This is a genomic window from Parasediminibacterium paludis (genome assembly GCF_042651445.1).
Lineage (GTDB): Bacteria > Bacteroidota > Bacteroidia > Chitinophagales > Chitinophagaceae > Parasediminibacterium > Parasediminibacterium paludis.
Genome location: NZ_JBHSDC010000002.1, coordinates 230,687 through 286,093, shown reverse-complemented (window position 1 = coordinate 286,093; position 55,407 = coordinate 230,687). Strand labels below are relative to the sequence as shown.

The window sequence follows — 55,407 nt, the reverse complement described above, 5'->3', positions numbered from 1 at the left end:
TGAAGTGAAAATTCCCTTACCCGATTATGCGATGGCCATTTTAAAAAAGTATCAGAAAAAAGCCGGTGTTTTTGTATTACCAAGATTATCAAGCACTAACTTAAATCTTCAAATAAAAACACTCATTAAAAGTGCTGGCTGGGTGTACAATCTTCCAAAAATCAAGCAAAAGCAAGGCGAACCTGTTGAAATTAAAAAGAGGAAAGGTGAGGGTTACAAGTTCTATGAGCATATTACCGCACATACGATGCGTCGCACGGCTATTACTACGTTACTGTTATTAGGTGTTGATGAAAACTCAGTGAGACGCATTTCTGGTCATGCAGCGGGCAGCAAGGAATTTTACCGCTACGTAGTAATCGTGCAAGATTACTTAAATAGTCAAGTTAAAAACGCACACAAGCGTTTAGTTTCTGGGGATGAAGACTTAATGTAAAAATGGCTGAAAACTGTCGCCTAAAGTGTCTATTTATTGCATTATATGCTAGTTTTACAAGCATTACTGTTCTTTGAATTACTTTACTACTAAGCGTTGTGCTTGATTACATTATTATCCGTTCGGATTAACCATGGCGGGGATAAGTGGTAAGGCAGCAAATGCTTTAACGAATAAGCTGAAATACAACGGTAAAGAAGAGCAACGACAAGAATTTAGTGATGGAAGTGGGTTAGAGTGGTTAGATTATGGGGCTAGGATGTATGATGCGCAGATTGGAAGATGGCATGTTCAAGACCCATTGCAAGAAAATGAATATGGGGATAATGATGATAATCATGAAGTTACTGAAGATGGGGTAATGGGTAAAACAGGTAATTTAGCTGACGCCTTTAAACAACAATTTGCTTCTTTAGATGGTGAAGATAGTAGAGAGTTAATGTATAAAAGCGATTTTATTTCCCCTGAAAATTCTGCAATACATTACAACATGAGTCCTTATGCATACGTTCTAAATAACCCTATGAATTTTATAGATCCGTTTGGACTTGATACAGGTAAGATGCAAATACTACAACCAGTTATACTTGACCCGAGCAAGAAATCAAACAATCCAAGCAATAGTAATAGATTAAACTCTTGGTGGCTGCGTGGTGGTTCCTGGGTAACTAATTTATTAACTATGCCTGTACCTAAAAAGTGGTTTGGGCCTGTGTTGCCAAATTCCTCAAAATGGACAACTACACTTTCAGGCACTTTAGGAAAGTGGAAGAAACCTATTGATATTTTGGGTAAAAAAAGATTGTATACACATACGCTTAATGGGGCGGAACGTTATGCTAGTACATGGGGGAGGTATTTGGGAAGATGGGGGTCGAAGCTTTTAGGGCGAGCATCTTTATATTATACGTTATGGGATGCAACATACAATATTGCACCTTCAATGGGTAATTGGCTTGCAGAGAAGCAATCTCAAGCTACAGGAATACCTATTGTACCACGAGCTTTTCCTTTAGAGAAATAAGGGGAAAGGAGATGAGATAATTAATAACAGATAATTTATAAATAATGGGCGAGAACATTGAAGTTGAAAATCGCTTTACTGAATTAGTTGATTTTGTAAGAGGACAGATAGGCGAATATAAATTGCTTGTAATTAGAGAAACATTAATTGAAGATGGTTTAGGTGTTACAGGTGATGAGGCAGAAGAATTGATAATCAACTTTGCAAAAAAATATAATGTTGATATTACTAATTTTGATATTACTAAGTATTTTTATGATGAGCCAAGTGTTTTTAATCCGCAAAGTCGAGAAATCAAACCTTTTACAATTGGGCATCTTGAAAAGGCAATGATAGCAGGTCGATTAGATGAAGAAATAATAAACGGTTGATAAAACAACAAAGCCACCGTTTAGGTGGCTTTGTTGTTATTGAGCCAATCTTGCCTGTGTGTCCTTCTGGAAAATATAAGCTTTAAGCATGGACTTAACAGCCACCAAATCCTGCTTGTCCAGCAACTGCACCTTAGTGAACATGTTGAGCAAATTGGCATCCTTAAGGTTGTCCTTGACCTTCTCGTTCGGTTGCCCGTAAACCAGTTCATCAATAGGCACGGCCAGAGCTCAACTAGGCGTAGTTTAGGGTCTTTCTATTCTATAATTTCATTTAACCCAATAATAAAAGAATTTATATCATTTATGCACATTTTGAATGATAATTTGTTTGCAGATTCAACTGGGTAAACAAAATTGGCAAAACAATAAAGTCTACCTAATAAATCAACCTGTAGAAATAAAGAAATGTCGCCTTCCAACGTTGAAAGATGCACATCTTTAGTTTCCTGATTTAATATTCCTTGAAGTGCCTGTTTCCAATAATTCAATTCAGACTTACGAGAGTGAAAACTAAAAGATGCAGCAAACCCTTGTAAATTGACGTTTACTTTGCATTTCATAAGATCTGCCTCTGCTTCCTCTGTACTCTGTGGATACAGTCTACCTAAATTGCAAATCTCTATAGTTTCACCGTTGTCGCCTGTTATAATCATTTACTAATTTTTAATGTTGTCTCATTATAGTAATTACCCTTGTTGCAGTAGCATCTGTAACAACTTTAAGGCCATCTTTAATAAAAACCAATTCTCCTGGTGTATTCCCTGCTGCCCTTGTTGTAGCATTCCTAATAACATCAATTACTGCTGTAGGTGATATTATACCTCGTGATTGCATTTGATCCAAAGCATGCCCACTAAAAGTTACACCATCGATTGCTGTTGCAGCATTTGGGGTATTAATATCCATATGTTGTCCACTTCTACCAACTGGTGTAGATGGCGGCTTTGGACTCCCTACTGCCGTGGTAGAAGCCGTTGATTCTTCTGCTGCAATACCAGCATTTTCGACTTCACCTATTATTACTTTATTGCCACTTTGAGAACCACCCATTCCAAACCATCCTCCAACCTTTGTTCCTGCAAGAATAGGTGCTATTTTTGCACCTAAATAACCTAAGCCTCCACCAATTGCTCCTGACAATGCCACCCGCCCCCAACTAATCTTATTGCCATCTAAAGCTTGATCAACTATACTTCCACCTGCACCTGATAATGCACCCGCTGCCACTAATGCAACAGTACCCGTTCCTGCAGTAGCTACTGTTAAATCTACGATTGCTCCTGCTACTGCACCAGATACTGCACCTTTTCCTATCCCCTTTAAAATATTTTCATGGTGTACCGCAGCTTTAACCCCTCCTATCACCGCCCCAACTACTGCTCCTATGATCGTACCAAAAAACCGCCCATCATGGTCAACATATTTTATAGGATTATTTCCACAAGAATGATACGGTGATAAATCGTCATAACTTTCACTTAATGGATCTATCTGATTCCACCTACCTATTTGCTGGTCATACATCCTCGCCCCATAATCATACCACTCTAATCCACTACCATCACTAAACTCATTGTCTTGTTCTTCTTTGCCAGCATATTTAATATTATTTTCCAAACTCCCAGCCGCCTTACTACTAATCCCCGCCATTGTAAGCCCGAACGGATAGTTATGCGTTTCCTCAACCAATGGCTCCTTGGTATTCGTTACCTGTAAATTATCAAAGAACACGCTATTATTCGTAACCGAATTGCTTGTATAAATGCAATGGAGTAGCAGCAAATGTCACGATTAATAATACGGCGTAGGCAAAGCCTTACGCCGTGTGCTAAGATGGCAAATTAATAAGAGTTGGGCTACGCCTAGTAAAGTATGTTATTTACTGAAAGAATAAATATCGCCTAAATTTCCCATGCATTTTATATAAATCTCTTTTGGAGGCCCATCATTAAAATCTATTTTAGTAATTAGGAATGAGTTACAATTGGAATTTTTCTTTTTAAAAAAGTACAACCTATTGTTTTTAATCTTATTAGGAAGATCATAAAAACTACCTAGAATATATTTCCCGATATACTCATTAGAACTATCATAAACTAAAATTACTCCCGTTGTATGTCTATTAGTACCCCAAATTCTTCCCCAAGATAAAATTTTAAAACTTTTATTTTCCTTTGATTTAATAATACCCAAATACGTAATACACGTTTTGTTATATCCTGAACGAGAGAACGATGAGTCCAAAACAAATAGCTTCATCGGCTTGTTCTTTTCCAATATTTGTTGAATTAATGGGTCTTGTCCCTTACTTTGAAAATATGAGATAAAGATAAAAACTGTTAGTAATATGATTTTAATGCCCTTGAACATAATTTTCAACTTTAGGTAATGTAGAATTACTAATCATTTTTAATACTGAAGATTGGTATGTTGCCACTCCACCTCCATTATAATTTTTAATAGCGTTGTTCCATCCCTTAAATGTAAATGTAGAAGCTCCTGTCAGTGCATCATAGCCAATACCACCTTTAAAGCCTTTAGTTGCTAAATCTTTAATACCTGCGTTTATGGAAGTTACTGGGTCTGGAACAGTTCCCTTTGATAACCCATAATTTGCTTTATAAGGACTATAATCTTGAAAATTAGAAACACCATTATTTACTTGCATCACATCTTTTTTCCCGTTCATTTTTGCATCTGTTCCTTCGCCAGATTCTTGCATAGCAATAGCTTTTACTATTGTTGGGTCTAAATTTGGTATTTGCGAATTGGCACTTTGTGGTATTTTTTGATTTCCATCAGTATACAATTGCAAATTACCATTATTCTTATCTTGGTTAAACACAAAGGTAGAGGCAGCAATTTGATAATCATATTTTTGATATTGAGGCGTAGAAACGTTCTCACCATTTTTATCTTGAATAATTTGGGGCATTGGTGCTTCTACAAACGTAGGACTAGTACAAGCTGTTCCTTGAGGTTGATCAACTAATACCATTGCTTTGAATTCTGTGTTAGACTTAACACGCATATTTTCTATTTCATTTCCTTTTTGGTCAAAATAAACAATATCGTAAACCCCCATTCCGTCAGGATCTATGAATCTTATTGGATTATCAACGCAATAATTATAAGGTGACCATTTTCTAAACTGCTCTGTTTTCAGATCAATTACACTCCACCTTCCAATTTGATTATCATACATCCTTGCACCATAATCCAACCACTCTAAACCGCTTCCATCACTAAATTCTTGTCGTTGCTCTTCTTTACCATTGTATTTTAGTTTATTGGTCAAAGCATTTGCCGCCTTACTACTTACCCCCGCCATTGTTAGTCCAAACGGATAGTAATGCGTTTCCTCAACCAATGGCCCTTTGGTTTGCACCACTTGTAAATTATCAAAGAACACGATACTATTAGTAACTGAATTACTTGTACAACTTTAGTGAAATAATAGCAAATGCTACGATTAGGACAACGGCGTAGGCAAAGCCGTACACCGAATGCGAAGATGGTAAACTACGCCTAGTTAAGACTATAAAGTAGAATATTAAAAACATTAAAGCCATCTATTTAAGTGGCTTAATGTTCTATGTTACTGCTTCGGCTCGTAAATATTTTCGGGGTGTTTTTTCTTTTCTTCTTCAAACTCTATCCGCTTTCGCTTTTTCTCCTCAACTTCTGCCCATATTGGACAATCCCAAAAACGAACATCGCCTATATTGTACCTATATCGATAATCTCCTTCCACATTTTTTATTTTGGCATATTTGGTAAAATATTCATTCCTTAATGTTTCAGATAGTTCATCCCTATCGGAAAAATTGCTAAAACTTGGTCCTATCCAACTCATGCAAATGGTATCATTTTGCCTTATACCTAAATAGCAAGTTGCATCATAATACCAAGCATATTCACTAGTTGAAAATAATTGCCTTGAAGTTGGGTTTTTTGTTATTACAAAAACTGCCAATTTATTCAAATTAGGGCTATAAAGAAAGGTATCAATGATTAGAACAGTCCCCTCAAAATACTGCTTACTATAAAAAAAACCTTCATGTTTTTTTAAGATATTCCTTAACTGTCTTATAATTTCACTACTGTCTTTACTATAATTATCTTTAGCGACTACGGTACGGTTCAAAAATTCATTAGGTGTATTTTTTCTACTATTCCCATCGCAAGATGCAAATAGGAATAAAAAGATAATTAAGGACATTCGTACAATTATTTTGTGGTTCATCGAAAAAAAATCTTATTGTTTTACAAATTTATTTTGCTCATTATTCCATTTATAAGTACCTTCTGAGAGCAAACTGATTTCCCCCAAGAAACTAGATAATATATGACTTGTGCTCGTACCCTTATTCGTTAGAATATCCTCTTGATTTAACCCTTTTTCGTCTTCATTGGCTAACCATGATAAATTCCAAAATTTTAAATTTTCCCAAAATGTTCCTTTATGTTTAAATTGTTGAGTTTTAATATCACTATCGGCAATAATTTCACTTCCATCAAATGGATCAAAATCTGCTACAAGTGTAATTTTAATTTGTTTCTGCAATTCAAGAGGTAAAGTACGGATATACTCCTTTAAAGCTTTTACAAAACCATTTCCATACGCCCCTCCCATGCTATGGGTAATAACTTTTATAGTTTCTATTATATTATGATTCTTGTCTCTTTCCAAATTAGCAATAATTGTTGCAGCATCTATTTTCCCTTGATTATAACCTGCTTGTATTCTATCAGATGCATACATTCCTCTATCTTCGCCCGTTATATCCAAAGCATGATTACCGCCTAAAGAACCATCATAATATCTTGGGGTATGATGGTCATTCAATTGTGACATTACTAGACCATCAAATTGAACTTCTCTTTTTCCATAAATAGGGCCACTCCAATTATAATAGTCATCATGATCGTTATGATATCCAGTTATAACCGTTTGCGTTGTTCTCCAATAGCTTGCACCTGGTGCACCTTGGGAAGGCGTATTAAAATGATTACCATTAATAAATATAACAACATTACCATCAGGGTCTATTGCATGTGTTGGTTGGTTCAATGCATACACGTAGGGGGATGTAGCAAAGTACAATTCTGCTTTTCCGTCTGTTTTATGCCATCTTCCAATCTGTGCATCATAAAACCTTGCACCATAATCGTATAGTTCTAATCCACTGCCATCGCTGAACTCTTTGTCCTGTTTCTCTTTACCGCTGTAGAGATATTTGTTTTCTAAAGTATTAGCTGCTTTAGAACTAATCCCCGCCATCGTCAATCCGAACGGATAATAATGCGTTTCCTCAACCAATGGCCCTTTGGTTTGCACCACTTGTAAATTATCAAAGAACACGTCCACAGGACTTTCGTTGCTACAGAAAATGTAAATGTAGCCATTTTTTGGTATTGATATACCTTGCATCGCACCATCAATATCGTGGTGGCTTTTTACCGTATTAGGCCCACCAACCGCACTACTGCCGCCAGTTACGTAGTTGTACTGCTCATCAAATATCATATAATTGATAAATGCCTTAGGTGTCGTCAAGTTTGGATTGCTATAATAGGTATAGCGTCCAGCAGCATACTGTAAAAAACCATAATAAATACCCCAATAATCACCTGAATAACTTGTCAATTTGTTTTGTATACCATAATACGCCTCGCTGCTAGTATTCGCAGTGTGTGTCCCTGCAAAATTGCTGGCAATGATATTAGGCGTAATATTGCTATTCGCATTATTGCCACCTGTGTTATAGTCTTTCCAATAGCTTTTACCAAAAATGTCTATTTTATCACCTGCCATTACTTGTAAGGTAATACCCAAACCGATCTTATCCCCATTACTCGCATTTAAGCGATACAATTTGGCGCTAGTAGCCGCCGTGTTACTACTTGGGTTATTATTCACTGGCGGATTACCATTGTTGTTGGGATAGTTAAACGTATTATCTGGCGGGTTATTAAAAGCAGGTAATGTAGATTTTGCTGTAATAGCTGCCGTATTAATATTGTAATACCCCTGCTCCGTGGTAACTGCGCCATCTTCTAATGTAGCCGCAGGATAAATGTTGGTGATTTGTTCATCGGTTAATACCGTGCGGGTATTGCCTAAATGGTCTTTAATAAAATAGTCAGCTGCAAAACCTCCAAACGCTGCTGCATAGGTAGATGGACGGAATCGACCTTCCTCATGGCCAAAAAACTGTAGCGTAGGCGTCGCAGTATTGATTTGCTGGTACACAAAGCCACCGATATAAGTGGTTGTGGTGGTGGTATTTAAGGCTGTTTCAAACGTCCTTTTTTCTAGTTTATTACCTGCTGCATCATAGATATACGTAATCGTTCCTTTGTTTTGTACCGTTATTTGGTAAGGTAGTTAATGCTACTTGTAGTTAGGATTGGTTAATTTGTATTTGTTGTAGCAAATGTTATGTGTTTAAGAACGGCGTAGGCTAAGCCGTACGCCGAATGCGAAGATGGCACACCTACGCCTAGTTGGGGTCTTTAACCCTGACACGAACATAAAGTGCCGCTGCTGTTAGTTAAGTCTTATCCACACAAAAATGTGGATTACTAAAGAAAAAAAGTACCAAAAAAAGAAACGATAATAGTAGTATTTGTTTGATGAATTAATAAAATGCAACCCTAAAGGACACGAACAAACGCTAAGCACTGGCTGTTTCTATGCTCGCTGGCGGGTAGAATCAATAGGTTTATTTTTTTCCTTGAAGAAGAGGACTTATTTCTTTGAAGAAAAATAAAAAAAGAAATACTACACTTAGTACTACATTATAAATCCCGTTATTTAAATCTAATTGCGAAGCAAAATTGGTATAGAAAAAATATTCCCCTACAATAACTGCACTTAGCAAAGAAGCCATGTATATATTATTGTTTATTTTAAAAATATAATACATTGGAATACCGAAAATAATGGAACAAGCTATAGGCAAAAATAAGAATAGCCACAGGTACAAAAACCAATCTGCAAAATCTTTTAATTCATTTATCTCTAATACTCTGTAATCCTTATATTTAAACATAAGAAAAATAAAAAAAAATATATATTTCGAAACATAAAAAATTAATATATTTATATATTTTGGTTTTAGCATAATTTATAATCTTTTATACCAAATTGCTGGCATGTATGAATAATCATTAATAACACCTCCTTGGAAAAAAGTATTTCCATTAAATGAGCCTGAATTGATGGACTTAATTGGCAACACAAAATTCTTATCAAATGAAGGCTGGTTGTACTGCATAATGCTAGAACCATTTACCGATAACGTTGCTGAAGGAAATAAATCTGTTGCACAGGATACGTTAACATTTCCATTTGAAGAAATATCAATATCTAATTTTTGAGCAACATTTACTATGTTGTAACCCATGACATTCATACCTAGCTCTTCCATTTTATTTACACTTGCATGTTGTTCCATACTAATTGTAGCACTTCCGTTTGAGTTAGAAGTTCCACTAAATTTATTTTGATCTGCGCCAAGACCCGGATAGCTGTCTCTACCTGTAGCACCTGGTGGAAAAGGTGTTGAGCCAATTACAGGAGGTGGCATTGTTGCAGTAATCCCTGTTAACTCACCTTTTGCATTTGATTTACCTGTTATATTTACTGTTGTAGTTAATTTATTTCCCGCTGGTATGCTTCCCAATGGCCCATCCCAAAGTTTCTTGTCAATATAACTGTTGAATTTAAATGTTAATGTCTTGCCTAAATAGGTTTCACCAGATTTTGTTGTCTCTTGCGAAGTTGCATTTTTATCCCAATGTATTTTTCCTGTATTGTTATCCTTAACAAATTCTGTTACACCCATTCCATCTGGATCTATAAATCTTATCGGGTTGTCAACTGTATAATTATAAGGTGACCATTTTCTGTACTTGTCTGCTAAGGGGTCAATAGTACCCCATCTTCCTATTTGATTATCATACATTCTAGCGCCATAATCATAAAGTTCCAACCCACTGCCGTCACTAAACTCTTGCCGTTGTTCTTCCTTGCCGTTGTATTTCAATTTATTAGGGGTAGAGTTTGCAGCCTTACTACTAATCCCTGCCATTGTCAATCCGAACGGATAGTAATGCGTTTCCTCAACCAATGGCACTTTGGTTTGTACCACTTGTAAATTATCAAAGAACACGTTACTACTTGTGACCGAATTTCTTCTATAAATGTACAATAATTATAGCGAATGCTACTTGTTTAAGAACAGCGTAGGCAAAGCCATACGCCGAGTGCGAGAATGCTAAACTACGCCGAGTTGGGGGGACACGAACCAAAGCTGAGCGGTTTATAATGATATAATACTTGTTGCAATTTCTTTTTCACGTCCTTTTTCTTCATGATTTAGACTCGTTTCATTAAAACTAAGTTCGTTTTCAAAAACTCTGACAAAAGAGGCTATAATGTAATAAACTTCTCCATTACTTTCTAGCTGAAAAAGGTTACTATTTTTATAAGTCAAATATTCTTTAACTGTATTATAGGCTATTGGATTATCCTTTGACTCAATTAGCTTGATAGAAATTTTTGATAAACGATTGTTTACCTGCATGTAGGTAGTTCCGAAGAAAACTATATCGATATTATAAGCATTGCCGTTTTTTTGAGAACGTATCAATAATTGTCCGTGACTAACATTAATATCAAACAAGGTAAAATACCTATCAGACTTAAACACCTCGTAATTCATAACTTATAATTATTTAAAAGGGTTAACGATATTTCCAACTTCATCATAAAAGGTTGTTCTTGCAAGTGCCTGAGGATTTGACTTAATCATGTATAATTCCCAACTAGTAATTCTTGACCCATTAGTTGCCCCTTCAGCAACAGCTGCTGCAACATCAGGGATGCCCTTTAAATTAAAATGAATTTTATTATTGCTATTTAACACGACCTCCTCAAAACTTTTCACGAAATCTTTAGTAACCCATTCTTCCCATGTTTGAAGACCCTTCTCTGATGCAAATTTACCAAGATATTCGCCTACTCCCTATGCAATATTCCCGCTCTCTTATCGAGTTGTATTTGCAGTCTGAAACCCTAATTGAGGAATTAAATTGAGCCAAAAATTTAGCAGATGCCAAAAATGCTTCCATTACTCGCAAACTAAATTTATCTGTACCCAACATGGAAAACAATAGTAGTTTGAATATAATATCACCTTTAAGTTTCTTAACTTGATTATCGACCTTGGTCTCCATACCAATCTCATTAAGCAAATCGGCTGGTAATAAGTTGATTAATTCTTTTGCTGTCATTTAGTATAAAACGTAATCCAGCAAACTATTATTTTAGGTTTCGAACACTTATGGGCAAAGCCTTACGCCGAGACGCTAAGGTTACAAACTACACCTAGTTGGGGATTACGCCCTCCGTGGAAGTAGCTGTAAAGATTGCTGATGCTCTTGATGTGTCTTTGGATTATCTGGTGGGTGCTTCTTCTTTTGTTGTGAAGGATAAAAAAATGCTGCACCGCTTGGAGCTCTTGGATAAAATTGATGATGATGACAGGGAAACGATTTTAAAAGTAGTTGACAACTACCTTACCACTGCTCAACTGCAAACAACTACAAAAAAGCTATTGCAAAAAGGTTAACTACATAAAATACAAAAGCCGCAGTGATGCGGCTTTGTTGTTATTGCTATTTTATTAATTTCCCATCCTTATACTTTTCTTTACTTATGATACTGCCATCTTTTGCATAAACAATCCACGTACTATCCTTCCTACCATTCTTCCAATAACTTTCACTTCTAATTTCTTCCGGATCGAGGTTATAATATTCTTTTACTGTTCTAATTTCATCATCCCCTATATGATCAGTCTTTTCCTTAAAACTATATTCAATTTTCGTATTCCTCTTTTGATCTTTAATTACATAATATCCTGATAGAACAAAAAAAAGCAAATTAATGTACCAGTATTTCTTAAACCAATCAAAGTAAAAAACAGGTGTAACAATGCTTAATATCAAAGTTCCATACACAGCAAACAATATCATATAAACTAAAAAAGTTAAAGGACGTTGTTCCCCGCCTATCGTGGTGGCAAAAAGTATTGGAATAACAATGATGCTAATTACTATAAGCAAAAGCAACCAGTATATCATCAGTTTGAGGGGATTGAGTTTTTTAAACATAGTATCTACTTGACTTTGACAAATTCACCGTTTTGAAAAATATATGTGCCTTCTGATAGGTTTTTAATCTTGTCTAAAAAATCAAATATAAAGTGCCCTTTGCCCGAACTATTATCCATAACTCTTTCTTCTGCTCCTTCTTCGGTAGCAAACTCACTTCCATATAAACCTTTACCTACAACAACATCGCCTTTATTATCATATTGCTTTAAAGAAGTTCCCTTAACTCCCTTATTTGATGATTGATTTTGCTGGAAAGATGCAAAGTCAAACTCTGTTATCCTTAATCCTATACACTCATCAGGGTGTTTTTTAGCATAATCTATAATGGCTTGTATAAAGCCTTTTCCATAAGCTCCACCCATACTATGGGCTACAACCTTTATGCTTTCAGTAATAACTCCGTTAGATTTTGCTAGGCTTTGTATAATTGCAGCAACTTGGGCTTCTCCATCATTATAGCCCGCATTATAGCGGAATGCAGAATTCAGATTATTGTATTCCCCAGTATAAAAATCAGGAGAAGAAAATATAGTTCCAACACCACCAACAGATCCGTCTAAATACATAGATTTCTTATCATTGAAATGATTCATGACCTGTTCATCAAAATTTTCTACAACAGTTTTATAGGTATCTCTTGATAAAGGAATACCGAAAGAGCTAGAACCTAACGATATTGATCTATCTATAACAGTCCTGGTTCTACGCCAATAACTACTATTTCCTTGTTGTGAACTGCCAGCCATCCCGTTAATAAAAATGACTAATTTACCATCTGGATCAATGGCATTAACAGGAGTATTAAGAGCATAATTGTAAGGCGACCAGTTAAAGTATAGTTCAGATTTAGCATCTATATGGTTCCACCTCCCTATCTGATTATCATACATCCTCGCTCCAAAGTCCAACCATTCTAAGCCGCTGCCATCGCTGAACTCCTGCCGTTGTTCTTCTTTCCCGTTAAACTTAAATCTATTTGTTGGAGAGTTGTTAAATGCCTTACTACTAATTCCTGCCATCGTCAACCCAAACGGATAATAATGCGTTTCCTCAACCAATAGCCCTTTGGTTTGCACCACTTGTAAATTATCAAAGAACACGTCCACAGGACTCTCGTTGCTACAGAAAATGTAAATGTAGCCATTTTTCGGTATTGCAATTCCTTGCATCGCACCATCATCGTGGTGACTTTTTACCGTATTAGGCCCACCAACCGCACTACTGCCACAACCACTAGTTACAAGATTGTACTGCTCATCAAATATCATATAATTGATAAATGCCTTAGGTGTCGTCAAGTTAGGATTGTTAGTATAAGTGTTGCGCCCAGTTGCATACTGCAAAAAACCATAATAAATAGCCCAATAATCATAGCTTGTCACTTGGTTTTGTATGCCATAAAATGCTTCTTGGCTTGTGCCACCACTGCCATGTGTACCTGCAAAGCTACTGGCTATGATATTAGGCGTAAAATTGCTATTGGCGTTATTACCACCTGTGTTAAAGTCCTTCCAATAGCTATTACCAAAAATGTCTATTTTATCGCCTGCCATTACTTGTAAGGTAATACCCAAACCTATCTTATCACCGTTACTAGCATTTAAGCGATACAATTTGGAACTTGTATAACCTGTATTGCTGTTCGGGTTAGGGTTAGGTATCTTATTGTTGTTGGCATAGTTAAACGTATTATCAGGTGGGTATTGAAAGTCTCGTAATGTAGATTTATCTACAATGTCTGCAGTATTAATATTATAATAGTTTTGCTCTGTTGCGACTGCCCCATCTTCTAATGTAGCTGCAGGATAAATGTTGGTGATTTGTTCGTCGGTTAATACCGTGCGGGTATTGCCTAAATGGTCTTTAATAAAATAGTCAGCTGCAAAACCTCCAAACGCTGCTGCATAGGTAGATGGACGGAATCGACCTTCCTCATGGCCAAAAAACTGTAGCGTAGGTGTCGCAGTATTGATTTGCTGGTACACAAAAGCACCAATATAACTGGTGGTAGTCGTGGTGTTGATAGCCGTCTCATAGCTGCGCTTTTCTAGTTTATTACCTGCTGCATCGTAGATATACGTAATCGTTCCTTTGTTTTGTACCGTTATTGGGTAAGGTAGTTAATGCTACTTGTAGTTAGGATTGGTTAATTTGTATTTGTTGTAGCAAATGCTATGTGTTTAAGAACGTCGTAGGCCAAGCCGTACGCCGAGTGCGAAGATGGCACACCTACGCCTAGTTGGGGATCGGCCTTGCCCCACAAAATATTTTGGCGTACAGCCTAAAAAACTAAAAGCACTCGGTTTACAACTCTAGGACCAGAATAAAGCTGGAGACGACTAGGAGGCTGACGTGGTGATAAATGTTCACAAAAAGGTAGTTCAAAATAGAGAAATATGCATTATTATAATTTTTTATTTAATATTAATGTATCGCGCTCTTTTGCCCTAATGCCGAGGTATACCCGAGCTATACCCGAAGTATGGATAGTGTATGGGGAGTGTATGAAATGATTAGGTAAAAAACGGTGCTTATGATAAGGGTTAAACTACTGTTACAACAAATTATTGCCTTTCTAAAAATTGTACGATAGAATTCTTTTGGTAGGTACAAAAAAGCCACCTGCAATTGCAAGTGGCTATTGGTTTTTGGTTAATGCTAATATATTAAGGCATTACAACTGTGTCGATAACATGAATGACACCATTGCTTTGGAATACGTCAGCGATAGTTACGGTGCTTGTACCACCTTTTTCATCTGTTAGGATTAATTTTTTACCTTTCATAGAAGCTTTTAAAGTACCGCCAGAAACAGTAGTGAAACTAGCTGTACCATTACCTTCTTTAATTTTTGCGGCAATATCTTTTGAGCTATACTTGCCTGCGATAACATGGTAAGTTAAAATTTTAGTAAGTGTAGCTTTGTTTTCTGGTTTTACCAAAGTTTCTACAGTACCTGCTGGTAATTTTGCAAAGGCAGCGTTAGTTGGCGCAAATACAGTAAAAGGACCTGCGCTTTGTAAGGTTTCAACCAAACCTGCTGCTTTTACAGCGGCAACCAATGTGGTGTGGTCTTTAGAGTTCACTGCATTTTCAACGATGTTTTTAGAAGGATACATTGGTGCACCACCTACTTCTACAGTTTTTTCTTTTTGAGCGAAAGTGGTAGTGAATGCGAAAGCAGCGAACAATACTAATGCGATTTTTTTCATTTTGTTTAATTTTATGTGTTTTAATATTTCACAGAATTAGATACGGCAGCAGGAAAACTTTGGATTTAGTTTTTTCAAAAAGATTGTTGCTGTTGAACGAAAAACCGATCACTAAGTACATTGGATTAACAAATAGTAAACAAATAAGTAGTTTGTAATTTGATGCAATCATTTGCGTAGAGGTGCTTATCTTCGCTTGAACGCGTTGACAATTTTTAGCATGAGATATTTATTGATTCTAACCATATTTTTTTCTGTAGCCTGCAAAAACAGTAGTAGCTACCAAGACGCAAGCAGCGCACTAGACGCAGGTAGGGAATTTATAGACGCTTCGCTAAAAGGTGACTTTGCAAAAGCTTATTTCTACATGCTGCAAGACGCCCAAAACAAACAGTTTTTAGATAAAATAGAAACAGATTACCGCCAAAAAGATAGAGACGGTAGAGAACAATTTAGACAAGCCTCTATTAATATTGGAGAAATTACAGATGTGACTGACAAAGAAACCATCATCAACTACAGCAATTCTTACGACAAAATAGGCAGAAAAATAAAAGTAGTGTACCAAAATAACAAATGGGTAGTAGATTTTAAGTACACGTTTAATCCTAACTTATAGGTTATTAAGTTTAAAGCAATCTAAAAAACAATAACTATGACAACAACAAGCGTACTTCATCCATGGCATGGTGTTACTTACGGCGACAATGCACCAAGAGTAGTAAATGCAATTATAGAAATACCACAAGGTAGCCGTTGCAAATATGAAATAGATAAAGCGAGCGGTTTATTGAAACTAGATAGAATTATTTACTCATCGTTCCACTATCCTGTGAATTATGGTTTTATTCCCCAAACTTATGGTGGCGATAAAGATCCACTTGATATCTTAGTAATTACATCATTACCATTGGTACCACTTACTTTGGTAGAAGCAAAAGTAATTGGTGTTATGCAAATGATAGATGGTGGTGAGGCTGATGATAAAATAATTGCAGTTGCTGCCAATGACCCAAGTGTGAACCATCATAATAATATTGAAGAGCTACCACAACACTTTTTTAGCGAGCTAAGGCACTTTTTTGAAGAATATAAAGCACTGGAAAACAAAAGTGTGAAAGTGGAAGAATTTGGCGACAAAGCCAAGGCTATTAATATTGTGACAGAAGCCATCGAATATTATAAAGAAATTTTTGTAAAATAATATTAACTTGAGAAAAATGACCATTACAACTATTATTATCCTATTAATCATAGGGCTAGTAGCAGGTATGCTTAGCGGTATGGTAGGTGTAGGTGGCGGTATCGTAATAGTACCAGCCTTGGTCTATTTCTTAGCCTTCTCGCAAAAGTCGGCACAAGGCACTTCACTTGGTATTTTGTTACTGCCAGTAGGGATACTAGCAGTAACAGAATATTATAAGCAAGGACATATAGATGTAAAAGTGGTATTGATGGTATCGGCGGGCTTTTTAATCGGTGGTTTTTTTGGTAGCAAATTGGCCATTGTATTACCCGAACAAACATTAAAGAAAATATTTGCACTGATGCTTATTTTAACGGCCATAAAAATGCTGTTTATAGATAGGGATAAACCCAATGAAAAGCAGGTTAATAAAACAACAACAGAGATAATAACAGAAAAAAAATAACAGGTTGCTTACTTGTTATAGCAACCCTATATTTGCAAAAAATAAATGAACATGGAAACAAAACAATCTACTGCTAAATATTGGGTGTACTTCTTTATATGGTTAGCAATCATGATAGTGATGTTATACGATGTAAATGGATTTACACGTAAATTCTTTTGGCTAGCCTTGCCAGGTGTATTCACCTATTTTGTGAAAGCAATGGATTTAATAGACGAAAATACACCAGCTTAATAACCTATTTTTCATATTTAAAGCGCCGCTCTTTGTAGAGCGGCGCTTTTATTTGTGGATAATGAGTAATAGTTTCTCAATTCACATTAATAAACACATGTATTAATACCGCTTCACTACCCGTAAATGATGGGTTCGAAGTCCTGTATCGCTACTAATAATGCCAGCACTATCAATAGTGTCAATTCTAACCCTACCACTTGCATGAATGATTTGGTGATTATTAAGGATGATACCAACGTGGGTAATAAGACCAGCTTCATTATCAAAAAAAGCTAAATCCCCACAAATGGCTTCTTCTAAAAAGCCCAATGCCTCGCCTAGTTCAGCTTGTTGGTATGCATCTCGAGGTATTTGTTTATTAAATAGTTTATACACTTGCTGAGCAAAACCACTGCAATCAATTCCAAACAATGTTCTGCCACCCCACAAGTAGGGCGTATTTAAAAAGATGCTGGTATATCGGGTAATATTTTCAGCAGAAAAAGTATTCGTGACAGCGTCAAGCGTTGCTATATTTTTATAATCAATCTCAAAATTATCAAAGAGCAAAGCTTGCCGAAACACAGGCATAGCAAAGCTTACACGGCAAGGTTGTTGATTGATATGAACATTATCAAATGCATTCACCACAAACTGATTTGAGGTAACAAAATCGTTCGTAAACGCCAATTGTACACGCTGACACCAACCAATATAGCCATCGTACAAACATTTGATTTGTACAAATTCCTTTTGCACTTCCAATACCTCAGCATGTTCCCCAAGCAATAGTTGGCTAGTCATTTCACTTTTATGGTCGGGCTCTTTACGAATAGGACAAACAGCCACTATGCTTGCTACAAAACGCATGTTTTCATTATTTTACAAACAAGTTATGGAAAATATACTTTGGCGCATCTAAACTGTTATTATTGTGATTTATTACTTGTGAATACAGACAAATATCAACATATCACCGAAACCGAATTGCTACAAAAATTTGCCGAAGATGGTAATAATTTTTGGTTGGGCATTTTATTACAACGCTACACATTGTTGTTATTTGGTGTGTGTATGAAGTATTTAAAAAACGAAGAAGCGTCTAAAGATGCAGTACAGCAAATATTTTTAAAAGCGATTACTGAACTTCAAAAATATAAGGTAGACTACTTTAAAAGTTGGCTATACATGGTAGCAAAAAACCATTGCCTCATGAAGCTGAGAGACAAACATGTGTTTGTAGATGTAGATAATGTGCAGCCTATGGCAACTGAAGAATTTGACATACATGCTCTACAGCAAAAAGAAAAAACGCTATCGCTAATAGAAGAATGTTTACAATACTTGCAACCCGACCAAAAAACCTGTGTAACTTTATTTTATTTACAAAAGAAAAGTTACGTAGAGATTGTAGAACAAACAGGCTTTACCATGATGCAGGTTAAAAGCCACATTCAAAATGGTAAGCGTAATTTAAAAAACTTGGTAGAAAAGAAAATGTAAACAATGGCAGACGTCACCCATATATTAAAAGAAGATGCGTTGCAAGACGCCCAACTGATAAATTATTTAGTAGGCAATTTATCGGATGAGGAACGCCACGCAATAGAGTTACAAATGCTTGAGGATGATTTCGCAAATGACGCGATTGAAGGTTTAGAAAATGTATCTAACAAAGCGCAGCTAGATACCTACGTAAAGCAGTTGAACCAGCAATTACAAAAGCAAATTGCAACCAAAAAACAACGTAAAGCCAAACGCAAACTTGCAGACAATCAGTGGCTCGTTATTTCCATTTGTGTCGTTTTAGCCATTTGTCTACTAGGCTATTACATGTTGCATCTAAAAGGATTGATCTAATCAGGTTATAATCTGCAAAGCCTTTTTATCAGTGCTTCATGCTTTGGAAATTCTTTTACTAATTCATCAGCTTTAGCCAATTCAAAATCTACAAAATCAAAGCCTGGTGTAACGGTACAGCCTACAAAACTAAACTCAGAATTTGGTGCAGGCTCGCTTGCAAACCAACAACCCGCAGGCACTACCGCTTGAAAAACCTCACCATCCAATAAGTGGTTACCAAGCTTAATTTTTTCCAAACTGCCATTGTTATGAAGCACATAAACAAACAAAGTCTGCCCAGCATAAAAATGCCAGCATTCATCACTTTGTATTTTGTGAAAGCCAGAGAAATTACCTTTTTCCAATAAAAAATAAATGGCTGTGCTAAAATTTCTATCGCCTGAAAACCTTTCTGGTAAAGCATTATGAGCAATCAACTCATCGCTTCTATAAGTTTCTTTGTAGTAACCGCCTTCAGGATGCGGCAGCATATTAAAATAATTGACCAAAGTTTCGGCAGTGAGCATATATTACATTATTAATACAAAAAAGCCCCTTTCGGGGCTTTAAAGCGAGTGGACTTCCTTCACCCCAAATCGAACACCTCACAAACTTAGGGCTATTTATTGCATCACTTAAAAATGCTGCGTAAAGATGCCTATAGATACTGTACAACTATTTACTACCATGCATTGCGATGCTGTGCAGTGGAAAGCGCAGCGCATTTGGCAAAATGTAAGTGAGCCAGATGAGCAAACGGCTGCTATTGAAGCCTTGGCTACTATGCTTAGTGCCATCACAAATGAGATTAAGCGTAGTGCCTACATTAAGCAAATTGCTGAAGGCATTAGCGATAAAGCCGCTACTATAAAGGCAGAAATTGAAACTTGCAAAAAGAAGATTGCCGACAACAATAAACAAATTACCAAGCTTGCTGCTAAGAAAAACCTTACTGATGCTGATACATTTTACTTAACCGCTTGTAAAGCTGATGTTGAAAGCCTTACCGAAACATTAACCCAATTACAAGCTAGTAGCACAACTGCTTTACCCGAAAAAACACTGAAAAAAGCAGTTGATGAAGCCATTAAAAAACTAGAAGCTGAAAAAGCCAAGGCGAAAGAAAAAGCCATGCTTGCTAATAAGGTAAGCAATGCTGAAGATGCTGGCTTGCCTAGTGATTTTAAAGGTAGCAAGGATGATATTTTTAATGCACTCAAATATGGCATTTATGTGCATGATGATGTCTATTATAGCCGTGGTGGTAAAAATGGTGATTACCCTATCAGTAATTTTACTATGAAGATTTTGTACCACGTAGATACGTCTGAAGATAATTCCTTTCGCTTGATTACTGTAAAAAACGTATATGGTTTTGAGGTGGTTATTAACCTAAATACAGATGATTTTGTAGCACTTGGCAGCTTTAAAAAAGTGCTGGCACGTAAGGGCGATTTTATTTTTAAGGGTAGCGATAGCGACCTTACCAGGCTGCAAGAATATTTGCAAAAAGACGAGTTAAAAACCGTGTATGTAAATACCTTGGGATATCACACAAGGGGTAAGTTTTGGGCTTGGTGCAATGGTATTATGCCACTAGAAAGCAATGAAGAAAACATTACTGCCTTTATGCCTACCGATGAGCATGGCATTGTAAACTATCAAGGTAAAAACTATTTTATACCTGCTGGTAGCAAAATGTTTGCTGAGAAGGATGATAAGTTTGTGAATGAAAAGAAGTTTAAGTACATACAGGCTAGAGATCATTTTTACTTTAACGAATGGGCAAAGCTGCTAAAAGATACCTACGGCAATAAGTCTATCATCGCTATTCTATTCTACATTGGTAGTTTGTTTCGTGATATAACGATGAAACAAATACAGCGCTACCCTTTGTTGAATTTATTTGGGCCACCAGGCGCAGGTAAAGGGCAAATGGCTGAAAGCATCATGGCTATGTTTGGCGAAAAGCAAGACCAGATTATGCTTGGTGGTGCTAGCACCATTGTGGGCTTTATGCGCAAATTTGCCCAGTTTAAAAATGCCATCGTGTGGCTAGATGAGTATAAGAATAACCTGCCTGTAAAATTTATTGAAAGCTTTAAAAATATTTACGATGGTAAGGGCTACGAACGTGGTAAAATGACGAATGATTTTGCTACTGAAAGTACCCCTATAAGTAGTAGCTGTATTTTAAGCGGCCAAGATATGCCGACACAAGAGCCAGCCCTTTTTATGCGCTGTATAATGGTGGGCTTTGCAGAAGGTAAGTTTACCGAAAAGCAACGTAGCAGCTTTATTAAACTAAAAAACGATTACGAAAGCTATGGGCTTAGCTACATTACTGCCGATATTTTTAAGCACCGCAAGCTGATACAAAATAGCTTTCAAGATACGGTTAATAGCATTTTTAAAGAAGTAGTACGTGAGGTAAACAATAGCGATGTAGATGATAGAATGATGATGAACATAAGCATTCTACTTACTTACCAAAAGCTGCTAAACGATGTGCTGCAATTTCCATTTACCTACAGCGAAGCCAAAGCTTTTTTAATTAAAAACATGCTAGAGCAGCACCATATACTAGCTGGCAATAATGATGTAAGCAAGTTTTGGGGCGTGGTTGAAAGCTTGTATTACCAAGGTATTATTAAAGAAGATACCGACTTTAAGCTTGCTGATGGCTATTTGTACCTACGCTTAATGAACGTACACCCATTATACGTGAAAGAATTAAAAAGCCGTGGCGATGTAAACTACCTCAGTAAAAGCACGATGGAACATTATTTAAAGCAAGATGCCAAAACCTACCTTGGTTACGAGCGTAAGCGCTTTGAAGATGGTAGTAATAACTGGTGCTATAAAATGAAATATGCCAACCTTGGTATAGATATGATTAGGGTAAAAGAATATGGTGGCGAAAATCCTGTAGAGTATGAAAAGCGTTTACAGAGAAGGTATGAGGAAATGGGTGTACCAATGGAACCATATAAAATCAGAGATAAACCTGAAAAAACTACTAATCCTAAACCAGAAATGACTACTGAACAAAAAATGGAAGTACCTGCTGAAGAAGTGCTAGAAATACCATTTGAAGAACTTGACAATGTAACAGATGCGGGATTTTAATTATGGAACAAGTAGAACATATTAAAAAAAACCACAGAAAATACGCAAAAAATGAAAAAATATTTTTCAAACTGTCAAAAACAGCAAAAACACGATGGAACAGATGGAACAGATGGAACAATGTTGATAATCAATACTTTTTATCTCTCTACAAGCTAACTTTTGTTCCATTTTGTTCCATCGTGTTCCAAAGTGTTCCATCTGTTCCATCTGTTCCATACCCAAAATCGACTTTTCAGAAACTTTTTCAAAAAAAAAAATCATTTTTTAATCAATTTTTCATAAAAATTATAATATGATATGGCCAACGAATTTTTTACCATAAAACTGCCTACCAATGCCTACTTGCAAAAGTTTCTGCATAGCATTTATGGCCCTAAAATCATCATCAATACCAATGATAGTATTGGCATGTTTATCAGCGCTATGCTAGATAAAAATGTGTACCCAGATAAAAACCGTAAGATTATTCACAAAGCTTTTTCTAAGTACGAGCATAATGTAGATTTATATGTAAGCAAGCACTGGCTTAAAAAGTACTATTACGGTACTGCTTTGCCCAATAAGCAAGCCGTGTACGTTAATCGCTTCTTGTTTCACATGTTTGAGAGAGAACTATATATGTACTGTGAAACCTTGGCTGCTGCAAAAATTACCAGGCAGCAAAGCCTAGAAATGTTTTGCAATAAGCATAACATTGTAATAGATGAAGATATTACGATGGATAACATTGTAAAAATTGAATACCGCTACCGTGAAAAAATAGAACGCAAAAACCAACCGAATAGCATTACCAAAAATGGTATGCAAGTGATGATGATGTAACGAACAAGCATATTGCGAAGTGGTGGCAATAGTGCTGCAAAAGTTGAAAACCCACCAAAAAGTATAATTATTATTCAAATGTTGAGATTAAGAATGTCCAGCCACCATTTTGCAAATGCACTTGTTAGCTGCCGTTTTTAGTCAAATTAAAAGTAACGTAATGAATATAAAGAAAATAGCAAGACCATTAAATAAAGCAAAAAATACATTTATACAATGGTTGAAGGAAAATAAAGCTACCGATATAGATGTTTTTGAAGGCGAAAAATCGGATGAATGGGATTATTACAGAACTATATCGGCTTTTATAGGTGAAAATTTGTACACGGTTTATTTTACAATGTGGCAAGGAAAAATAAAGATAGATTATAGCGATGAAGAAAACAGGTATAGCAATATGAGTATAGATGAGTTTTTACAGCTATTGTACTAAATGGCAGCTAACGTTAAAGCATTGAAGCAGTACGGGAATTGACTTGATGCTGCTCGGCTTTATAATTGTTCGGCTCTATTCGTCCGCCCGTATTGCTGCAATGCACTGTTACAGGCTGGCTACGGGCGTCAAAAGTTCTTTGAAATTGAGGGGAAAATATTTTTTAAAAAAAGTTGTAAAAATATTTGTTGGTATCAAAAATGATACTATCTTTGTGTAACAAATAACAAATGAGGCGGCAACTCAATAATCACGGCGAAAAATAAAATGATTACAATTGCAAAAAACACAACAGCTTCTGAAAATTTAATCAGCAAACTACAAACTGGAGAAAATGTAAAAGTTTATAACTGCTTTGAAGATGAATGCGACCAAATTGATTTAATTTTTATTGACAATGGAAGTAAAGAATCCTTTACCCTTGATGTTGCTAAATCATATTATGGAGAAGATAGAAATTTTATCACTATCAATGCTCTGTCAAAAATTATGAGAGCAGCAGACGGTTATCCATTGGAAGATGTAAACTTTTAAATTAATGACTAATGAACAACTTAATGAAAGCCGCCAACAAATAGCGGCTTTCATTCAAAATAAACGCAAAGAATTAGGTATTTCACAAGCCGAATTAGCACAACAAACCGGAATGGGCATTGCTACTATTAAACGATTTGAAAGTGGCAAATTTTGGCTCAATATGAAGCAATATATAATGCTTCGCAACGCACTTCAATTGCCAACTTCTTTTTAAAATTTTCCCTCAATTTATTGTCAAATTAGTTACGGTAAACTGCTATCAGTTACGCTGGTAGTAGCTTGCCTGTAACGAGCAGGTATTTGCGAAGGCTACGCAATGACTGTTACTGATGTTGAGTAAAATATTAGCCTAATAGTAATTCATCACCGTAGCTTTTGCAAATACACTTGTTAGCTGCCGTTTTTAGTCAAGACGCAAAACACAAATTAAATGGGATATTACACAAGACACGAATTAGAAGTAGTAAAAGGAAACGATTATGTTACAGACTACAAAAAAGAAATTAGTGAATTAGCTGGTTACAATGATTGTTTTGATGATAGCATAAAGTGGTATGAACACGAAAAAGATATGAGAGAATATTCTAAAAAACACCCAAACGTAATTTTTAAGCTATCTGGCGAAGGTGAAGAAAGCACTGATATTTGGGTAGAATACTATCAAAATGGAAAAATGCAAAGAGAGAAAGCAAAAATAGTAATAGGTGATTTTGATGATAGTAAGTTGTCTTAAATGGCAGCTAACGTGCCGAGTGTTGCCGATGGTGGGGCATTAAACCACCAAAGTTTAATTGAAAAACAAATGTTCAAAATATGAAAAAAGCAAAATTGGAAAACGTCAGCCCCACTATTGGCAACACTATGTTAGCTGCTGCCAAAGTGAAGTCGGATTTGTCCGAAAAACAAATTACACTTTCAGATGCACTTGTCTTAATTGACAGTGAAAATGTGTCCAAATTTGATATTCATTACCGCTATTTACAAGGCGATGCTAACAACTATGTTAAAGGCAATATTTACTATTCAGATTGTTTAGATGATGATGCAGATTTAACAGTAGAAAAGTTTATTGAGCAGGCAGACAATTACGGCTCATTTTGGTTGTCTGTTTGGGGTAAAACTGATGAAGATTTTAGAATGCTTCAAATTGTCCACGATGAAACGTTTGAGCCGCTGTAATTGGTTGCAGCTAACGTTCGAGGGCTTTGCGTTCGGGCGGGATTTCAAGTACAAAAGATGATATGAAAACGAAACTTCAACATAGTACAAATGTTCATTCGGAGCGGTCAACGCCGCCTGACGCAAAACACTTGTTAGGCGAATACCCCTTGGCAAATATGTCTAAAAATGAGTTTTTCAAAAAAGTCAGAACAAAAAGATTTATCACAAATTACCATCCTATTCAGTATGCATATGTTGTGACTATTGATTTTGAAAAACTTGTACAGGTAAAGGCAACTCCGCCATTTGTAGGGTATCAGGATAAATACCCTGAAAAATCATTTGTTTCATTTTCGTCCGCACATTCTGCAAAAAATGATGCTTGGGATGAGATTCGGAGGCTTTTGCAGGGTTTCGCCTAACGAACAGGGCTTTGTGTCAGTACAGGAATTTGAAAAACTGCTGCTGAAATAACCTACAAAGCCAAATAGTAGCACTTAGTTGAAATTAATAACGTCAAGCCTGTATTGCACAAAACCTTATGTTGTATGTAACTGCGGTGAGATTAACTAGTATTTGTCAAACAATATTTTATAAAACAAAAAACAATAACAATGAACGCTTATCAAGAGAGTTTACAAAACGCAATAAATAATTGCGAGAATTACATTCAAGAATCATTTTCACAAAACGTTTTTTTAGGGCAATCAATCGTATTGCTTATTCAAAAGGTAAAAAGAGATATTGCAAAAGAGCAAAATGAGCAAAAGTATTTAGACGAATTAAACAAGGCGATTTTAGACTTAGAGAAAACAAAACAGTTGTATCAAGAAAAAGAAGATACGATAGGAATTGTAGAAACGACAACCTCAATAAAAACTTTAGAGTTGTGCAAACAAAACTTTAATGAGTTGATTATTTATAGTCATGTAAAAGAAGGCGATTATATATCGGCTAGACTAGATAAAGCTTGCGCCATAGTAGGCTTACGCATTTGTGCGAGAAAGGTGTAGATATTTACAAGCTAAAAGATTTTGCAGGCCACAACAATATTAAAACCACCGAAATTTACTTACACCTTAGTAAAGAAAGCCTAGTACAAAATATTGAGTGGGCTGATGCGCTGATAGGTAAAGCCCTTTCTAGTACCGAAATGGTGCATGAATTGGCGTATTAATTTACTGTCCTTCTTACCCTTAAACTAATGCAGCAGTTTTGGTATAGCAAAAAAGTTATACCATACTGCCATGCAATTCAAACAGCTTTTATCAATACTTAATAGACCTTGGGCTATAGAACCGCAAAGCGGTGAGTATTGGCGTGGCATTGCCTTCGATATTATTTACAAAGGCATTACTGGTGTAGCCACTTTTGATAATCGCAAATACCTCAGCGAAATTTACCGTACCGATGCTAAAGGCACTATTGATAATAGCGGCCCTATACAAGTAATACATATTGCTGGCCCAATAGCCAAATACGATATGTGTGGCAGTGCTGGTACACAAAGCTTGCAAAATGCTGTACGTGCTGCCAATGCTGATAATAGTATTGCTGCTATGCTACTAGTAATAGATAGCCCTGGTGGCCAAGTAGATGGTACCGAAAACCTTGCCAACGAAATTAAAGCCTCTACCAAGCCTGTAGTAGCTTTTGTAGATGGCATGATGTGCAGCGCTGCCTATTGGATTGGTAGTAGCGCCACAGAAATTTTTGCCGATAAAGCCAATAATGGCTACAACGCTACCATTGGTAGTATTGGTACTATGGTAAGCTGGAAAGATGCTACCAAAGCGCAGGAAGCACAAGGCATTAAAACCCACACCGTTTACGCAGATGCTAGCGTAGATAAAAACCAAACTTTTGCTAAAGCCAACCAAGGCGATTACACCGAATTAAAGCAACAGCTTAATAATATCAACGATACTTTTTTAAGTGCTGTACAGGCTAACCGTATGGGTAAGCTTGACTTGGCTAAAGAAAATGTATTGACTGGTAAAACCTACGATGCTAAACAGGCTATTAAATACGGCTTGATAGATCGTATGGGTACGTTTCAGCAGGCAGTAAGCCGTGCTTATTTCTTATCAAAAAATAAAACAGCATAGTTTTTATGGAAAACATTTTTGAAAATATTGCCCAGCTTGTACCAGAAGGTGAAGCTGCATTTGAACCACAAGCCGTAGGCGAAGGTATTTGGGTGACTGCTACACATTTACAAGCTATTGAAAATGCTTTGCAGTTAAACGTGAATGAATTAGCTACGCAAAAAGAAGCCACTACGCAAGTTTTAGCCCAAGTAGAAACTGCAAACGCTGCATTGGTAGAAGCACAAGCAAATCTTGCTACTGCTAATACCACTATTGAAGCATTGAATGCAGAAGTAGCCACTTTAAAAGCTAAAACAGCTTTGCCTATTGCGCCACCTGCACCATTGGCAAATGATGATTTGGCACCAAAGGTTGAAACCTTAGCAACAGCTAAAACCCAATGGGATTTAGAGCTTGAAGCAGAACGTGCCAAACTAAAATCGTAAGAAATAAACCTTATTAATACTCACTAAAAAAATTATAACAAAATGGCAAGTCCAGATTTATCGTTGTTGTCCACCCAGTTTAGAGAACTAGGTGCGCCAGTATTTGGCAAAAAAGTAGTTGAATGGGATTTGAGAAATCAAGGCATTCAAGTACGTACAAATGTTACCATGCCACAAGCATTGGTAAAATTATCTGCGCAAGGCGGCCCACGCCCTTACCGTGAGCAAGATGATTTTGGTAATGGCCCACAGTTTACCGAAAGAATTTTAACGGTAAATCAAACCAAGCAAGATTGGACGTTTAACCCTGAAAATTTCCGCAATACTATTTTAGCTGATACCGATGGTGCGCCAATGCCTTTTTGGGAAATGGCAGTAGGGCAAATGAGTAAAGAGTTTTTAAGCAGTTTAATGCTTAATGGCTTATACGGTGGGACTTATAATGCTAGCGGTACTACACCTGCTGCTTGCGTTACAGGCTGGGGTACTATTATTGCTGCTGAAATTGCTGCAAGTAACCTTATACCTGTTACTGGTGCTGATATTACTACAAGTAATGCTGTAGCGCAAGTAGAACTGGTAAAAAATGCTGTACCAGTATGGATGAAGCAAATGGGCTTTACCATTTATTGTAGCTATAGCACTTTTGAAAAATATGCTACTAACTACCGTACTGTAAACGGCTTTAAGTTTGAGCCACGCATTACAGGTGATTACCCAATTGATAATAGCCTAGCTATTTTAAAACCTGTAGCATGGATGGGTACTTCTCAGCGCTTAATTGCTACTATTGATAATAACCTTGTATTAGGTACTAATGTAGAAGCAGTAAGCATTTACAGCACACCGTACCTTGATTACTTAAAAAATCGTATCACTTTCCCAGTGGGTTGCCAAATCCAAGATTTGGATGCGATTGTAGTAAGCGATCAAGCATAGTAAATAGCTAATTGGCAGGTAAATATCACCTGCCAATTACCATTTTTAAATAGAAAATCATTTTGCCTTATGGCTACATTACAAGAACAAGTAACTGCGCTTACTGCTGCTAATGCAGATTTACAAGTAAAGCTTGATGCTGCCAATGTAGAAATTGATACCTTAACCAAGGTAAACGAAAACCTACAAGAGCAAGTAATTACTTTAAGCCAAGCTGCACCCAAAGCTGCTGCTGAAATAGCTAAGCCGCAAGTAAGTAAAGAAACTTTTGTAGTAGATGGTAAAAAATATGGCTTTCACCCTAGTACACCTGCTGTATTGTTTGATGGCCAAAAAATTACTGCTACTGAAGTGCTTGCAAGCCAAGACTTACAAAAAGCCTTGATTGAAGCCGAAGCAAGTTTTATACAGTTGCTTGACTAGTACACCTTAATTACCTCATTTTTAAATAATTTATTAATGGAAAATTACGCTCCATATACCCCTGACAAAGCTGCTGTAGGCGCAGTAAGTGGGTTTAAGCAAACTGCTTACATTTCAGAACTTGGGTGGATTGACACCGAAGCAACGCCTACAAATACACCCACTGCTATGGGTGATAAAGTAAAAATAGCTACTGCACACACGTTTGTAAGTGGTAAAGGTGCATTACCTATTCAATGCTTTTACAAAACAGGCGACCAAACAGGTGAAGCTGCTGGCGACCAAGGCGCTAAAGTGCTAAACTTTAAGCCAAAGATTTTTTTACAAGGTGATAACGCTGAAGCGTTAGAACTTGTAAAAAATATCTTAAACAAGAATGTGATTTTGTGGCTTGAAAAAACTGGCTGCCCTGGGCAACTAGTACAATATGGTTGCAAATGCACGCCTGCAATATTAGATACTGCTAACCCTGTTGTGGGCGTAACGCTTAATGGTAAAGCTGGCTATGAAATTACTTTTGAAGCACAAGAGAAGTTTTTCTACAATGCTACACTAAGCGTTTACCCATCATAGTAAAACCATTGCAACATGATTAACTTTATCAATCAGCAAGTGGCTGAACGCTTTATTACTACGGTTGATAGCGATATTACAATTGTAGGTGCAGGCAACCCCACAAAGCTTAGCGAAATAACGCTTGACCAAGCCGAAATAATGCTAGCTTGTGCCGACCCTAACATACAATTAAAACCTGCTGAAAAACCTAGTAAAAAAATACCACCTACACCACCTGCTGAAGGCGAACCGACACAGCAATAACTCATAAGTATATTAGGAAGTAAAAGCCCTGCCCTTACAACTTGGGCAGGGCTTTTTTAATTAAGCCATACCACATGCAAGATGTAATTACCATAAACAACCTAGTAGAAGCTGAAACCAAGCGCTGCATAGCTGCATTAAATGCAGAAATGCAACGTGTAGGCATTAATACTAGCGGTGGCAATGTAAAGTATAAGTTTGGCTATAAAGATGGCATGGTGTGGTACATACGCTTTATTTTCCCTAGATACTTAATATATGTGAGCAAAGGCGCAAGCCGTGGCCATGGTGGTAGTAAAGGTAGCCGATGGGTAAGCCCTAAAGGTATTACCATAAGCACCAACCCTAAAAGCCTCAACAAACTGAAAGAGCCGAAAGATTGGTTTAACCCGGTGATAGATAACTATTGCGAACGATTGAGCGAATTATTGGCAGATTATTTTATTAACCTATCGCTACAGCGATTACATATTAAATAACTCATGGCAGACAATAAAGCAAAAACTGGTGCCACGCTGTTTTTAGATACCAGCAGCGCACAAGCAGCCCTTACTAAGTTAAACACTACCATAGATGCTTACGATGCCAAGCTTAAAAATACAAAGCTAAGCGCACAAGAAGCAATGACGCTAGAAACCAAGCGCAACCAAGCCGCTACACAAGCTGCTGAAATACGCAACCGTATAGAACAAGGGCTTGGCGCTACGTATAAAGAGCAGGCTAAGTACGTAAACGACCTTACTAAAGAAGTAAAAAACCTAGCTACAGGTACAGAAGCCTATAACCAAAAAGTATTAGAACTACGCAAAGCCACAGCCGTATTTGATGATATGAAAGCCAAAATACGTGGCGTAGAAGATGCACAGAAAAAAGCTGCTGAAAGCAGTGGCACATTTAGCAAAATACTTGGTAGCGTGGGTGGTAGCCTTGCGGCCTTTGCTAGTATTGGTTTTGTTACAAGTAAAGTAACTGATTTTTTAAGCGCCTCTATAGATGAAGCCAACCAAGCTGAGCAAGCAAGCACACGGTTAAAAAATACACTTGAAAATGTAGGCCGTACCGATGCCTTTGATAGATTAAGCGATAAAGCCAACGAAGTAGCAGAAAGGTTTAAATACTTAGATAACGATGATGTTACCGAAGTATTTAACAAGTTGATTACCTACGGCAAACTAACCGAAAAGCAAATAGGCGACCTTACACCTGTAATAGTTGATTTTGCAGCTAAGCAAAGCATAAGCATAGAAGAAGCCACTAGTGTAATGACCAAAGCACTAGAAGGTAATGCCAAAGCCTTGAAAGAATATGGTATTAATATAAAAGATGGTAGCGATGTTACCGAACGCTTTGGCATATTAATGACCGATTTAAAACCAAGGGTTGAAGGTGCTGCTGATGCTTTTGGCAATACATTTAAAGGGCAAGTTGCTACTGCAAAACAAGATTTGCGCAATCTTGAAGAAGAAATAGGCGATAGATTGATACCAATACTAGGCGGTTTATTAAAAATTGTAAGGCAAGGCATGGATGGCTTGGGTGATTTTTTTGCCATGCAACTTGCCAATATTGGCAAAGTATTAACCTTTACGCAAAATATTGCTGGTGCTTTAAAAGCTGCATTTACTGGCGGGCCTGGTGGTTTGGCTAGTTATGTAGCGCAGCTTAAAGTAGGTGCTGAAATAGCTGAGAAAGATAAGCAAACTGCTAAAGAAGCTGCTGCTGTGAAATCTGCTGCATTGGCTATTTATAACGATGCCATGAAAAAAACGGCTGCACAGCAAAAAGATTTACTACGTGGTGAAGAAGCTTTGCTAAAAGCAGACCAAGACCGCTATAACCAACTAAAAGCCACCAACCAATTAAATACGGCTGAAGGTAAAACTGCTGCGCAAAACCTAGCCCAAAGCAAAGCCAATGTAGAAGCGATACAAAAAGCCATGAAAGATGCTAAAGAGCAAAGCAAAGTGCTTGGTGCTGGTGCAGATAAAGGTGGTGCTGGTAAGGGTGAAAAAGTGACTAATACCTTTGATGCGATAATGGCAGAACTTGGGCTTGAAAATGCTAAAGCTAGTGGCGATAAATTAGAGGCAGCTTTTGCAGAAATTGAAGTACGTATTGGCAATTTTAGAAAGCGCATTATGGATGATTTTGCCAATGGCAAACTAACCGAGGCGCAACGTGACAAAGCCCTTGCAGAATTAACAGGCGTAAACCTTAAAGACATTGATAAAGCCGTGCAAACCTTTAGGGATGAAGTACGTAAAAAGCGAGGCGATACAAGTGTAGAAACCATACCGCTAGCTGTACAGCTTGATGAAAAGCAAATGAAAGCCAATCTTGATAAGGCTTTAAAAGGCTTGGAAGAACACGCCCAAAAAGCCAAAGAATATGCTAACCGTGAAAGTTTAGCTGCTGCACAAGTGCAAGTAATGAAAAACCAAAATAGTTTACAGGCTAAACTGGCATTGCTTGATGAAGAAGAACGCTTGGCGCTTGAAAAAGAAAACCTTACAGAAAGTGAAAAAGAAAAAATACGCTTAGAATATCAACAAAAAAGAGCAGATGCAGAAACTGAAAATTGGAAAGCTTATGTTGATACTATTGGCAAATATGCTAACCAAGCATTAGACCTTTTAAGTAAGTTTAACAGCATACGTACTGCCGCTGAAAATGCAGATTTAGCTAGAGATGCTAAAGCTAACGAAACCAAAAAGAACAATCTGAAAAAGCAGCTTGATGCTAAAGTAATTACGCAACAGAACTACGATAAGCAAGTAGCCGCTTTAGATAAAGCACAAGAAGACAAGAAAAGAGCGTTAGAATTACAACAGTTTGAACGCAATAAAAAAATACAAATAGCACAAGCTATTGTAAATGGTGCAATGGCAATTACTGCTGTATTAGCAGCAAGACCAGGACCAACTGATATTCTTAGCTTAGGTGCTTTTAGGGCTATTAATATTGCCTTTACCGTTGCAAGCATGGCAGCGCAAATAGCAGCTATTTCTGGTGCTAAACCACAATTTGCCAAAGGTGCTTTACTAGATGGCCCAAGCCATAGCCAAGGCGGTATGCCAATTATTAACCCAAATACAGGTAGCAAAGTAGCTGAAATAGAAGGTGGTGAAGCGATACTGAGCAAAGCCACCGTGCGTAATAACTGGCCGCTTGTAAGTAGCTTGCTAAATGCTAGCTTGTACAACAATGGTGCGCCTATTACACCTTTTTGGCAAAATAGACCCTACCAAGGCTTTAACTACCAAGCGGTTACAACTGCGCAACGCAAGTTTGCTACTGGTGGTATTTATAGCGATGCCACTTCTGCAACAGAGGCGCAAACAGCAGAACAAAACACACAATTAACGGCTAGCTTATTACAAGCCATACAAGAGTTAACGCAAAGTGTAAAAGCTGGCATACCTGCTTATATTACTTACAACCAAATAAATAATAGTGTAACTACGGTTAGTGATATTCAAGCCACCGCAGCATTAAAATAATTTGTAGTATTGTAGTAACTAAAATCAATCAACTATGGGCAGTATTTTATTTTTATTCTTTTGGGTGGGCGGTGCAGCATTTATAGGGTTAGTATTTGGCACATCTAGAACTATTGGCTTTTTCGGTGCTTTTCTCTTGTCGTTAATACTTAGTCCTTTACTTGGGCTAATTATTTCTTTGTTTTTCCCAACAAATGAAGAAGATGCAAGACAAAAGCAAATACTTGCAACGCAACAGGCTACTTTAAAAGCTATGCAACAACAGCAGCAGCCAAAGCAAGTTGCACCTTCTTTATCTGATGAATTATTAAAGTTGAAAGACCTAGTAGATAAAGGCGTAATTACACAAGACGAATTTGAAACGCAGAAAAAAAAGCTACTTGAAAAGCACTAATAGAAATTTTAAGGAAATTTTAATTTCTATAAAATCTAACCAAAAGTTATACAAAAGTTCGCTAATTTTATACTACAATGGCATTATCTCTATATTTGTTATACAAAAGTTATACGATTGTGCAATATTTGTTCTTTGGCATCGTTTGTATAATAGCCTTAATTGTATGGGGTATTGTGAATGATAATAGAAGGCGTTGGTAAATGAAGTAAATTGCATTTGCAGAATGTAACTCAATTCATTAACTAAAACAATCATTACCCAAAATTTAAGAGACTCAAAATAAGGCATCCGAGCGCTTTGGAAGCGCAATCTCTTGCTCATTGCTTTTAGTGATGAGTTACGTTCTGCAGCGGATGCCGTTTTTTAATTTTTAATCTTTTACAAATGCAGAACGTACAAAGAGAAATCACCAACACCATTACAGGCAATGAATTGCAAGTAATGTATCAGCCGCTAAGGCACAACTACCAAGTAGATAATAGCTTTAATGCTTTCTTATTTTTTAAGAGCATTTGGGCAAGCCACACACTGTACATGCAAGAGCAGGTGTATGTGTTATTTTTAGATAAAAATTGCAACGTGCTATGCTGGCGGCAATTAAATACAGGTACGCTTACCAATTGCCTAATAGACATAAAACTACTAGCAGCAATGGCAGCAAAGCTTTTGGCAGATAGTGTAGTGGTAGCACACAACCACCCTAGTGGCAATGTAGCACCTAGCAGGCAAGATGTACAAATGACTGAGAATATCAGAGAAGCCTTGTACATAGTAGATTGCAAGCTGCATGATCATTTAATCATCACAGAAGATGATTATTTTTCGTTTGTAGATAATGAAGGCATGCAAACCGATTACTACCATTCATCGCTTAAAATGCGTAACCTAAAACGCAGGAAGAAAATTTTTGCAACACAAGAAACTGTGTAAAGCACATCTCAAATTACTGTCCTTGATGCCCCCAAATATTGGGGGCATTTTTATTGCATGTTACTGCCACGTACACTATTACCACACCAAACTTTTGCCCTTGTAGCAGATAGCTACAATGGTGGTGTAATAGATTGGTATTACACATTTACCGAAAATATTAATGGCTGGCCCAAAGTAGATGCTACTACTGGCTTCTTAGCCACAGAGCCACAACTAGTAAGCGGTGCTAGCTGGTATGGCCCTGTAAGCTTGCCAAATGGTAGTACTGGCTTTGTGCAATCTACCGCACGTAACAAAGCAGGTAACTATTACAAAACCAAGTTTGAGTGCAAAATGCCAGGCTTTGCAAGTAACAACCTGCAAAACCTAAGCAATAGCGCAGGTAAGCAATTTGTAATAGTGGCAAGGCTGCGCAGTGGTAATTTTTGGGTAGTTATTGGCAATAATAAAAAAGGGCTAGAATTTGATAATGAAGCCAATACAGCGCAGGGCGCTAAAGCTGCTGCTATTAATAAAATAACCCTAAGCTTAGAAAGTGCCAAGCCCTTGCAAGTGCTACCAAGCTTTGCAGGCATTAACAGCATACCACCTATTTCTATTGCACCACCAGCGCCAGTAATACCACGCATTGATTATGAAGAAATAGACTTTAACACTAGTGGCGATACGGTGATAGACTTAACGATTAACAACCGTATAGGAAGGTTTACCAATTACCCAATAATAGAAGTGTACGAGTTTGATGGCACGATTTACCGTATAGGCAATATGCCAATTATTACAAGTGGCACACCACCTACTAGCATTACCGTGCAAAATGCTGGTGGTGCAGGTAAAATAATTTTAAAATAATTACTAGATATACCAATGAAAAAAATACTAATACTATTGTTTGTTCTTGCTACTACTACTTGTAGCCTAGCGCAAAGCGTTTATAAAATTGAAGGTGATACCATTAAGCAGCAAGCAAGGCTTGGTAATAAAACCGTGGTTGATATTGTTGGCAGATTGCAAAGCAATGGCACGGTAAAGCCTGGTACTGATACCACTACTTACAAGCAAGGGCTTGCAATAGTAGGTGGTAAACTGTGGCTAGGTAATGGTAATTATTTTACAGCTATTGCAGATGTGGTGCTTTGGGGTAATATTTCTGGTAAGCCTAGCATTTACCCTACCAACTACGATAGTAGTAATAATATAAAAGATAGCATACAAAAGCGCATAAGCCAAGGTGGTAACAGCTTTGGTACTGATATGGTGATAGGCACTAACGATAATAATTATGTACAGCTAAAAACCAACGGAGTAACACGTTTATATGTGTTAAATGATGGCACGATAAGCAACTCAGCTAGTACATTTTATGTGTTACCAAATGGCAATATTGTTACTTCTGGACTAAGGGTAAATGGGCAATTACAGCCTTCTAGTGATACAACTACTAACAAGTATGGTATTAGGTTAATAGGCTCACAGTTGTATATAGGTACAGGTAGTTATTATGTAGCTTACCAACCAACGCAAACTAACTACACTACCACTTATGCTTTGAGCAATGATGTAAAAGATAGCATACAAGCAAGGTTAAGAATAAGCGATACTTCATTTTTACTTTATAGGCAAGCTATCAATAGAAATACAGATAGTATTGCAGCGCATAACGCAAGAATTATAGCTAACGCAAATAGTATAGCCAACGAAATAACTAGAGCCACCTACACTGAAAACATTTTAAATGGATCAATACTAAATGAGATTAATAGAGCCACAACAGCAGAAGCTACCATTAATACTACATTAGGCGCTAAAGTAGATACTGCACGATTGATTAATGATAGTATTATTTTGCGAGGCTTGATTAATGGCAACACCACCAACATTGCCACAAATACCGCATCCATTACAACCATAAACACAACATTAGGGGCTAAAGTAGATACTGCACGATTGATTAATGATAGTATTATTTTGCGAGGCTTGATTAATGGTAATACTGCTAACATAGCTACTAATACATCTGCTATTGCAAGCATTAATACTACATTAGGCAGTAAAGCTGATACCACACGATTGATTAATGATAGTATTATTTTGCGAGGTTTGATTAATGGTAATACTACTAACATAGCTACTAATACATCTGCTATTGCAAGCATTAATACTACATTAGGCAGTAAAGCTGATACCACACGATTGATTAATGATAGTATCATTTTGCGAGGATTGATTAATGGTAATACTGCTAACATAGCTACTAATACAAGTAATATATCTACTAATGCTACAAATATTGCTAATGAAATTACAAGGGCTACCGCAGCAGAAGCATTAAAGTTAAATAAAGCCGATAGTTTAACGGCTTATGTAACACCTAAAAATTTGCGAGATACTTCGCTTGTATTAAGAGGATTAATCAATAACAATACCGCATCCATTACAACCATAAACACAACATTAGGGGCTAAAGCTGATACTGCACGATTGATTAATGATAGTAGTATTTTGCGAGGATTGATTAATGGTAATACCACCAACATTGCCACAAATACATCTGCAATTGCTACCAAAGAGCCAATAATTACACCTAGCAATCTTGTAAATAGATACTGGAATGGCTATAAGCAATTTGTACAGCTTAATACAGATAGCCTTACAGAAGGTAGTACAAACTTATTTTACACCAATGTAAGAGCAAGAGCAGCTTTAAGTTTTACTGCTGGAAGTGGTGGCTATAATTCATCAACAGGCGTTATTACAATACCTACAAACAATAGTCAATTAACAAATGGTGCTAATTATATTACCCTATCATCTTTAAGCGCAGGTACAGGAATAAGCTATAATAGTAGTACTGGTGTAATATCTAGCAGCATTACTCAATATACTGATGCACTTGCAAGGGCAGCAATAAGCCTAACCACAACAGGCAGTAGCGGCGCAGCAACTTATAATAGTAGTACAGGTGTATTTAACATACCTACCTATACTTTAAGCGGATTGGGTGGTATAGATAGCATTAGGCAGCCAGCAGATGTATTGTATGCCAATGCTACATTTACTAAAAATGGCACAACAGGTATAAGTAACGCTAGCCTTAACAGCCAAACGGCTAATACCGTATTTGCTGCACCAAATGGCAGTAGTGGCACACCTACATTTAGAAACTTGGTAGCTACTGATATGTCAGCTTTGTTAAGTGCGGCTAATACTTGGACGGCTGCTCAAACGTTTATTCAGAATATTGTCAGCGGAAGCAATTCTCTTTCATCTTGGGGTGTTCAAGGGGCGGCAACAAGAACGGTGGCTTCCACTTATACTGATAATTCTACTGCAACAAGCGGCACAGTTGTAATAGCTGCCGCTAATAGTTTTGGTATCCCAACATTTGCAGCAAGTAATACAAGTGTAACCAACAGTATTGCGGCTACTGTTTATATAGCTGGTGCGCCAACAGCAGGTACTAATGTTACTAATACAAATCCTCATTCATTATATATAGCAGGTGGTAACGCTTACATCAATGGTAATTTTACAATAGGTACAGGTTCTACTAACCCAGCTAGCAATAGTGTGAATTTGTCAATAGCAAGAAACATAACGGGAGGAAGTACATCTTATTCTATTAATGCACAAGCACAAATACAATCAGATGTAACTAGTAGTGCTGTAATTTTCCGTACACAACCATCTAAAGTATCAGGTACTACTCTAGGAGCTTTGGCGCATTTTAGTGCTAATGAAGGAACTTTAAACGCTACTGTAACAGAGCAAAACGGTTTTTTTGTTTCGCCACTTACACAAGCTACAAACATCTATGCGTTTAGAAGTCAAGTCGCTAGTGCGTCGGGTAGATGGGGATTATATTTCGATGGCACAGCGAATAATTATTTATCGGGAAAACTATTAATAGGCAGTAATACTGACGATGGTACAGGCGTTTTACAAGTTACAGGTACAATTTCACCAAAATCGACACAATCAACAGTAAACGGTAGTACAAGTGGTAGTGCGGTATTTAGTCAACCATTTGCTGGCAGTAGCATGAAGCAAGTGATTATTTACTTAAATGCCCTTAATGGTACAGCTAGTTATACTTTCCCAACAGCATTTACCAATACACCAATAGTAATAAGTAGTAATGGATTAGCTACTAGTGTAATAACTAGTTTAAGTACAACGGCTGTAACGGTTACAGGGGCAATGCAAACAGGTTATTTAATCATTCAAGGATATTAATTATGAAAAAAACAATGCTCATTTTAGGCTTATTCTTTTGCCTTGCAGCCACAGCGCAAAAAAAAGAAGTAAACAAAAGTTTGCCGCTAAGACCATTTGCTAGTACAAGTACCGACAAATGCTATTGGCTAGATGCAAAAAGTGACAGTTTTAAATTGTTTTTGCCTTGCAAAAACGATACGCTTTTTATTGTGGACTTGCCAACTGCAAAATTTATAAAAGTTGGCGGTGCTGTTTTAAACATAAAAAGTTTGCAAGAAAAAGGCAATTACATATCATTTGCCACCTTGCAAAAAATTATTGATGGCTTGCAGGAATTGCCTGCAAAAACAGCTAACCCAGTTACTCAATTTGTTATTGAAATTTTAAAAAAAGACCAAGTTTTACCATGAAAAAATTAATCCTTTTAGCGGCATTAATAGCCGCAGTAGTATGTGTACATGCGCAAGTAATTGATACTGTGCCGCAGTCTATACAAGTACAGCCAAAAGTAAATGAGATAACTAATGATACGACGTATCAAGTTACATGGCTTATTACCGATGGTCTTGGTAGAGATACCACCGCCAAGCAGTTTTACATTGCGTTTTATGGCCGCAGCACCAACTTAGTATATGGTTGCAATAAAACAGTACCCTTTTACATATACAAAAATCAAGGCACTAATAACACTTTGATTGATGATTATATTTTGGCATTATTTAAACTAATAAGACGATGATAACGCACTTACTCATTTATATCTTAATTGCATTTGCAGGGCTTTGGAATAGCGTGATGGATAAGCTTAAAGACCATTTTAGCAGTTCCATTTGGTGGAATAAAATGCAAGAAAAATGGAATCCTCAATTTTCTTGGATGGGTAAAAAGTTTCTGGGCATCATGGTGCTAGACCCGTGGCATATTGCTAAAACTGCAATGCTAGGCTTAATCTTCATTAGCCGTGTAATACCTGCTCACTTAAAATGGTGGGAGTATTTTACACTTTATGCTACATGGGGCTTCGCCTTCAACCTTGGGTACTATTGGCTATTTCAACGTAAAAAATAAAATACATCATACTTTATAAAGCACATAGCAATGACTGAAAGAGCAACAAGCAAACTAAGCAGAAGTATAACATTAGGTGAATTATTGGCTACAGGCATTGTAGTAGTAAGTGTGTGCTTGGGATTTTGGAAAAATACCGATGTAAGGCTTACCACTTTAGAACTACGTATGCAGCAAGCAGAGCAGAATAATAATGTTATTAACGTAAAGCTAGACAAGCTGCAAGAAGGTATTAACGAAGTGAAACTAAGCCTTAAAGACAAGGTGGATAGAAAATAATTACACATCACTAAAATATACAAATATGAAACAGGTTTGGAAAGGGTTACTTATTACCGTAATCACATTTATTGCATCTACCATTGCTAGTGGTGGCTTTGCTGGTACTGCGCTTGCTTGGGAAACTTTAGGCATTACTACGCTTGGCACAGTATTGATTTATTTGGCGCAAAGTTTTGCGTTTCCAAGTACTTCAATTATTGGTGAGCTAAACCTTAAAGATTTAGCAAAAGGCGCATTTGTAACGCTTGGCAACTTCTTTAGTGCTTATACAGCAAGCACAGTTACTACAGGCCATGTAGATTGGAAAAGTTTGTTTATAAGCGCAGGTAGTGTTTTTGCTATGTACATTCTTAAACAGCTAGGAACTACAGTACCACCAACACAAACTAAGTAATTCATAAGCCCTCGTTAGTGGGGGCTTCAATTTATTGTTATGAGAAAAGATGGAAGTAACTGGGAAAAAACAGCAGACAAAATAGCAATTACATTGTTTTTTGTAATGTTTTTAATTGCCTTATTTGGCTTGCATAGTTGCAATTCTGCCAAAATAATAGAGCGTAAAGACAATGCAGCATTTGAACGAGTAACAGCAAAAAGAAGCTTGCTAGATAAAATTGCACCAGTAGTACAAGGTATTTACCCATGTGCAAATGATACTTTTTTTAAAACTACTAGAGATACAACTATTACACATGATACAGCTATTTCGTACATACATAGCCATGATACGGTAAATAAGGTTCGTGTAGATACCTTAAAAGTCAAATTTACAACTACTAAGGTAATTCACGATACAGCGCTGATAGTGGATAAGCAGAAAGCTGCCATTGATGCTAAAACTATTCAAAACCAAGCCTTAACCATTGCTGCACTTAACCAAAACGTTTCTGATTTAACAGCAACAAACAATAAGCAATCTTCTAAAATTACCTGGCTAATTGTAGCCTGTGTACTTGGTGGAATTGTGATTTTGGGGCTGCTGTATTTGTTGTTTAAACCTAAATAGTAAACTTAAAAGTTGATTTTTTATGAGCAAAGCATTAGAAGTAGCCCAAACACAAATGGGCTTACAAGAAATACCAAAAGGCAGCAATTGGGGGCCACACGTACAAACCTACTTGGCTAGTGTAGGTATTGATTTTCCTGCAAGCTGGTGCATGGCATTTGTGTATTGGTGTACAAGCGAAGCTGCAAAAATGCTAGGCAAGCCAAACCCACTAGTAAAAACAGGTGGGGTTTTGCGCCAATGGAACGAAATAAACCCTGCCTACAAGGTAAAAGGTGCGCCACAGCCTGGCGATATTTTTATCATGGATTTTGGCAAAGGCATGGGCCACACAGGCTTTGTAACCAAAGTGTACGATGAACGTATAGAAACCATTGAAGGCAATAGCAACGATGATGGCAGCCGTGAAGGTTACGAAGTTTGCAGCAAGCCTGGTGGTAGAAAAATTAGTACTATTAAAGGCTTTATCAGATTACCTTTTTAAATTTTCTCATTGTGTTTGTTTTGGTTGAATGAAAAATGAAAGCCTTGCATTTTTATGCAGGGCTTTTTGCTGTCCTTTACTAGGCTTATTAATAGTAGCAACTTTACTACATGCAAAGTATTTCACTAAAAGAAGTGATTGCGTGGATGGATAGCGGCAAGCCATTTTCTATTGGCTTTGTTACTTGCGATAAGCAGCAGAATAAAGGTGGTGAATGGATAGAAATACCAGAAGCTACCAAGTACGAATGGATGACCACTAGAGAAAAAGCCAGCATAGCCAAAGCTGCACCAAGTACAGCCCTTAAAAAGAACCCTAACCACTACGATAATAGCACTAGAAATATAAAGCTGCCCAACTTGCAAAAGCGTAAAGTGCATTTGCGATTGATAACCACATTTAACGGCAAAACAGTATTGTAATGAATATTGATAGTAGATACGATATAGGCTTTACAAAAAGCGCCATTATTTTTAATGAAGCTGCTATTAATATGCCTACAGTGGTAGCGCCTGTTACTGATTATACACCTTTCAAATACAGCCCTTGGGGTGGCAAAGAAAATAACCAATTGCCTTACCAAATGCGCACTATGATAGAAGGCTGTGGCGTGCTTTCTGCTATTTTAAATGCACAAGCTACTATTGGTGTGGGTAAAGGCTTGCAGCCTTTTATACTTAAAAATATTACAGCCGATGGTACTGAAGAAGTAGAATGGCTTAACGATACTGAAATACTAGACTGGCTAGAGGAAAACGATATGTATAAGATGGCGCTAGATTTCACGTTTGATAAAATGGCTTATGGCTGGCGTACTGGTAGCTTTTTGCTAAATGCGGCTAGCGATAGAATAAATAAGGTAGTACGTAAAGATGTATTTACCTGTAGGCTTGGTAAGTACAACGATAAAGGCGTGATTGAAAATGTGTTTATCTCTAACAATTGGGATAAAAACATAGGTACACAAACACCTGAGCCAAACGGTGGGCAATTGGTAACCGTACCTGCTTTAATTGAGGGCTTTGAATTAGATTGCTTGAACCAAGTACGTGATAGCAAAGACCCAAGAACTGAATGGGCTTTTATAGATCGCTTAAAAAGAAACGGTAGGCAATACTACCCTACACCATTATGGTATGCTGCTAAAGAATGGGTAAAAGTAGCGATGAGCGTACCAGCGCAAAAAAATGCCATCTTCAAAAACCAAATACTACTTAAATACAAGATTACTATACACAAGCAATTTTGGATTGATAAGGTAGATAGCAAATGGGATGCTTTAGAACCTGATGTACGTAAAGCAAAGCAAGATGAGGTTTACAACTTGATTGATGGGTGGCTTACTGGTACAAGTAATGCAGGTAAAAGTTTGTTTACAGGCAGCTTTACCGTACCAGGCGATACGCAGCCAACCGATTACATTAAAGTAGAGGCAATAGATGACAAGTTTGCCGATGGCAAGTTGCTACCAGATAGCAGTGCTGCCAACGTAGAAATATGTATTGCTACACTTATGAACCCTGCTTTTTTAGGTGCTGGTAGCGTAGGTAGTGCCACACATGGCAGCCAAAGCGGTGGGAGCAATATACGTGAAAGCTTGCAAACCCAAATAATGATGCAAGAGCAAGCACGTAAAGAGGTAAGCAACATAATGAACATTGTAAAGAAGTTTAACGGCTGGGATAAAAAATATGAAAACCAAGGGCGTTTGGTTTTCCGCTTTCAAAGCAGTTTGTTGACTACGCTAGATACTGGCAAAAGCACTAAAAATGAAAACTTGTAAGCCATGCCATTAATTACCACCATAGAGCAATTTAAAAGCTACGTAAAGCTTAACTATACTAGTACTTCATCTGCTACGTTGCCAAATATGGCAATAGCAGATGAAACTTTCTTATGGCCTGTATTGGGTGAGGAATTTTACACCACCATGCTTACTAGTACCGATGCTAATTACAACCGCTTAAAGGAACTTTGCCGTAGAGCCGTAGCACCTTTAGCTATGATGAAAGACTTGCCTAACCGACAAGTCAAAATAGGCGATACAGGGCTACACATGGTAAGCACAGAAAATAGTATGCCCGCCACAAGATGGGCTTACAAAGAACTAGAAACGAGCCTTGCCAATGATGGTGCCAAAGCCTTAGAAGCCGTATGGGAATATTTAATAGCCAATGCTGCTACGCTTGCATGGGCTAACCCACAACCTTACCGCACCTTATTTACTAGCGGTAAAGATTTTGCTTATTACTTTCATTTATACCAGCCACACCGCTTATTTGCTGCCTTGCTGCCTGTAATTACAGAGGTAGAAGAGCATATTTTATATGTAGCTATTGGTAAAGATTTTGCCATAGAACTACGTGACAAAACAAACCCTACCGATGCAGAAAAAAGAGCGCTGATGCTGGCAAAGCATGCAGTAGCTAGCCTTGCCATAAGCAATGCTTGTAAAAAGCTATCGGTTAATATTGGGGTAAATGGCTTTACGGTATTAATGGGCGATAGTGGCGATATGGATTTTAGAGGCCGTAACGATAGTAGCTATACTGAAAAACAAGCTTTGCAACTGCAATGCGATACTGATGGCAACGCTTGGTTATCTCAGCTAAAGGCTTACTTAAATGAAACCGCTAGCAATAGCGTATTTACTACCTACTTTAATAGCAGCTTGTATAAAGACCCTGCTGCTGCACCTGTAGCAGATGCAAATAGCAGTAGAACAGGATTTGTAGCACTATGATAACAACCATTGCATATAAGCATAAGCAGTATAAGGTACAACTACCCGAAAGCTGGAACGAATGCAGCGCTAAGCAACTTGTGCAGCTAGCAGCATTGTTTAATAGTGGTGTAGAAACTGATGTGGCTGTAATAAAAGCCTTACGCATTTTATTGGGTAAAAATGTTTTTGCTTTTGCCTTTATACCTGCTGACGTAAAGTATAGGCTAATAAGTAGCATTGCTTGGGTATTTAAAAGCAATGGACTTACGGTAAATGTATTGCCAAAGTACAATGGTTTATATGGCCCTAAAAGCGAACTGAGTAATACTATTTTTAAAGAAATACATGCTTGCGAAATGTATTACCGTATGCACCTAGATAAAGTACCTGATGCATTGGATAAGCTAATTGCAGTGCTGTATAGAGAAAAGAAATTGTTTTACAATACTAAAATAGATGCTGCTGGTGATGTGCGCAAAGCTTATAATAGCAATACGGTTGAGCATCGTGCCAAGCAAATAGCCAAGTGGCCGCAACCTGTAAAGGATGCAATACTGCTATTTTACGACGGATGCAGAGAACATTTTATTGCAAGCAATCCAGCAGTATTTTCTAAAGATGGTGGTGAAACTGAAAGCGAACAGTTTCACGGCTTTTTTTTAATGATGCGTAACCTAGCTGCTGATGGCAAGTTTGGCACGTTTGACAAGGTTGAAAATCTACCATTTTACACCGCTTTGTACGAAGCGAGTTTTTTAGTAAACGAAGCTGCACAAGCAGCGCAACAGTTAGAGCATGAGTAAATACCTTGATACCATTAGTTATTTTACCAGCTTAGCGCAAAGCAATCTCATGCTTAGGCATAATGGCTTTGATGATGGTGTACAGCGTAAAGCCTTCATTAGCATAAGCGATGAAGAAGAATTAATAGCTGATATTATCAACAACTTGGCAGATAAGTTTGCCGTACAAGTGGGCTTTACAAATACTAGCGGTAGTAATGATGGTGCTGTAAATAATACCTACACCCATAGCTTGCGCTTTTACGTAAAAGCTACTATAGTTTACGGTGAGCAATCGGTAAAAGAAAATTCGTATGATCAAGCATTTGCGATAGCGCAACAATGGCAGCAAAAAATAATGTACGACGCAACTGTGAATGATGGCTGTGGCGCATTGGGCTTTGTAGATTTAGGCAGTTTTACCTGCACCAAGCTACCACCACTGTACGATAACCACTTTGGCTTTCAACTTACATTTACAGAGCAAGCACCAGATGCTAGCTATCTATTACCTGACTATCAAAATTGGGATTAACAAATGCCTACCACCTCAGTTATAGAAAGACCACATGCAATTTGTTTCAGTAGAAACGAATTGCTCTATGTATTTATCACAAGCGATACTAGCCCTGCTGGCTTATCTATACAAATTATCTTATTTTTTGGTGGGCAACAGTTTACGGCTAACCTTAAACCAGATAGTAATGGCAAAACTTACTTCTACATTAATGGCTATATAGATAGCTTTTTAAAGTACCAACTACCTAGCAATCAAAGTACGTTTATTACAGATGCTTATAGCGCACAATCGGTAGAGTTTTACATACATTACCGTGAAGTAACCGACGCAAGCACGCCTGCATATGTAACAAGCGAAGAAAGCAGCCATAAACGTGTGGCTTTTAATATGGGCATTATACGTGAAAAGTATAGCCGCAACAATTTTTTTGCAAACTACTTCGCTTACGAAAAACCTTGGCTTACTTGGCTACCTAGCGGTAGAACTGTAAGCCATAATCAGCAAATATTTTTAAGTACATTGATATTGCCACAGCACGCTGGTAAAATATTGCGATTAAGCATAGTGGCTACTGATATTTATGGTAATGACTATGTACGCAGCGATTATTTAGGTGAAGTGCCAAGTACTGGCTGGCTAAAGCATATTAACGTAAGCATGGCAGCCTTACAAATAGCTACGCTTACTAGCAACCCTATAGATTACTACCTAGTAAGCATTTACGAAAGTGGTACTAATGATGGTATAGTAAGCCAATACCAATTTTACGTAAGTTATGACCACCTATATAGCTATACCGATATACACTTTTTTAATAGCCTTGGTGGACTTGATAGCGTACGTGTAATTGGTGAGGTAGAAACCGCTTTGAATAAAGACTACACTGAAGTAGATAATGGTATAGATGTAAATGATTGGCTTGCTACTATAAAAAAAGCAGATACCAGCCATGTAGGCATTACTACTTACCAAAGCTATAAAGGTGATGTTGGTTTTTTAGAAGATGAAGCAGAGCAAGATGCTATGACTGAATTACTGATTAGTCGTAGCATTTGGCAATATGCAGATAGCCGTTGGCTACCTGTGATTAATTTACAAAAAAGCACAAGCCTACGATTAAGCACTGCTAAAACCTACAGCTTGCCTATAGAGTGGCGCACTGCTATTACCAACGAAGTATTTACGCCTAGCGATGTAAACCTTGGTATAGGTACTGATGTAGAAACTTACCCATAACAAATGCTAAGACTTTTAAGCAATAATATACCGATAGACCTGGCAAAAGGTAGTGCTGTAGAATTGCAGCGCCAAAGCCCTTTGTTTTACCTAAGCGAAAGCAGTGGTGAATATACCATGCCTGTTACCATTGCTTATAGTGCAAATAATGTAGCGTTAATTGGTGATCGATATTTTCAATACCCTATAAAAACGCAGCTACGCCTAGCGGTAGATGTGTACGATGGCTTAACGTATAAGTATAGCTGCACATTAGTGATTAATAAAAGCAATATTAATGAGCGCTTTAAAAGCAAAAGTACCTTAGAGGGTTTCTTGCTTGGTGGTATTTCTGTATTTGCCTTGCAAGCAAAAAATGTGTTGATGAAAGATTTAAAGTTTGGTGGTACACGTACCATAGTAAACTGCTACACACATTTAAAAGATACTTGGAATTATACTTACGATTACATTGCTGCACCCATACAAAACAATGAATGGCTAGCCACTACGTTTGATGGCATTATGAATAGCCTAGATAGTGATGGTAATTTTAAAACCAACCAACCAATAGCCATACAGCCAAAGCTTAGCTATGTATTGACGGCCATTTTTAGCGAATTTGGTTGGAAGCTTGATACCACTAACCTATCTGGTACCGATTGGGAAAAGCTAGTAGTATTTAATGCAGCCGCATTTACACCAAATGGCACTACACTATCATTAAACTTGGCAGATTGCTTTGATAAAGATTTGCTAGTGATAGATTTTGTGGTAGCTATTTGCTTACGCTATGGCTGGACGCTTTTGCCAAACAATGCAGCTAAAACCGTAACGCTTGTAGCACTAAAAACCGTAGGCTTAGGTGCTTATAAAGATGTAACTGCTTATGCAGCAAGCGAACTAGCAAGCGATTACAGCGCAGGCGAAATAGTGTATGGCTTTAAAAATACATTGCCAAGTAATGATGCTGCTGTAAGCAACCCTGAATTTACCAACTGGCTTTTTTTAAGCCCTGTGAATACTATTGCCGACCTGCCAAGTGGCGATTTGAGCAGCTACTATAATGTATTGGTATATGTATTTTCTGAAAATAAATACTATAAAGTAGATGGTACTGCTTGGGTAGTTTTTACCGATAATATTTACGATTATGAGCCAACCATACCAAGAGTAACTGGGCTAAACACTGCACCTACTATTAAAAACATAGAAACGGCTTGCAGTACCTTGCCTGTGTACAAAGTGCAATACCGTAGCAATGGTGGTACAGACTACTATGCACACCTACCTTATTGCAAGCAAAAGAATAGCGAAAAGTGGGGCATTCGTACGTTATTGTATTTAGGTTTGTGTGATGAAACGCTAGCTGATGGCACTACCATTGGTGCCATACAATACCCAATGCTAAGCAATTTATGTGTAGATAATTTGGGCAACTTTAAAGCCCAATGGAGTAATGTATTTAAGCACATCAACCCTATTGATAAAACCGATTACGGCATTATTGCCTTTTGGCATAATAGATGGCTAAGAAGTACCAATACACAAGCTACTGAAACCACTACGCTAAGCTTGCCACTATACGAACTAGCCAATATTAATTTTGAAACACCGCTATTGATAAATAGCATTAGCTACATACTAACGCAAATAGTAGAGCCAATACCGTTTTTAAATAAAATACAGGTAACGCTAAAGCGCTACTTACTACCGCAAGAAATACCTGTAGCACCACCAAATGGCACTATTTACTTACGCCTAGTATTTGATGCTGAAGAAACCATTGCCTACGATGCAGACTTACCAGCCTACCAACAAGTAGCTGCACCTAGTAGCGCACCTATTACTGAGTACAAAGTGAAGCGCTTAAAAATTTACGCCTTTGCTGATGCTGCCGCTACCATACCATTTAGAGCCGTAAACTTGCTTGTAAGCATTACACGCTATTACACCTACACACCAGGCTTAGGCTATACTGATAGCGATGCCACATTTGTTGAGCGCATGAATGGCACTAGCCAACAGTTTACCTACTTTCAAGATGATGTAACGCTGCCAGATGGCACGATAGTAACCGATAAAACACGTAGCTTACAAGTGTATGCAAGCAATGGGCTTACCATTGAAAATACCTACGCACTAGCACCTAGTGCTGCCTACGTGATTATATAACCGTCCTTTGTGTGGCGGATAAATGCAGGCAATTTTATGCCATGAAACTAGTTACCAATTGGCTTAATGGCGCAAGAAACTACCATGTAGGCGTGGCTATTTATAAAAGCCTTGGTAGCGATAAGCATGTACTTCATTTACTGCAAGGCCCTAAAACGCCTGTGGCAGAAAATGCGCTGCTACAAGCTATGCAGCAATTACTTACCAAGCCTGCACCAGCACCAGCAGCTAGCCCACTAGCAGAAATGCCTAGCAATACTGATGATGTGGTACTTAAAGCCCTGCATGATAAATGGCTGCACCCGTATAAAGAAATGCAGCACTTACGCAGCTTGCTACATAAGTACGGTAATGCCAATACTGAAGAAGCCATTAACTACCGCAAGCCTATTGCTTTTCAAATACTAGCACTAGAGCAGCGCATTATGAAAGTATGGGCAGAAAGGGCTTACTACTTAGAACATGGCACTTTGCCCGAAATAAAACCACCCATACAAGAAGTAATACCAAGCGACCCTTTGCAGCTTGCTAACCTGATAAGCAATTGCAAGCGAGATATAAGGCGCTTTAACAATAATCTAGCTAAAAACCCAAATGCTAAAGATGCCAAGCGCTTAGAAGATATGCTGGCACTACACTTACGCATTACGGGTCAACCTTACCAATTTAAACCGAAAGCAAATGGGCAAACCAAAGTTTAACCTACCACCATCGTTACTAAAAGAGGTGCAAGTATCGCTTACAGAAGATGATAATGTAGATATTATAAAAGCATGGTTTGTAAGCGGTGGCGAAGCGGTAACACTAAATCAAGTGCAAGCTGAATTGAAAGATAGAATTGAGTTTGCTGATGAACAATTGCGCTGCAATAATGGTAAGCTAGGGCGTGAGCAAATAAATGCCATTATACGTGAGCGCTTTAAGGTAACAAGGCGCAGTGCTGCCGATTATATACGCTATGCAGAAGACATTTTTAGCACTAGCAACCCACTAAACAAAGCAGCCTTAATAAGCCTACGAATAGAATTTGTAGAAAGGCAAATTGCTGAAGCGGTAGAACGTAAAGACTTTGAAACGGCTGCCATTTACGAAGCTATTTTATTAAAATACATAGTGGCTTATCCAGAACAAAAGCACAAGCCACAGAAACGTATGCAGGTATTTGTATTGCCTGGTAATGTGGCAGAAAATGGCTTAACGGCTGATGCTGCCTTTGAGATTTTAGATAATAAAATAGAAGAAGCGAGTAACCAATGAGCCTAGAAAAAAAAATCAAACTACTTCATAGCCAAGCACGCATTAAGCTTTGCAATGCGAATGTTTGCTACAACCTATGGCCAAGGGCTACAGGTAAAACATTTGCCGTAGGCGATAGAATAGAACACCTGAGCGAAGCGATGCCTTGCAGCCAAATATTACTGATGAGTGATAGCTATGACCGCATACACGATAGAATTTTGCCCAATATTCTCAACTACTTTATTAATGAAGCTGGTATGGTTGAGGGCGAAGATTTTGTGGTGCATAAAAAGCCACCTGAGCATTTTGACAAGCCGATAATACCGTTAAAGAAATACGACCATGTTACTAGCTTTCGCAATGGTATGGCTTTGTGTGAGGTAAGCGGTAAGGTAGAAGGTAGTGCTAATGCCTACAATGCACAAGCCTTAATTGTAGATGAAGCCAAGTATGTAAAAGAAGAAAATGTGGGTGAGGTATTGAATGCGTTACGTGGTGCTTATACACGCTTTGGCCACTTGTCAGAATACCGTAGCCATTGGTATTTTACTGATAAGTTTGGTGAGAATATTAAATGGCTGCTAAACAAAAAGAAGCTGTGTGATATGCAAACCGTAGAAGCGGTAATACGCCTACAGGTAGAACTACTGAAGGTAGAAAACCAAATGGCTATTGCTGAGAACGAAGGGCGCACCGGGGCTTATAATTACTACGAAAAAATAAAGCGGCAGTTTGATGCAAAGCTGACGGCTGTACGTAAGAACTTGGTGTATTACTGCGAGGGCTTACCCTATGAGAATATTGCCAACCTTGGCGAAAAGTATTACCGTGATTTAAGGCGTGACCTTGGCGATTTTCAGTATCGTGTAAGTGTAGAAAACCAAGACCCTGACCAAGTAGAAAACTGCTTTTACCCTGCGCTTGATAGGCTGCGTATGTATCACAAGCACATGGCAGATATAGAAGATAATGCACCATTGTTTGTAGCGCTAGATTATAACTGGCGTATCACGCCTATGGTAGTGGCGCAATATGGTAAGTTGCCTGGTAACGATTACCCTACCTTTAACATAGTGGCAGGCATACACACACTGCACCCTGATGGTGGTATAGAAGCTACGTGTAAAGAACTAGGGCAGATGTTTAAGTACAAGGTGAATAGAACGGTAGTGTTCTGTTACGATCATACAGCCATAGGCAAGCGAGCCGATAGCGAACCGTACCACGAAATGACTAAGAAGGCTCTATATGCTAATAGGTTTGATGTGATAGAGTTATACATAGGCAAGGCTGCTACACATGCATCAAGGTTTGAGCAGTTTAAAAAGGCGATGCAAAAGCAAGGTGTAGGTAGCTTAATGTTTAACGAAGCTAGATGTGAGTACTTACTAAAGAGTATGCAACAGGCTGGCACTATTACTAGCAGTGGCGAAACTAAAAAGGATAAGAGTAAAGAGAAGTTGCTAAGCTTTCCTGCTGAAGAAACCACTGACTATAGCGAGGCGTTTGATATACTATACACTGCCTACCTAAGCCACAACCTTGCTAACATGACTAGGCCGCAAGCTATTGGTGATGGCTTGGGCTTTAGATGATACTATTGTTTCATATTTCTGTAAAGAGCCTTTTGGCGGATGACTTGCGTATAGGGAACGAAGTTGTTGTTTGTGGGGCAAATATTTGCTTGGTTTTTTATTTGACCTTTTTTTAGCATTGCTATTGGCTTGCAGGTATTTTATTGTTCATATATATTAAATATATTGCTACTTTTTAGCGCTCAGCAAGTCTTTTAGCACTTGTATTTGGGCTTTTAGTTCAATAATTTCCTTGTCTTTTTCTTCGCATTTTTGGCATAATTGCTTGTAAAGCGTACCATCTTCTCTAAATAAATTTAATACATCAAGCGGCTTTATGGCTGCTTCTTTTTTTCTATCAATCTCATCTAACTTTTTGCCATACACATCGTAGAATTTATTTAAAAAATTCTCGCTTGGCAATTTTTTGCCACTAACAAACTGGCTTACTACTGATTTTGAAAAACCCATTGCCTCACTTAATTCAGCAATAGGGAAACGAAGATTTAACTTTTTTAATTCTTCTGAAAAGCTTATCCAGCGTGGATTTTGATTGATTTGCAACATAGTTGTAAAAATATTTTGGTGAAAAGTTTACCAATTGTTAACCAATTGTTTTACGTTTGTTCTACGATAGTGATATCAATAACGATATTAACGAAATAAAAGTATAAAAATTGTAGGACAAAATGGAAACTATCCCTAAACGAACTGTTACACAACTACAGAAGTTTGTACGCCTTAAACATGGCAACCTTAAAAAGGCAACAGAAATTACTGGTGTAAGTACAAGCACATTAAAAAACATTTTAAGAGGTTGCGCTGTAAGTTTAGATATTAAGGAAAAAATTGTTTCTAACTTAAAAAATCTAAACTAATGAAAACCACTTCGTTCAGCTCAAACCCAAATGGCAAACTTATCGCTAACAATTTTTCTACTATGCGTGCTTTTAATGTAGAAAAATACTTTGCTGGTGCAGAGCATGTAATTAACTACAAAGGGCAGGTGCTTGGCACTGCTAAAGTGTATGGTGCTTTAGAAGTAGATATTAACAACATCCCAGAAGTGTTTGCTTGGCTTGATGCAGGTATGGATCTAAATAGGTACACCAAAGTACTTAAAACCATGTACCCAAATGCTACCAAGCTGCATTATGTAGCTTACCATTGGGTAGCAAAAGATATTGAAGCCCATGCCAACCTTATTAATGCTTATTGGCAATCTGTTTTGCAAGATGCCGTAGAAGCTACTAACTATCAATTTCTTGCCCAATGACATTCATCAGCAACCCTACACCTGCGCAGTATTGGGATTTTAAAATAGCACTTGCCAAAGAATTGCTTACCCACCCAAACCCTGCTGTAGCACGTTTCAACCGCAATTTTTTAATCAACTTAAAATTGAAAGGCTATGCCACTAACAGCCATCGAGCAAAGCAAAATTTATCACAGGCTTGCAGCCATCACTAGTACTAGCCTAGTAGCTAATACTATTAAGCAAGCCCTACAAGAAAGACCTGTAAACTATGTAGCCCTTGCCACCATGGTAAAGGATCAAATAAAAGACAACCCACCTGTAATGATTACCATACTTGGTGCCGATACGGTGGTATTTTTTAAAAAGCTAAAACTTAACTAAGCCATGTACTACGCTATCATAGTTGCTGCCATTTTCTTATTTGTAATGCTCATTGCTTGGTTTGCCACAGGCACTAGCGAGCCATATAAATACGGTGGCAATAAAGACCCCAAGCAACAGCTTGACGATTGGCAAAACGATTTCTTCCCTAAGCATAACAAAAACTAGTTTTTTCATAGGGCTTTTGGTTTACGGTTAAAAAATGACAAGAACGGAAAGACGTACGGCGCTAGCATACCGCATGTAGTATGCTTCTTTTCTCAATTTCTTTTTTCATTCTTTTTTTTTATGCCAATCAATTATTTATAAATATTTTATTATGAGACCAAAAATTACAGATGAACTTATTGCCCAGCTACCAGAAGAAAAGCGTAAGGCAATAGCTGAAAAATTTGAAAAAACGCATGTTCTTATTAATTCTATTGAAGTTGATTTACTTGGTACTGATTTAGCAAGGAGCGCATTATTGCCTAACGGAAAATCGCCTACCCTTTGGTGCCATTTATACGATTTAAGTAAACGCTTTAACCCTACCACCAATGGCAATTAAACAACATTCAGTAGAACAAGTGCGCAGCGCTGCCGACCTTACCGAACTAGTAGGCCGCTACACCACTGTAAAGCAACGCAAAGCCTGCTGTCCCTTTCACAATGAGAAAAGCCCAAGCTTTAGCATTATGCATGGTAATGACCGCTACAAATGCTTTGGCTGTGGCAAAAGTGGCGATGCTTTTAACCTTATTATGGAAAAGGAAAACAAAACCTTTTACGAAGCCGTAGAATGGTTGGCAAGCCTGTACCATATTACCCTAGAGTACAATCAAGCAGCGCAGCAAATAACCCAAGAGCAGAAAGACCTTAAAACTGAGTGCCTGGCATCGGTAAAATGGGCTGCTGAAAGGTACACTAAAGCCTTGCAAGCCCTACCAGCCGAGGCTGATGTATTGCAATACCTCAATAGCCGTGGCTACAATGCACACCGCTTAGCCCATTGGGATATTGGTTTTGCACCAGCAGATAATAAATTTCTTACCACACCTTTAATTAATGCAGGCAAGCATGGCCCAAGTGTAGAAATAGGTTTGGTAAATGTAAAAGAAGGCGTTACTAAAGATTTCTTCTACAACCGCATCATCATACCTATACACGATGTTAATGGCATCATCGTTGGCTTGGCTGGCCGCCAAGTACCTAGCGGCAATAAAGAAGCCGATAAAAAATACCCCAAATACCTCAACCCTAAAGAAAGTATCATATACCACAAAGCCAAGCTATGGTATGGGCTTTGGCAGGCAAAGGCAGCCATTAAGCAAATGGGCTACTGCTACATTACCGAGGGCTATATGGATGTACAAGCCATGCACGATGCAGGGCTATGCAATACCGTAGCCGCTTGCGGTACCGAGGTAGATATTTTGCAGTTGAAAATGCTTAAACACTACACCAACCACCTAGTACTTGCCTTTGATGGTGATGGCGCAGGCACTAAAAAAATGGATAAGCTAATAGACAACTGCCTGAAACTAGATTTTAAAACCCAAGTACTTAACCTACCACAAGGCCAAGACCCTGATGAGTTTATTAGAAGTCAAAATTTATTGGTAGCGTAAAAAGATTTTTCATTAACCAAAATAAATACCAAGTATGAACGAGTTTATTGTTTTTTATGAGCATAGCGAATATGGCTATTATTCTTCTACAGTTGATGATGCCAATGACATTTTTGAAGCATTAGAATGGTTTAAACAAAACCATGCCTACGAGAAAGTATATGGCATAATGCAGGTTAGATAACTTCTTATTCTTTGACCCGGTGCTGGTACAAAACCACGGTACGAAAAGCCAGCACCATTTTTCTAAACAACTAATTACATGAGCAATAGCAAAGCCACCTTACTGCAAGA

73 protein-coding genes and 1 pseudogene (2 of these 74 only partly in view) are annotated in these 55,407 nt (G+C 37.6%); 57 read left to right on the top strand and 17 right to left on the bottom strand.

The window, feature by feature from the left end:
- The 3 genes and pseudogenes from ACFOW1_RS01905 to ACFOW1_RS01895 form a co-directional block, all read left to right on the top strand.
- Window positions 1-436: the final stretch of a tyrosine-type recombinase/integrase gene (locus ACFOW1_RS01905; protein WP_379011912.1), read on the top strand. The gene continues 632 nt to the left of window position 1, outside the view; 436 of the gene's 1,068 nt are visible here — the last part of the coding sequence; the start codon falls outside the window, past its left edge; it ends in the stop codon at window positions 434-436.
- A 124-nt stretch (window positions 437-560) separates the two neighbouring features.
- Window positions 561-1,460, top strand: a pseudogene (locus tag ACFOW1_RS01900) (hypothetical protein); the annotation flags it as partial.
- 44 nt (window positions 1,461-1,504) lie between these two features.
- Window positions 1,505-1,831 (top strand): DUF1493 family protein, encoded by a 327-nt coding sequence (locus tag ACFOW1_RS01895; RefSeq protein WP_379011910.1) that lies wholly within the window; start codon window positions 1,505-1,507, stop codon window positions 1,829-1,831.
- A 36-nt stretch (window positions 1,832-1,867) separates the two neighbouring features.
- On the opposite strand, the gene ACFOW1_RS01890 is transcribed toward ACFOW1_RS01895, so the two are convergent.
- The 11 genes from ACFOW1_RS01890 to ACFOW1_RS01840 form a co-directional block, all read right to left on the bottom strand.
- Complete coding sequence (locus tag ACFOW1_RS01890) at window positions 1,868-2,053, bottom strand: hypothetical protein (RefSeq protein WP_379011909.1); 186 nt, start codon at window positions 2,051-2,053, stop codon at window positions 1,868-1,870.
- Window positions 2,054-2,088: 35 nt separating this feature from the next.
- Window positions 2,089-2,487, bottom strand: coding sequence for a WapI family immunity protein (locus ACFOW1_RS01885; RefSeq protein ID WP_379011907.1), 399 nt, complete (start codon window positions 2,485-2,487; stop codon window positions 2,089-2,091).
- Between the two features lie 10 nt (window positions 2,488-2,497).
- A complete protein-coding gene (locus tag ACFOW1_RS01880; protein ID WP_379011904.1) occupies window positions 2,498-3,616 on the bottom strand; it encodes an RHS repeat-associated core domain-containing protein in 1,119 nt (372 codons plus the stop codon).
- A gap of 93 nt (window positions 3,617-3,709) precedes the next feature.
- A complete protein-coding gene (locus ACFOW1_RS01875) occupies window positions 3,710-4,093 on the bottom strand; it encodes a hypothetical protein (RefSeq protein ID WP_379011903.1) in 384 nt (127 codons plus the stop codon).
- 94 nt (window positions 4,094-4,187) lie between these two features.
- A complete protein-coding gene (locus ACFOW1_RS01870; protein WP_379011902.1) occupies window positions 4,188-5,246 on the bottom strand; it encodes an RHS repeat-associated core domain-containing protein in 1,059 nt (352 codons plus the stop codon).
- 186 nt (window positions 5,247-5,432) lie between these two features.
- The gene (locus ACFOW1_RS01865) at window positions 5,433-6,056 is read right to left on the bottom strand and encodes a hypothetical protein (RefSeq protein WP_379011901.1); all 624 of its coding nucleotides are present in this window, start codon (window positions 6,054-6,056) and stop codon (window positions 5,433-5,435) included.
- Between the two features lie 36 nt (window positions 6,057-6,092).
- Window positions 6,093-8,090: an RHS repeat-associated core domain-containing protein gene (locus ACFOW1_RS01860; protein WP_379011899.1), complete on the bottom strand. Its 1,998-nt coding sequence runs from the start codon at window positions 8,088-8,090 to the stop codon at window positions 6,093-6,095.
- 472 nt (window positions 8,091-8,562) lie between these two features.
- Complete coding sequence (locus tag ACFOW1_RS01855) at window positions 8,563-8,964, bottom strand: hypothetical protein (RefSeq protein WP_379011898.1); 402 nt, start codon at window positions 8,962-8,964, stop codon at window positions 8,563-8,565.
- Between the two features lie 3 nt (window positions 8,965-8,967).
- Window positions 8,968-10,014 (bottom strand): RHS repeat-associated core domain-containing protein, encoded by a 1,047-nt coding sequence (locus tag ACFOW1_RS01850; RefSeq protein ID WP_379011897.1) that lies wholly within the window; start codon window positions 10,012-10,014, stop codon window positions 8,968-8,970.
- Window positions 10,015-10,164: 150 nt separating this feature from the next.
- A complete protein-coding gene (locus ACFOW1_RS01845; protein WP_379011896.1) occupies window positions 10,165-10,566 on the bottom strand; it encodes a hypothetical protein in 402 nt (133 codons plus the stop codon).
- A gap of 9 nt (window positions 10,567-10,575) precedes the next feature.
- Window positions 10,576-10,791 carry a hypothetical protein gene (locus tag ACFOW1_RS01840; RefSeq protein ID WP_379011895.1) on the bottom strand — a complete coding sequence of 72 codons (216 nt, stop codon included), beginning with the start codon at window positions 10,789-10,791 and terminating at the stop codon, window positions 10,576-10,578.
- Window positions 10,792-11,253: 462 nt separating this feature from the next.
- Here ACFOW1_RS01840 and ACFOW1_RS01835 point away from each other — a divergent pair, with 462 nt between their 5' ends.
- On the top strand, window positions 11,254-11,475 hold the full coding sequence (locus ACFOW1_RS01835) for a hypothetical protein (protein ID WP_379011893.1): 222 nt from the start codon (window positions 11,254-11,256) through the stop codon (window positions 11,473-11,475).
- A 46-nt stretch (window positions 11,476-11,521) separates the two neighbouring features.
- Here the strand turns inward: ACFOW1_RS01835 and ACFOW1_RS01830 are convergent, their stop codons facing one another.
- From ACFOW1_RS01830 to ACFOW1_RS01820, 3 genes are all read right to left on the bottom strand, one after another.
- Window positions 11,522-12,019, bottom strand: a complete 498-nt coding sequence (locus tag ACFOW1_RS01830) for a hypothetical protein (protein ID WP_379011891.1) — start codon at window positions 12,017-12,019, stop codon at window positions 11,522-11,524.
- 5 nt (window positions 12,020-12,024) lie between these two features.
- Complete coding sequence (locus tag ACFOW1_RS01825; protein ID WP_379011889.1) at window positions 12,025-14,007, bottom strand: RHS repeat-associated core domain-containing protein; 1,983 nt, start codon at window positions 14,005-14,007, stop codon at window positions 12,025-12,027.
- A gap of 681 nt (window positions 14,008-14,688) precedes the next feature.
- Entirely contained in the window at window positions 14,689-15,234 is a 546-nt protein-coding gene (locus ACFOW1_RS01820) for a fasciclin domain-containing protein (protein WP_379011888.1), read from the bottom strand.
- Between the two features lie 220 nt (window positions 15,235-15,454).
- Between ACFOW1_RS01820 and ACFOW1_RS01815 the strand changes: the two genes are divergently transcribed.
- From ACFOW1_RS01815 to ACFOW1_RS01800, 4 genes are read left to right on the top strand one after another with little or no spacing between them, the layout of a single operon-like run.
- On the top strand, window positions 15,455-15,853 hold the full coding sequence (locus ACFOW1_RS01815; RefSeq protein ID WP_379011885.1) for a hypothetical protein: 399 nt from the start codon (window positions 15,455-15,457) through the stop codon (window positions 15,851-15,853).
- Window positions 15,854-15,889: 36 nt separating this feature from the next.
- Window positions 15,890-16,438 (top strand): inorganic diphosphatase, encoded by a 549-nt coding sequence (locus tag ACFOW1_RS01810; protein WP_379011884.1) that lies wholly within the window; start codon window positions 15,890-15,892, stop codon window positions 16,436-16,438.
- A gap of 16 nt (window positions 16,439-16,454) precedes the next feature.
- Entirely contained in the window at window positions 16,455-16,886 is a 432-nt protein-coding gene (locus tag ACFOW1_RS01805) for a sulfite exporter TauE/SafE family protein (protein WP_379011883.1), read from the top strand.
- Window positions 16,887-16,937: 51 nt separating this feature from the next.
- The gene (locus tag ACFOW1_RS01800) at window positions 16,938-17,120 is read left to right on the top strand and encodes a hypothetical protein (protein WP_379011882.1); all 183 of its coding nucleotides are present in this window, start codon (window positions 16,938-16,940) and stop codon (window positions 17,118-17,120) included.
- Between the two features lie 102 nt (window positions 17,121-17,222).
- Here ACFOW1_RS01800 and ACFOW1_RS01795 read toward each other — a convergent pair whose 3' ends face one another.
- A complete protein-coding gene (locus ACFOW1_RS01795) occupies window positions 17,223-17,972 on the bottom strand; it encodes a C40 family peptidase (protein WP_379011880.1) in 750 nt (249 codons plus the stop codon).
- Window positions 17,973-18,050: 78 nt separating this feature from the next.
- On the opposite strand from ACFOW1_RS01795, the gene ACFOW1_RS01790 reads away from it, so the two are divergent.
- Both ACFOW1_RS01790 and ACFOW1_RS01785 read left to right on the top strand, forming a co-directional pair.
- Window positions 18,051-18,605, top strand: a complete 555-nt coding sequence (locus tag ACFOW1_RS01790; protein ID WP_379011877.1) for an RNA polymerase sigma factor — start codon at window positions 18,051-18,053, stop codon at window positions 18,603-18,605.
- A 3-nt stretch (window positions 18,606-18,608) separates the two neighbouring features.
- Complete coding sequence (locus ACFOW1_RS01785) at window positions 18,609-18,962, top strand: hypothetical protein (protein ID WP_379011876.1); 354 nt, start codon at window positions 18,609-18,611, stop codon at window positions 18,960-18,962.
- Window positions 18,963-18,967: 5 nt separating this feature from the next.
- Here the strand turns inward: ACFOW1_RS01785 and ACFOW1_RS01780 are convergent, their stop codons facing one another.
- A complete protein-coding gene (locus ACFOW1_RS01780) occupies window positions 18,968-19,471 on the bottom strand; it encodes a cupin domain-containing protein (protein ID WP_379011874.1) in 504 nt (167 codons plus the stop codon).
- Window positions 19,472-19,598: 127 nt separating this feature from the next.
- On the opposite strand from ACFOW1_RS01780, the gene ACFOW1_RS01775 reads away from it, so the two are divergent.
- From ACFOW1_RS01775 to ACFOW1_RS01585, 39 genes are all read left to right on the top strand, one after another.
- Complete coding sequence (locus tag ACFOW1_RS01775) at window positions 19,599-22,073, top strand: hypothetical protein (protein ID WP_379011872.1); 2,475 nt, start codon at window positions 19,599-19,601, stop codon at window positions 22,071-22,073.
- 300 nt (window positions 22,074-22,373) lie between these two features.
- Window positions 22,374-22,898 carry a hypothetical protein gene (locus tag ACFOW1_RS01770; RefSeq protein WP_379011871.1) on the top strand — a complete coding sequence of 175 codons (525 nt, stop codon included), beginning with the start codon at window positions 22,374-22,376 and terminating at the stop codon, window positions 22,896-22,898.
- Between the two features lie 160 nt (window positions 22,899-23,058).
- The gene (locus tag ACFOW1_RS01765; RefSeq protein ID WP_379011869.1) at window positions 23,059-23,331 is read left to right on the top strand and encodes a hypothetical protein; all 273 of its coding nucleotides are present in this window, start codon (window positions 23,059-23,061) and stop codon (window positions 23,329-23,331) included.
- A gap of 267 nt (window positions 23,332-23,598) precedes the next feature.
- Window positions 23,599-23,865 (top strand): hypothetical protein, encoded by a 267-nt coding sequence (locus ACFOW1_RS01760; protein WP_379011868.1) that lies wholly within the window; start codon window positions 23,599-23,601, stop codon window positions 23,863-23,865.
- A gap of 4 nt (window positions 23,866-23,869) precedes the next feature.
- Window positions 23,870-24,082: a helix-turn-helix domain-containing protein gene (locus tag ACFOW1_RS01755; RefSeq protein WP_379011867.1), complete on the top strand. Its 213-nt coding sequence runs from the start codon at window positions 23,870-23,872 to the stop codon at window positions 24,080-24,082.
- Between the two features lie 216 nt (window positions 24,083-24,298).
- A complete protein-coding gene (locus ACFOW1_RS01750) occupies window positions 24,299-24,601 on the top strand; it encodes a hypothetical protein (protein WP_379011864.1) in 303 nt (100 codons plus the stop codon).
- A gap of 80 nt (window positions 24,602-24,681) precedes the next feature.
- Window positions 24,682-25,047 (top strand): hypothetical protein, encoded by a 366-nt coding sequence (locus tag ACFOW1_RS01745; RefSeq protein ID WP_379011863.1) that lies wholly within the window; start codon window positions 24,682-24,684, stop codon window positions 25,045-25,047.
- A gap of 62 nt (window positions 25,048-25,109) precedes the next feature.
- Window positions 25,110-25,451 (top strand): hypothetical protein, encoded by a 342-nt coding sequence (locus tag ACFOW1_RS01740; protein ID WP_379011862.1) that lies wholly within the window; start codon window positions 25,110-25,112, stop codon window positions 25,449-25,451.
- Window positions 25,452-25,643: 192 nt separating this feature from the next.
- The gene (locus ACFOW1_RS01735; RefSeq protein ID WP_379011859.1) at window positions 25,644-26,042 is read left to right on the top strand and encodes a hypothetical protein; all 399 of its coding nucleotides are present in this window, start codon (window positions 25,644-25,646) and stop codon (window positions 26,040-26,042) included.
- Complete coding sequence (locus tag ACFOW1_RS01730; protein ID WP_379011858.1) at window positions 26,024-26,206, top strand: hypothetical protein; 183 nt, start codon at window positions 26,024-26,026, stop codon at window positions 26,204-26,206. Before ACFOW1_RS01735 ends, ACFOW1_RS01730 begins: the two co-directional genes overlap by 19 nt.
- A gap of 70 nt (window positions 26,207-26,276) precedes the next feature.
- Entirely contained in the window at window positions 26,277-27,137 is an 861-nt protein-coding gene (locus ACFOW1_RS01725; RefSeq protein WP_379011857.1) for a S49 family peptidase, read from the top strand.
- Window positions 27,138-27,142: 5 nt separating this feature from the next.
- Window positions 27,143-27,565 (top strand): hypothetical protein, encoded by a 423-nt coding sequence (locus ACFOW1_RS01720; RefSeq protein WP_379011855.1) that lies wholly within the window; start codon window positions 27,143-27,145, stop codon window positions 27,563-27,565.
- A gap of 42 nt (window positions 27,566-27,607) precedes the next feature.
- Window positions 27,608-28,504: a hypothetical protein gene (locus ACFOW1_RS01715; RefSeq protein ID WP_379011853.1), complete on the top strand. Its 897-nt coding sequence runs from the start codon at window positions 27,608-27,610 to the stop codon at window positions 28,502-28,504.
- Between the two features lie 69 nt (window positions 28,505-28,573).
- Complete coding sequence (locus ACFOW1_RS01710) at window positions 28,574-28,927, top strand: hypothetical protein (RefSeq protein WP_379011851.1); 354 nt, start codon at window positions 28,574-28,576, stop codon at window positions 28,925-28,927.
- A 36-nt stretch (window positions 28,928-28,963) separates the two neighbouring features.
- Window positions 28,964-29,500, top strand: coding sequence for a hypothetical protein (locus ACFOW1_RS01705; protein WP_379011849.1), 537 nt, complete (start codon window positions 28,964-28,966; stop codon window positions 29,498-29,500).
- 15 nt (window positions 29,501-29,515) lie between these two features.
- A complete protein-coding gene (locus ACFOW1_RS01700) occupies window positions 29,516-29,746 on the top strand; it encodes a hypothetical protein (RefSeq protein WP_379011847.1) in 231 nt (76 codons plus the stop codon).
- A gap of 74 nt (window positions 29,747-29,820) precedes the next feature.
- A complete protein-coding gene (locus ACFOW1_RS01695) occupies window positions 29,821-30,225 on the top strand; it encodes a hypothetical protein (RefSeq protein WP_379011845.1) in 405 nt (134 codons plus the stop codon).
- Window positions 30,226-30,228: 3 nt separating this feature from the next.
- Window positions 30,229-33,246, top strand: a complete 3,018-nt coding sequence (locus ACFOW1_RS01690) for a hypothetical protein (RefSeq protein ID WP_379011844.1) — start codon at window positions 30,229-30,231, stop codon at window positions 33,244-33,246.
- A 34-nt stretch (window positions 33,247-33,280) separates the two neighbouring features.
- A complete protein-coding gene (locus ACFOW1_RS01685; protein ID WP_379011842.1) occupies window positions 33,281-33,640 on the top strand; it encodes an SHOCT domain-containing protein in 360 nt (119 codons plus the stop codon).
- A gap of 387 nt (window positions 33,641-34,027) precedes the next feature.
- Window positions 34,028-34,573 carry a JAB domain-containing protein gene (locus tag ACFOW1_RS01680; RefSeq protein ID WP_379011840.1) on the top strand — a complete coding sequence of 182 codons (546 nt, stop codon included), beginning with the start codon at window positions 34,028-34,030 and terminating at the stop codon, window positions 34,571-34,573.
- A gap of 57 nt (window positions 34,574-34,630) precedes the next feature.
- Window positions 34,631-35,428: a hypothetical protein gene (locus tag ACFOW1_RS01675; protein ID WP_379011838.1), complete on the top strand. Its 798-nt coding sequence runs from the start codon at window positions 34,631-34,633 to the stop codon at window positions 35,426-35,428.
- Between the two features lie 15 nt (window positions 35,429-35,443).
- Entirely contained in the window at window positions 35,444-38,812 is a 3,369-nt protein-coding gene (locus ACFOW1_RS01670) for a beta strand repeat-containing protein (RefSeq protein WP_379011837.1), read from the top strand.
- Window positions 38,813-38,814: 2 nt separating this feature from the next.
- Window positions 38,815-39,204, top strand: a complete 390-nt coding sequence (locus ACFOW1_RS01665; RefSeq protein ID WP_379011835.1) for a hypothetical protein — start codon at window positions 38,815-38,817, stop codon at window positions 39,202-39,204.
- Window positions 39,201-39,533 (top strand): hypothetical protein, encoded by a 333-nt coding sequence (locus tag ACFOW1_RS01660; RefSeq protein WP_379011833.1) that lies wholly within the window; start codon window positions 39,201-39,203, stop codon window positions 39,531-39,533. The genes ACFOW1_RS01665 and ACFOW1_RS01660 overlap by 4 nt, the downstream gene beginning before the upstream one ends.
- The gene (locus ACFOW1_RS01655; protein WP_379011831.1) at window positions 39,530-39,862 is read left to right on the top strand and encodes a hypothetical protein; all 333 of its coding nucleotides are present in this window, start codon (window positions 39,530-39,532) and stop codon (window positions 39,860-39,862) included. Before ACFOW1_RS01660 ends, ACFOW1_RS01655 begins: the two co-directional genes overlap by 4 nt.
- 30 nt (window positions 39,863-39,892) lie before the next feature.
- A complete protein-coding gene (locus ACFOW1_RS01650) occupies window positions 39,893-40,141 on the top strand; it encodes a hypothetical protein (protein WP_379011829.1) in 249 nt (82 codons plus the stop codon).
- Window positions 40,142-40,166: 25 nt separating this feature from the next.
- Window positions 40,167-40,538: a hypothetical protein gene (locus tag ACFOW1_RS01645; protein ID WP_379011828.1), complete on the top strand. Its 372-nt coding sequence runs from the start codon at window positions 40,167-40,169 to the stop codon at window positions 40,536-40,538.
- Window positions 40,539-40,577: 39 nt separating this feature from the next.
- Window positions 40,578-41,150 carry a hypothetical protein gene (locus ACFOW1_RS01640; protein ID WP_379011826.1) on the top strand — a complete coding sequence of 191 codons (573 nt, stop codon included), beginning with the start codon at window positions 40,578-40,580 and terminating at the stop codon, window positions 41,148-41,150.
- Between the two features lie 22 nt (window positions 41,151-41,172).
- Window positions 41,173-41,634: a CHAP domain-containing protein gene (locus ACFOW1_RS01635; RefSeq protein WP_379011824.1), complete on the top strand. Its 462-nt coding sequence runs from the start codon at window positions 41,173-41,175 to the stop codon at window positions 41,632-41,634.
- 110 nt (window positions 41,635-41,744) lie between these two features.
- Window positions 41,745-42,056 (top strand): hypothetical protein, encoded by a 312-nt coding sequence (locus ACFOW1_RS01630; protein WP_379011823.1) that lies wholly within the window; start codon window positions 41,745-41,747, stop codon window positions 42,054-42,056.
- Window positions 42,056-43,417, top strand: coding sequence for a hypothetical protein (locus tag ACFOW1_RS01625; RefSeq protein WP_379011820.1), 1,362 nt, complete (start codon window positions 42,056-42,058; stop codon window positions 43,415-43,417). Before ACFOW1_RS01630 ends, ACFOW1_RS01625 begins: the two co-directional genes overlap by 1 nt.
- 3 nt (window positions 43,418-43,420) lie before the next feature.
- Entirely contained in the window at window positions 43,421-44,377 is a 957-nt protein-coding gene (locus ACFOW1_RS01620) for a DUF6712 family protein (protein WP_379011819.1), read from the top strand.
- Window positions 44,374-45,162, top strand: a complete 789-nt coding sequence (locus tag ACFOW1_RS01615; protein WP_379011817.1) for a hypothetical protein — start codon at window positions 44,374-44,376, stop codon at window positions 45,160-45,162. Before ACFOW1_RS01620 ends, ACFOW1_RS01615 begins: the two co-directional genes overlap by 4 nt.
- The gene (locus tag ACFOW1_RS01610) at window positions 45,155-45,676 is read left to right on the top strand and encodes a hypothetical protein (RefSeq protein WP_379011815.1); all 522 of its coding nucleotides are present in this window, start codon (window positions 45,155-45,157) and stop codon (window positions 45,674-45,676) included. Before ACFOW1_RS01615 ends, ACFOW1_RS01610 begins: the two co-directional genes overlap by 8 nt.
- 3 nt (window positions 45,677-45,679) lie before the next feature.
- Entirely contained in the window at window positions 45,680-46,897 is a 1,218-nt protein-coding gene (locus ACFOW1_RS01605) for a hypothetical protein (RefSeq protein ID WP_379011813.1), read from the top strand.
- Between the two features lie 3 nt (window positions 46,898-46,900).
- The gene (locus ACFOW1_RS01600) at window positions 46,901-49,051 is read left to right on the top strand and encodes a hypothetical protein (protein ID WP_379011811.1); all 2,151 of its coding nucleotides are present in this window, start codon (window positions 46,901-46,903) and stop codon (window positions 49,049-49,051) included.
- Window positions 49,052-49,092: 41 nt separating this feature from the next.
- Window positions 49,093-49,752, top strand: coding sequence for a hypothetical protein (locus tag ACFOW1_RS01595; protein ID WP_379011810.1), 660 nt, complete (start codon window positions 49,093-49,095; stop codon window positions 49,750-49,752).
- On the top strand, window positions 49,733-50,308 hold the full coding sequence (locus ACFOW1_RS01590) for a hypothetical protein (RefSeq protein ID WP_379011807.1): 576 nt from the start codon (window positions 49,733-49,735) through the stop codon (window positions 50,306-50,308). Before ACFOW1_RS01595 ends, ACFOW1_RS01590 begins: the two co-directional genes overlap by 20 nt.
- Complete coding sequence (locus tag ACFOW1_RS01585) at window positions 50,305-51,885, top strand: hypothetical protein (RefSeq protein ID WP_379011806.1); 1,581 nt, start codon at window positions 50,305-50,307, stop codon at window positions 51,883-51,885. Before ACFOW1_RS01590 ends, ACFOW1_RS01585 begins: the two co-directional genes overlap by 4 nt.
- 168 nt (window positions 51,886-52,053) lie before the next feature.
- On the opposite strand, the gene ACFOW1_RS01580 is transcribed toward ACFOW1_RS01585, so the two are convergent.
- A complete protein-coding gene (locus tag ACFOW1_RS01580) occupies window positions 52,054-52,431 on the bottom strand; it encodes a helix-turn-helix domain-containing protein (RefSeq protein WP_379011804.1) in 378 nt (125 codons plus the stop codon).
- Window positions 52,432-52,553: 122 nt separating this feature from the next.
- Here ACFOW1_RS01580 and ACFOW1_RS01575 point away from each other — a divergent pair, with 122 nt between their 5' ends.
- The 8 genes from ACFOW1_RS01575 to ACFOW1_RS01540 form a co-directional block, all read left to right on the top strand.
- A complete protein-coding gene (locus ACFOW1_RS01575) occupies window positions 52,554-52,742 on the top strand; it encodes a hypothetical protein (RefSeq protein ID WP_379011801.1) in 189 nt (62 codons plus the stop codon).
- Entirely contained in the window at window positions 52,742-53,140 is a 399-nt protein-coding gene (locus ACFOW1_RS01570; RefSeq protein ID WP_379011800.1) for a hypothetical protein, read from the top strand. Before ACFOW1_RS01575 ends, ACFOW1_RS01570 begins: the two co-directional genes overlap by 1 nt.
- A 135-nt stretch (window positions 53,141-53,275) precedes the next feature.
- Window positions 53,276-53,503 carry a hypothetical protein gene (locus ACFOW1_RS01565; protein WP_379011799.1) on the top strand — a complete coding sequence of 76 codons (228 nt, stop codon included), beginning with the start codon at window positions 53,276-53,278 and terminating at the stop codon, window positions 53,501-53,503.
- Between the two features lie 3 nt (window positions 53,504-53,506).
- Window positions 53,507-53,671 carry a hypothetical protein gene (locus ACFOW1_RS01560; RefSeq protein WP_379011798.1) on the top strand — a complete coding sequence of 55 codons (165 nt, stop codon included), beginning with the start codon at window positions 53,507-53,509 and terminating at the stop codon, window positions 53,669-53,671.
- A 151-nt stretch (window positions 53,672-53,822) separates the two neighbouring features.
- On the top strand, window positions 53,823-54,053 hold the full coding sequence (locus ACFOW1_RS01555) for a hypothetical protein (RefSeq protein ID WP_379011796.1): 231 nt from the start codon (window positions 53,823-53,825) through the stop codon (window positions 54,051-54,053).
- Entirely contained in the window at window positions 54,043-55,113 is a 1,071-nt protein-coding gene (gene dnaG / locus ACFOW1_RS01550) for a DNA primase (protein ID WP_379011793.1), read from the top strand. The genes ACFOW1_RS01555 and dnaG overlap by 11 nt, the downstream gene beginning before the upstream one ends.
- Before the next feature lie 34 nt (window positions 55,114-55,147).
- The gene (locus ACFOW1_RS01545) at window positions 55,148-55,297 is read left to right on the top strand and encodes a hypothetical protein (protein ID WP_379011791.1); all 150 of its coding nucleotides are present in this window, start codon (window positions 55,148-55,150) and stop codon (window positions 55,295-55,297) included.
- A 78-nt stretch (window positions 55,298-55,375) separates the two neighbouring features.
- A protein-coding gene (locus ACFOW1_RS01540) for a hypothetical protein (protein WP_379011790.1) crosses the window boundary here: on the top strand, window positions 55,376-55,407 show its 5' end (the start). It continues 172 nt past the right edge of the window; only the first 32 of its 204 coding nucleotides appear in the window; its start codon is at window positions 55,376-55,378; its stop codon lies beyond the right edge, outside the window.

Excerpts from the sequence above, each read along its gene's own strand:
- ACFOW1_RS01895 (WP_379011910.1), top strand. The coding sequence starts at position 1,505 with ATGGGCGAGAACATTGAAGTTGAAAATCGCTTTACTGAATTAGTTGAT.
- ACFOW1_RS01885 (WP_379011907.1), bottom strand. The coding sequence starts at position 2,487 with ATGATTATAACAGGCGACAACGGTGAAACTATAGAGATTTGCAATTTA.
- ACFOW1_RS01875 (WP_379011903.1), bottom strand. The coding sequence starts at position 4,093 with ATGAAGCTATTTGTTTTGGACTCATCGTTCTCTCGTTCAGGATATAAC.
- ACFOW1_RS01865 (WP_379011901.1), bottom strand. The coding sequence starts at position 6,056 with ATGTCCTTAATTATCTTTTTATTCCTATTTGCATCTTGCGATGGGAAT.
- ACFOW1_RS01855 (WP_379011898.1), bottom strand. The coding sequence starts at position 8,964 with ATGCTAAAACCAAAATATATAAATATATTAATTTTTTATGTTTCGAAA.
- ACFOW1_RS01845 (WP_379011896.1), bottom strand. The coding sequence starts at position 10,566 with ATGAATTACGAGGTGTTTAAGTCTGATAGGTATTTTACCTTGTTTGAT.
- ACFOW1_RS01830 (WP_379011891.1), bottom strand. The coding sequence starts at position 12,019 with ATGTTTAAAAAACTCAATCCCCTCAAACTGATGATATACTGGTTGCTT.
- ACFOW1_RS01820 (WP_379011888.1), bottom strand. The coding sequence starts at position 15,234 with ATGAAAAAAATCGCATTAGTATTGTTCGCTGCTTTCGCATTCACTACC.
- ACFOW1_RS01815 (WP_379011885.1), top strand. The coding sequence starts at position 15,455 with ATGAGATATTTATTGATTCTAACCATATTTTTTTCTGTAGCCTGCAAA.
- ACFOW1_RS01810 (WP_379011884.1), top strand. The coding sequence starts at position 15,890 with ATGACAACAACAAGCGTACTTCATCCATGGCATGGTGTTACTTACGGC.
- ACFOW1_RS01805 (WP_379011883.1), top strand. The coding sequence starts at position 16,455 with ATGACCATTACAACTATTATTATCCTATTAATCATAGGGCTAGTAGCA.
- ACFOW1_RS01800 (WP_379011882.1), top strand. The coding sequence starts at position 16,938 with ATGGAAACAAAACAATCTACTGCTAAATATTGGGTGTACTTCTTTATA.
- ACFOW1_RS01795 (WP_379011880.1), bottom strand. The coding sequence starts at position 17,972 with ATGCGTTTTGTAGCAAGCATAGTGGCTGTTTGTCCTATTCGTAAAGAG.
- ACFOW1_RS01785 (WP_379011876.1), top strand. The coding sequence starts at position 18,609 with ATGGCAGACGTCACCCATATATTAAAAGAAGATGCGTTGCAAGACGCC.
- ACFOW1_RS01780 (WP_379011874.1), bottom strand. The coding sequence starts at position 19,471 with ATGCTCACTGCCGAAACTTTGGTCAATTATTTTAATATGCTGCCGCAT.
- ACFOW1_RS01775 (WP_379011872.1), top strand. The coding sequence starts at position 19,599 with ATGCCTATAGATACTGTACAACTATTTACTACCATGCATTGCGATGCT.
- ACFOW1_RS01770 (WP_379011871.1), top strand. The coding sequence starts at position 22,374 with ATGGCCAACGAATTTTTTACCATAAAACTGCCTACCAATGCCTACTTG.
- ACFOW1_RS01765 (WP_379011869.1), top strand. The coding sequence starts at position 23,059 with ATGAATATAAAGAAAATAGCAAGACCATTAAATAAAGCAAAAAATACA.
- ACFOW1_RS01760 (WP_379011868.1), top strand. The coding sequence starts at position 23,599 with ATGATTACAATTGCAAAAAACACAACAGCTTCTGAAAATTTAATCAGC.
- ACFOW1_RS01755 (WP_379011867.1), top strand. The coding sequence starts at position 23,870 with ATGACTAATGAACAACTTAATGAAAGCCGCCAACAAATAGCGGCTTTC.
- ACFOW1_RS01750 (WP_379011864.1), top strand. The coding sequence starts at position 24,299 with ATGGGATATTACACAAGACACGAATTAGAAGTAGTAAAAGGAAACGAT.
- ACFOW1_RS01745 (WP_379011863.1), top strand. The coding sequence starts at position 24,682 with ATGAAAAAAGCAAAATTGGAAAACGTCAGCCCCACTATTGGCAACACT.
- ACFOW1_RS01740 (WP_379011862.1), top strand. The coding sequence starts at position 25,110 with ATGAAAACGAAACTTCAACATAGTACAAATGTTCATTCGGAGCGGTCA.
- ACFOW1_RS01735 (WP_379011859.1), top strand. The coding sequence starts at position 25,644 with ATGAACGCTTATCAAGAGAGTTTACAAAACGCAATAAATAATTGCGAG.
- ACFOW1_RS01725 (WP_379011857.1), top strand. The coding sequence starts at position 26,277 with ATGCAATTCAAACAGCTTTTATCAATACTTAATAGACCTTGGGCTATA.
- ACFOW1_RS01720 (WP_379011855.1), top strand. The coding sequence starts at position 27,143 with ATGGAAAACATTTTTGAAAATATTGCCCAGCTTGTACCAGAAGGTGAA.
- ACFOW1_RS01715 (WP_379011853.1), top strand. The coding sequence starts at position 27,608 with ATGGCAAGTCCAGATTTATCGTTGTTGTCCACCCAGTTTAGAGAACTA.
- ACFOW1_RS01710 (WP_379011851.1), top strand. The coding sequence starts at position 28,574 with ATGGCTACATTACAAGAACAAGTAACTGCGCTTACTGCTGCTAATGCA.
- ACFOW1_RS01705 (WP_379011849.1), top strand. The coding sequence starts at position 28,964 with ATGGAAAATTACGCTCCATATACCCCTGACAAAGCTGCTGTAGGCGCA.
- ACFOW1_RS01700 (WP_379011847.1), top strand. The coding sequence starts at position 29,516 with ATGATTAACTTTATCAATCAGCAAGTGGCTGAACGCTTTATTACTACG.
- ACFOW1_RS01695 (WP_379011845.1), top strand. The coding sequence starts at position 29,821 with ATGCAAGATGTAATTACCATAAACAACCTAGTAGAAGCTGAAACCAAG.
- ACFOW1_RS01690 (WP_379011844.1), top strand. The coding sequence starts at position 30,229 with ATGGCAGACAATAAAGCAAAAACTGGTGCCACGCTGTTTTTAGATACC.
- ACFOW1_RS01685 (WP_379011842.1), top strand. The coding sequence starts at position 33,281 with ATGGGCAGTATTTTATTTTTATTCTTTTGGGTGGGCGGTGCAGCATTT.
- ACFOW1_RS01680 (WP_379011840.1), top strand. The coding sequence starts at position 34,028 with ATGCAGAACGTACAAAGAGAAATCACCAACACCATTACAGGCAATGAA.
- ACFOW1_RS01675 (WP_379011838.1), top strand. The coding sequence starts at position 34,631 with ATGTTACTGCCACGTACACTATTACCACACCAAACTTTTGCCCTTGTA.
- ACFOW1_RS01670 (WP_379011837.1), top strand. The coding sequence starts at position 35,444 with ATGAAAAAAATACTAATACTATTGTTTGTTCTTGCTACTACTACTTGT.
- ACFOW1_RS01665 (WP_379011835.1), top strand. The coding sequence starts at position 38,815 with ATGAAAAAAACAATGCTCATTTTAGGCTTATTCTTTTGCCTTGCAGCC.
- ACFOW1_RS01660 (WP_379011833.1), top strand. The coding sequence starts at position 39,201 with ATGAAAAAATTAATCCTTTTAGCGGCATTAATAGCCGCAGTAGTATGT.
- ACFOW1_RS01655 (WP_379011831.1), top strand. The coding sequence starts at position 39,530 with ATGATAACGCACTTACTCATTTATATCTTAATTGCATTTGCAGGGCTT.
- ACFOW1_RS01650 (WP_379011829.1), top strand. The coding sequence starts at position 39,893 with ATGACTGAAAGAGCAACAAGCAAACTAAGCAGAAGTATAACATTAGGT.
- ACFOW1_RS01645 (WP_379011828.1), top strand. The coding sequence starts at position 40,167 with ATGAAACAGGTTTGGAAAGGGTTACTTATTACCGTAATCACATTTATT.
- ACFOW1_RS01640 (WP_379011826.1), top strand. The coding sequence starts at position 40,578 with ATGAGAAAAGATGGAAGTAACTGGGAAAAAACAGCAGACAAAATAGCA.
- ACFOW1_RS01635 (WP_379011824.1), top strand. The coding sequence starts at position 41,173 with ATGAGCAAAGCATTAGAAGTAGCCCAAACACAAATGGGCTTACAAGAA.
- ACFOW1_RS01630 (WP_379011823.1), top strand. The coding sequence starts at position 41,745 with ATGCAAAGTATTTCACTAAAAGAAGTGATTGCGTGGATGGATAGCGGC.
- ACFOW1_RS01625 (WP_379011820.1), top strand. The coding sequence starts at position 42,056 with ATGAATATTGATAGTAGATACGATATAGGCTTTACAAAAAGCGCCATT.
- ACFOW1_RS01620 (WP_379011819.1), top strand. The coding sequence starts at position 43,421 with ATGCCATTAATTACCACCATAGAGCAATTTAAAAGCTACGTAAAGCTT.
- ACFOW1_RS01615 (WP_379011817.1), top strand. The coding sequence starts at position 44,374 with ATGATAACAACCATTGCATATAAGCATAAGCAGTATAAGGTACAACTA.
- ACFOW1_RS01610 (WP_379011815.1), top strand. The coding sequence starts at position 45,155 with ATGAGTAAATACCTTGATACCATTAGTTATTTTACCAGCTTAGCGCAA.
- ACFOW1_RS01605 (WP_379011813.1), top strand. The coding sequence starts at position 45,680 with ATGCCTACCACCTCAGTTATAGAAAGACCACATGCAATTTGTTTCAGT.
- ACFOW1_RS01600 (WP_379011811.1), top strand. The coding sequence starts at position 46,901 with ATGCTAAGACTTTTAAGCAATAATATACCGATAGACCTGGCAAAAGGT.
- ACFOW1_RS01595 (WP_379011810.1), top strand. The coding sequence starts at position 49,093 with ATGAAACTAGTTACCAATTGGCTTAATGGCGCAAGAAACTACCATGTA.
- ACFOW1_RS01590 (WP_379011807.1), top strand. The coding sequence starts at position 49,733 with ATGGGCAAACCAAAGTTTAACCTACCACCATCGTTACTAAAAGAGGTG.
- ACFOW1_RS01585 (WP_379011806.1), top strand. The coding sequence starts at position 50,305 with ATGAGCCTAGAAAAAAAAATCAAACTACTTCATAGCCAAGCACGCATT.
- ACFOW1_RS01580 (WP_379011804.1), bottom strand. The coding sequence starts at position 52,431 with ATGTTGCAAATCAATCAAAATCCACGCTGGATAAGCTTTTCAGAAGAA.
- ACFOW1_RS01575 (WP_379011801.1), top strand. The coding sequence starts at position 52,554 with ATGGAAACTATCCCTAAACGAACTGTTACACAACTACAGAAGTTTGTA.
- ACFOW1_RS01570 (WP_379011800.1), top strand. The coding sequence starts at position 52,742 with ATGAAAACCACTTCGTTCAGCTCAAACCCAAATGGCAAACTTATCGCT.
- ACFOW1_RS01565 (WP_379011799.1), top strand. The coding sequence starts at position 53,276 with ATGCCACTAACAGCCATCGAGCAAAGCAAAATTTATCACAGGCTTGCA.
- ACFOW1_RS01560 (WP_379011798.1), top strand. The coding sequence starts at position 53,507 with ATGTACTACGCTATCATAGTTGCTGCCATTTTCTTATTTGTAATGCTC.
- ACFOW1_RS01555 (WP_379011796.1), top strand. The coding sequence starts at position 53,823 with ATGAGACCAAAAATTACAGATGAACTTATTGCCCAGCTACCAGAAGAA.
- dnaG (WP_379011793.1), top strand. The coding sequence starts at position 54,043 with ATGGCAATTAAACAACATTCAGTAGAACAAGTGCGCAGCGCTGCCGAC.
- ACFOW1_RS01545 (WP_379011791.1), top strand. The coding sequence starts at position 55,148 with ATGAACGAGTTTATTGTTTTTTATGAGCATAGCGAATATGGCTATTAT.